Below are 46,514 nucleotides of genomic sequence, written 5' to 3'. Positions count from 1 at the left end.
CTCTGGATCGCACCCATGTTGAGCGTGTCGACGCCCGACAGGGCAGCCTCGGTGCTGACCACCTTGAAGGTGCGCGTATCCAGCATGATCCGGGCCGAAGCCTTATAGAGCGGCGTCTGCTGGGCAATGATCACAGCCATGAGCACGACAGCGATCAGGCCGCAGCCGATGATCATTGCCTTGCGACGATTGAGCAGGTGCAGCCACGACCACAGCTCGGCGGACGTGTCGTTGGCGCGTACCGCCACCGGCGCAGGCGCCAGACTGCCACCATCGGCAACCTGCACCATTCGGCTCAGCATTGGCTCGTCCACGGTCTGGTCAGCCCTTGAAAACGATCTCATCCCAACCCCACGCCCGAGACATCGACTACCCTACAGCGACAAGTCCAGCCGGCTTCCCAGGGCCGACCTTGACGTGCCGCAACTTCCGAACAGGCAGTCCCACACCGCCTGCCGAGGTTACGCTATCGAACGAACCTACCAAACAATCCTTAAAACCACCTTTCGGGTACCCGGATGATGTCTCCTGGCCCGACTGGACTGTCCTCAGTCACAGTTTCCTCCGATCCCATGGTCGTATTGAATCGCTGAATTGTCATTCTCGTTTTTGACGCACGCCGCGTGTAGCCACCGGCGATGGCGACGGCCTGGACAACGTTGATCCCCGACACGAAAGCAAAGGCGCCCGGCCGAACCACCTCGCCCACCACGTAAAATGGCCGCCGCGTCATCAATTCGACGCTGAGGCGGGGCGTCAGCAGGACGCCGTCGGCCTTGTATCGGTTACGGAGCGTGTCCTCGATCTCGGGTGTGGTCATGCCGACCACCTGGGTTCGGCCAGCCAGACGGGGGGAGATCGCGCCCACCGAATCGACCTCGTACTCGCCCGACAATTCCGTATCGGAGAGCACCACGACACGCAGCTTGTCTCCCGGCGCGACCCGATATTCCCCCATCCTGATGGTCTGGGTCATTTGCGAGGGCTGCTGGACGGTCTGGGTCGTCATCGGAGGTTGCGGATCGCAGCCCGCCAACCCGAGGCCAAGACCGATCGATAACAGGCTCCCGATCGCCTTTCGAAATATAGTGAGGATGCCGGTGCTGCTCATGTCGCCGTCAGTTCCTCGCCACCAGGCGTATGGAGAATATGTTGCGGGTGTAGGTCGGGCCGCCAGCCGCGACGTCCGTCGACCAGCCCGATGCATACTCGTACAGTGGCCCGATCTGGATTTGGGGGCGGATGGAGTACAGCAGGCCGATCGACCCCTTTAGGAAATAGTCCGTTCGCGGATTGACGTTGGCGACACCGAATGCCGGCGTGTACTCGGCGATGTTGTAGGCGACGCCGCCGACGGCCTGCCATGGACCATTGATCTGATAGGTGAAATCGACGCCTACCGTGGTCGAGATGTAGTTCTGATAGTTGATCAGCGCCGACTCGTTGATGCTTCGCATGATCGCCGGACGCAGTGTCAGGGGCTCGTAGCCGTTCCAGACGCCCCTCAGGCCGAAGGTCATTGCGCTGGTCGTCGTACCGTCCGCCGGATAGGTCAGCGCCTGATAGCCGACAAAGCCTTCGAGCTGGGTCTTCGGACTCAGGACGGCCGTTGCGCCCAGGTTCGTGAACCAGCCTGTGGAGTCGCGCTGCTGTCCGGCAATATTGGTCGGATTCTCATAGTAGCGCTGATTGAGGCCGGGCTGGAGCCAGACGGAAATACCCTCGGAGACTTCGTAGCCCAGGCGAACCCGCTCTTCGTACTCGGTGCGGTTACGGCTCTGGGCGGGCAGGCCTAGCGAGGAAATGTTGCTGTATTCGTAGTACCAGTACTTCGTCGCCGTCGCGGTCAGCTGGTAGAAGAACCGGTTGAACTTCTGATAGAGCGACAGCTCCGCGGCGAGAGAGTCGGCGACGGTGGGCGCCTGGGAGAACGTAACGTTGGGCGTTCCCAGCGCCTCGGTGGCGCGCTGAAAGGCGACGAGGCCAGTCAGGTAGAAATCGTTGCGGATGTCGAGCCGTCCGTCGAGCCGGATATTGTAGTTCTGAAAGTTCTGGGTCGGCGCCGCCGAGTAGAATCCGAAACCACCGCCGGCCAGCAGCCGCACATAGTGGTTGAGCCATTCCGAGCGCAGCTCGAGCTGCGGGCGAATGACAGTGAACGGCGACCCGGTCGTCGGAGCCGGCGTGGCGAAAACGTTATCATCAAAGCCGCCAAGCAGATCGACCTGAGGGTACAGGGTAAAAGCGCCGAGCGACATGCCGAGCTCGGAAGGTGATCTCTCCCCAAGGGCCCCCACCGGCGAGCCCGGCAGGTTCAGCAGATCCACGATCGGGGTCTGCTCGTCGATCGTCTGGATCGCAGGCGCATCGGTCACGATCTGAGCCTGCGCTCCCGGCGCAGCACAGGAGAGCAACACCCAACCCAGAACCGGCGACCACGCGAGGCGCGAGCGTGCCGCTCTAATCATCGAGGGACTGGCAGACCATCCAACCAGCGGCGCGAGGGCGGGCTGGTAGAAATTCCGCCTCAACCCGCATTCGCTACTGGTTGCTGACATACGTGGTCGGCGGCAGAACCGTCGGTGGCAGCGGCGAAGTGACCGGCGTGGACGACGGTGTACCGGTATTCGTAGTCGAGGCCGGCGCGGTCCCGCCGCTCGGCGCAACGGCAACGAGAATCGGTGACGAACCCGGCGCAGCCGGACCCGCCGTCACGACATTGATGATCTGCTGGATGACGGTCGAGTTGACGTTTCCGCCCAGCAATTGTCCGATCAGCTGGTTCAACACGCCGGTATCGCCGCTGCTCAACGCGACGATCTGTGTCGACGTCAGTTCGGTCGGAATCAGCGGGATGTTCGGCACCTCGGTGAGCATCGAGGGGGGCACCGAATCGCTCAAGGTGTCTGAGGAAGGCGGCAGCGGCAGGACGTTCTGCAGCGGAATGGCTCCCTGGAGCGGTCCCGCCCCCTGGAGCGGCCCGGCGCCCTGCAGAGGTCCGGCGTCCTGGAGGGGACCAGCGCCTTGCAGCGGGCCAGCGTCCTGCAGAGGGCCGGACGACTGCAGGGGCCCCGACCCCTGAACCTGTGAATTGCTTTGAGCGAGTTGCTGGCCACTCTCCGTCTGACCGGCCGTCGATGTCGGCCGGGACTGGGCATCGGTAATGCCGACCCAAATGAGAGTCGAGGCGACGGCGCTGACGAAGGTCAGGAGGGTCCCTTGCAAGAGCAGCGAAATGTTGACCATCAGCCCCACCATCGTGACTGCCGCGACACGGTCCAGATCACATCGTCCTCGCGACCAAGTTCCGCTCAGGCGGTCTGGCCGATACCTCGCCTAACCTACCATACAAGGTATCGAATCCGTCCGACCATGCCAAGACTTCGATCTCGAGTCGGACACTTCGATCACCGCGACGGTTCGGCTATCCCAATGAAGCCGGCATCCCACCGCCGCTCCATCGCGCTCGTCCAGCCTTCCCACAAAGGCACTATAGCGATTGAAACTGCAGAAGCAACGCAATAATTGAGACAAGATTGGGACGCAGTTCTGCCGTCCGAGCCAACCACTTCCCCTGGGGAGAGGCCGGTCGCCGAGAACGCGACGTCTATGAGCGCGGCCGCGCGGCCTCCGCAATTCCTTCGAGGGCCGCTGCAAAACCTGCGACATCTCCGCACATGACGTGCCAATAGTCTCGGCGGCCGCTTCGGGCGATCAGGTCCACGTCCGAATCGGCACTGCCGACGAACAGGATCGGACGTCCAGAATCGACACAGGCATAGATCTTCGACGGCATAACAAAGCCAACGAAAGCGTCCTTCAGGGTCACGAGGTGGGCATCGGGAGTCAGTAGAAGCCCCGCCAAGCGCTCGAGAGCCACCGGGGCCGACCTGTGAAAGGGCAGTCCTCGCCGGCCGAGCCGCGCCGCGACCTCGTCCGCACCGCCTCCCGTGGCGCTGAGCCACAAATGGACCCGACCCGATCCCAGTCGATGATGCCGCTCGTAGCCCTCGACCACGGTCTCGACCTCATGCGCCACCCCGTAGTTTCCCGAGTAGAGCAGCACGACGGTGCCCGCGAGGGGCTGCGGAAGCGGTTCGGCCTGCTCGTGCCCCGCGAATACCACCGGTGAACCATCGCGCACGAGGGTCATGCGCGCCTCCGGCACGCCAGTCTGCCGCAGCCGGCGCCGCTGGTCGATGCCCAGCACCTCGAAGGCATCGATCCGTCGGCGCCAGAAATTCGTCACCGACAGCAGCAGTCGGAGCGCCCAGGATGGCCGGTCGCGCGCGGCGATCAGGCACTCGGGATGGAAATCGGTGATCCGATAGACCAGCCTGCCCCGCCACAGGAAGCGCAACGGTGCCAGCACGTGGATCAGGAACGGCGGCGAGCCTGTAAAGAGAATGGCGTCGGCCGTCCGCAAGCTCCGGAAGCTGGCCGCGACGAGCCGCAAGTTGGTCCAGATAGTCCACAGCAAGCGCCGCAGCAACGAGGTTCGCGGCACCGGCGACGCCATCAGGCGCTGCTCGGTCAGCCTTCCCTTCCCTCTCGTCTCGCTACGGGTCTCGCGGCCTGTCGACGAAAGGCCGATCAGCGTCACATCATGGCCTTGCTCGGCGAGCGCCCGGGCACGCATCTGCATGTATTGGCCGACTGCGCCGAAATCGGGCGGCAGCCAGTCGGCGAGGATCACGACCTTGGGTTCCTTCGCGAGATCGAAGGGGCTCTTGGCCAGCAAGTCCATCATGCGGCCGCCGCAGCCACCTTCCGCTCGAGCAGAGACCCGTAGAGCGCCGCCATGCGCCGGGCTATCCCCGGCCAGCTGTAGGACTGGATGACGCGCGCGCGTCCGACCTCGCCCATCTCCCGACAGCGTTGCCGGTCCGCCATCAACTCCGCGAGCCCGCCAGCGATTGCCGCCGGCGCCCCCTCGACCACCCGCCCGGCGCCGGTCTCGCGCACGACCTCTGCCATCCCGACCCCCGACGTCGCCAGGACAGGCACGCCGCGGCGCAGGGCCTCGAAGGCAGCCACGCCGAAATTCTCCGACAGCGAGGTCATCGCGAAAATCTGGGCGGCCGCGAACAGCGCCTCCTTGTCGACGCCATCGACATGCCGCGGGATGATGGTGACGCGATCCCCCACGCCAAGCTCGCGTGCCTGGGCGGCAAGCCGGGCGGCCTGACCGTCGGCGTCACCACCCGCCAGAACCACTCGCGTGCCCGGCACCCCGGGCAGCGCCGCAACGAGCCGGTCCAACCCCTTCTCCCAGCTGATCCGGCCGAGGGCCAGAACGATGGGTCCGCCGGCAATTGCCCCGGCGATGTCGGCGGCAGGCGCTGACGCTGAAAGCTCCGGCGGATCGTCGACGCCATGCGGGATCATGGCGAGCGGAGGCAAGCGCCAGCCAAAGGTCGCAATATGCTCGGCCTCCGCCGATGAGGTGACGTGAATGGCGGCCGCCCGCTCGAGGTTGCCGCGCTCGATCAGTTCGATCCAGGCCATCTTCACCCAGCGATTCTTTCGCCGGATCAGCTCCGGAACCAGCATGCCGCGGGGCGACATGACATAGGGTATCCCGTGTCGACGCGCCGCCCGCGCGCCTGCCCAGATCGGCCACAGGTAGATCGCGTGCAGATGCACGAGATCGAACCGGGCCACCTTGGCCGCGAGCGCCCGCCCCATGGAGGGCGACCAATAGAGCCGTCGGAGAATACGGCTCGGGAAATAGGTGACCTTCACGCCGTCGAGATCGACCGGCTCAAGCAGCGGCACATCGCTGTCGGCTGGACCATCGACGCTGGTCGTATAGACGTGAACGTCGTGCCCTTCGCCTGCCAACCCTCGGCACAGCGCATGGACCGTCCGGATCGGCCCGCCATAGCGTACCGCCGGCAGGTAGGTGGGAACGACGTGGAGCAGCCGCAACAGCCGGCCTCTCAGTGCCGTACGTGCCGGATCATGACGGGGAAGAGGCCCTGGCGCGTGCTTCGGCGGCGCGCGTGTCGAGCCATCGGACCACGATCGGGAACCCGAATCTGGCGATCAGGCTGAACACCAGGAAGAACATGAACATGCCGCCCAGAACCTTGGGCAACGAGACCTCCACGCCGTCGCGGGCCATGCTGAAGACGAACCCCATGACGATGCCCTCACGCACCATCAGCGGCAGGTGCGAGGCCATGAAGAGGCGCGTGACCAGGCCGAGCATCACGCCCAGGAACGCGATGCCGAACAGCATGCCGGGAAAGCCGAAGTCGGCGAAATTTTCTCCCATGTAGCCGACGCTGATCGACGTGCCCGTGCGGGCGTGCTCGGCCGGGTCGCCACGCGCCAGCCGCATGTAGACGTCCGAGTCCAGGAGCTGCGGCTTCTCCGGGAACAGGAAGCGCGGCTGGAAGACGTGACCCAGCGCCTCGCCCCACTGCCGATAGGGCTCGGATTCAGGCGAAGTCTCCTGCACGCCGATCACCGCGCCGAAGATGTCTACGTAAGCCAGTCGAACGAGCAGCGTGTAGGCCGCGTCGCTCCAGTTGATGCCGTCGGCCGACGTCAGCTTGTCGCCCAGATAGGCCATGCGTTCGGTGAGAGGGACCTTGATTTCCTGCGATTCGTCGGACTGGCTGGCATAGATGCGGTAATCGTGCTTGATCGCCGTCCAGAACAGCGCCAACACGAGAAGCAGCGACACCCAGACAACCGCGGCTATGCTGGACATCGTCGTCCACCGGATGCGCGAAGCGATCGCAGCTACCGCGACGTAGATGAACACGCCGCGAAAATCCGAGAAGAAGCCGGTGAAACCGACCAGAATTTCGAAGAACACCGCCCCCAGCATGAACTTCATGCCCTGGCCGGTGCTCAACGTGTAGGTGCAGAGCACGAACAGGGCCACGACCTTGAGACGCGATGCGACATCCACCGCCTGGAACAGCGACGGTACGAGCCTGCCGGCAAAGGCGAATACCAGGCTGACCGCGATCGCCCCGATATAGACGATGATCAGGTCGGGTGGCCGCCACTTCACATGCGCGACGGCTTCGGCATAGCTGGCCGGCCGCAGCCCGCTTAACGTCACGCGAAAGGCGACGGCCATCACCACCAGGCTCGCCAGCATGTACCAGTAGGCCCGAGTCACATTCATCCCGTGGATGCCGGCGCCGAGCGGCTCGCCATCGATCTGCGCCTGCAGAATGCGCGCGAAGACCTGCATCCACTGCCAGAGGAACAGATAGGCAGCGGCCGCAGGCATTGTCGGCGTTCCGATGATCCGCAGCAGCAGCCACGGCGTCCACGCGCCCCCGGCGTAGGCCAGCGGATCCACCATGAGCGGCGTGAACAGCAGGTTCAGGATGCCGAAGATCAGCGCAACGCGACGCAGCAGGTCGTAGTCCAGTCGCGTGACACCAGGGGTCCTGGTCAACGTTATCGTGGACATCTGCTGACGCCGGCCGAGCCTCGCATGGACGGCACCTACTCTGCCCGCGCCCGGGCGGCAAGTGCCAACGCCGCCTCGACAATGCCATCGGCCGCGCGCGCCGGCGAGTAGGTTGCCATGCGCTCGGCCAGATGACGCCGTGTCGCCGCGCCATCGAGGGCCAGAACGCTTTCGATGGCCCGTGCGCAGCCGGTAAGGTCGCCATCGGCAAAGGTGGCGCCCGTGACGCCGTTCTCGACAAGGTCGGGGGCACAGCCGATCGCTTCCGACACCACGGCAGGCACGCCGCAGGCCATCGCCTCGTTGATGACCAACCCCCAGGTCTCCGACGAGTTGGACGGCAGCACGATGACGTCGGCCGAGCCGTAAACGGCCGGCAGCCGGCTCTGGTTGACGAAGCCGAGGAAAGTGGTCGGGACCTTCGTTTCCGCCGCGACCCGCCGGAGCTCCGGCTCGAGTTCTCCCGATCCGGCGAAGACCACCTCCACGGCGCCGATCCGGCGGCTCACCATGTCGGCGGCACGGAGGACATCGACCGGCCGCTTGCGCGCCATCAGCTTGCCGACGAACAGGATTCTTGGAACGCGCCGCTTTGCTGCTTCATCAGCCAATCGGTCCCGGCGCGCCGCCTCGGCCGCAGAACCGAACAGCGCGTTGTCGATGCAGTGTGGCGAGAAGAACAGGCGTCTTGCCGGCACGCCATAGTGCAACAGGTACTCGCGGTTCCTCTGACCGACATAGAGGAACCCGTCGAAGCGACGCAGCACCTGGGCAAAGACCAGCCGCTTCGCCAACCTTACCCAGGCTCTTTGATGACCGCCAAGCTGGGAGTCGCCGCGGACCAGCACCGTCACACCGGCCTTCCGCCCCGCCAGGACGCCCTGCCAATAGGTGCGCAAGGCCCAGCCCGGCACGACAAGAGCGTCGAACCGGCCCTCGGCGATCTCGCGGCCGATGCCCGGCGTGTCGCACCCATTGAAGCGGTCGGTCGAAGGATGCCGCGCGACGTTCTGCAGGAACTTGCTCTCGTAGCCACTCAGAAGATCGATGTCCCACTCGAACGCCACGCCGAAACCGGCATCAGCCTGACCGGCTGCCGATTGCCTGTGAGCGAAGAAGACCTGCAGGTCGCAGCGGTTGGCCAGCGCGCGGAAAATCGGCGTGTAGTACTGGATCGGATGGCTCAGCAGGAAGCCGATGCGGGGGACCGCCATGTCACGCGGCCCTGTCAGGCGGCCTAGGCATTCGCATATGGACAAAGATTCCGTCATCCCGAGCGAAGCCGCCTGAAGGGCGGCGCAGTCGAGGGACCCTTCTCGCTGAAGTTGCAACAAGAAAGGTCCCTCCACTACGCCGCGCCACGCGCGGCTCCGGTCGGGATGACGGGAATTTTTCCATGTGCGAATGCCCTGTCAGGCGGCCATATCACGGTTGGCCCGTCACGCGGCCCTGGCGACCCTGCTTTGCGCATAGGCCCGCTCCAGCGCATCCACCATCGACCGCGTCGATTCGCGAGCGGTGTAGGATTGGAAGGCGCTCCAGTCTACGGAGCCCGGATCGTACGTGTTGTCCTCGAGCAACGATCGCAGTCCTTCGGCCGTCGCCGCGGCTGTCGGCAATTGCGTCTCGGTGACGGTCAGCACCGTTCCGGCGCGTGCCCGCCGCACCATGTCCACCGCGGTGCTGGCCTCGTGCAGCATGCCGAAGATCGGTCGACGCGACAGGATCCCCTGGAACACCTTGGATGGCGTGTAGTGTGGCTCGGTCGAGCCGAGCACCAGGATGCCGTCGCTGTTGATCAGGTGATTGAGCGCGTCGACATAGCCGATGCGATGTGGATGCTCGTTGATCATCTGTGCGACTCCGAGACGCTCGGCGCGCGGCAGGACCTGGTGGCCCCTGGGGTCGTCGGGCGCCGTTCCGGTGCCGACGAAATGCGCGCAGATCCGCTCGGCGAGGCGGGGCGCCTTGTCGCGCAGCACGCCGAGGCCCGACAGAAACGTGTCGAGCACGGTCAAGCCGCGTGGCAGCAAGGCGCCGGCATAGATCAGGTTGATCCGCCCGTCACCCTGCTTGAACAGGAAGGGCGGCCGGTGGAGGCCGCGCACGATCTCGAACTCCTCCGGCGAACCGCCCATCGGCATGGCCGCCACCACGGCCGTCCTGGCGACCTCCGGATTGCGATCGAGCATGCCCTGCACGTAGCCCAGCGACATGCCGGTCACCAGCGAGATGCCCTGCACCGCCCACGGCTCGAGCACATTCCCAAGATGATGGGCGCCCCACGCCCGGCTGAACACCTTCTCGACACCGGGCCAGCGATGCACCCAGGGATCGATGTAGTCGATGCCGAAGGGGATGCCGAAGCGGCGATGAATGAGCCGCCCGACGCACGCCAGGAAGTTCGACGGGATCGTGATGATAACGAAGTCGATCTGGCCCGAGCGGGCGAGGTCCGCGAGCACGCGATAGGTGCCCATGAAGGCCCGCACGCCGATATCGCCCACAAGCCGGATCGGCTTGTTGGAATAGGTCGGGGCATGGATCACCCGCAGGCCCTTCGGCACCAGCAGCGCGAGGTCGGGGTCCGGCCGTTCCTCGTACATCGCCGGATCGCCGGTAACGATGATCGGCTCCCAGCCGAACTCGGGCAGATACTGCGACCACAAACGCGCGCGCTGGCCGCCGACCAGATTGCTGGGAGGAAAGTGCCCCGTCACCAAGGCGATGCGTTTCATCCTGCTGTCCCCAGGCGGGTACGGACCCGCTCGTACAGGTCGAGGTACTGCGCCACCACGGCGCGTGGCGAGAAGCACTCCTCGGCGCGGCGTCGGCAGGCCGCCCGGTCGAGCGTGGCGACGCGTTCGACTGCCGCGCATCCTTCCTCGATCGACTTCACCAGGAAGCCGTCGATGCCGGGACGAACGATCTCCGGCAGGGCGCCGCGCGGACAGGAAATGATCGGCGTGCCGCAGGCGAGCGACTCGGCGAAGACAATGCCGAACGGCTCATCCCATTGGATCGGCACAACCATCGCCAGCGCCTGGCGCAGCAACGCATTCTTCTGCACGTCGTCGACCGGCCCGACATACTCGATGCCGTCGCGGCCGATGCAGGGCAGGATCCGGTCGGTCCAATAGGCGCCCTCCTCCCCGCTGGTGGCGTGATTGCCCGCGATGATCAGGCGCCGCCCGGTGCGGCGCGCCATCTCGATCGCCCAATCCGCCCCCTTGATCGTCTCGACACGGCTCAGGAACACCAGTGGCGCATCGGCGGGTACGCCGGCATTGAACTGCAGGGCGTCGGTGTCGGTGAAATTGGGGATGCCGTACCACTCGCCGCCAGCCGGCCGGCCGCGGCGGGCAATGTACTCGCTGCAGCCGGTGAACGTCACCACCCCCGGCTTGGCCAGCCGCAGCGCCATGCGAATCGTGCGCATCGTCGGATAGCGCTGGTAGGTCATGATGATCGGGATCCGCCCGCGCAGGTGCGGCGTGAGATAGGCGAGACGCGCGAAGCTGTGGATGACGTGCGGCCGGAAGCTCCTCACTGCCTTCGACAGCGTCCAAGTGTTCATCACCGTGTCGGGCGTCGACTGGGAGATCAGCCCGGGCCACGGGAAGAACCTGTTTGCCGGACATTCCGAGCCGGGCCTGGCGACCAGGGCGAGCTCGTGTCCGGCGGCCTGCAGGTGACGCACCAACGCATCGACGATGCGCTCGATGCCACCGTAGGTTTTCGGCGGCACCTCGATCTCGGGATCGACGGTGAACAGGAGCCGCATCAGCGCGCGCCTTCGATGCAAGCGGGGCTATCGCATTTGATAGAAAACACCGTCATCCCGACCGACGCCGAGCGCAGCGCCTGCCCTGAGCGTAGTCGAAGGGAGGCGTAGTAGAGGGACCTTTCCTTTTGCGACGTCGAGGAGAAAGGTCCCTCGACTGCGCCGCCCTTCGGGCGGCTCCGCTCGGGATGACGGAGGAGAATGGCATATGCGATAGCTGTGCCGATGCAAGGGTGCCGGTTCGCGATCAATGGCGCCATGCCGGACCTGCGCTCGCGCCCTCGAACGCATTGGCGACCGCAGCCAGCAGCAATCGCTGCTCGACTTCCCAGTTGTAACGCTCGCGGCCGAGCCGCCACGCCGTCGCCATTGCTTCCTCGAGCGCACCTTCCGTCCCGCACAATTGGTCGAGAGCCGACGCCATGGCCGCCGGCTCGGCCAACGGGACGACGGCAGCCGCCCGGCCGAGATCGACGGCCAGGGCGCGCTGCGCCGGCGTGTCGCTCAGCATCATCGGGATGCCGGCAAGCAGGTAGATGAAGATCTTGTTGGTGAGGCACAATCGGCGGCTTTCGCTGACATCGGTCTCCAGCGACAGGCCCAGGTCGTAGTCGGCCGCGAGCCTCACCATCTCCCCGGGAGAGGCCAGCGGCAGCAGCCTCACCCGGTCAGCGATGCCGAGGTCGCCAGCCAGCCTCATCAGCGTATCGCCGTGACCCCATCGGTTGCTGCCGCGGAGGTCCAGCGTGACGTGGCACCTGGCGAGAGCCATTGCCCGAACGAAGGCCTGGAGGCCGCGATCGAGGCCGATCGTTTGCGAGAACCAGTAGGCCTTGATCCTGACTGGCGACCGCTCGCGTGGCCTGGGCTGCTGCGGCGCCATGGCGAGCGGGAAGACGTTCAGGATCGTGGTGGGGGTGATGCCATAGCGTTCGGCATAGGCGCGACCAATCGACGGCGACGCCGCCGTGCTGTAGTCGCAACCCGGCAGGGTCGACCGCTCGACGGCTGCCACCATCCTCATGCGAAAGTCATCGCCGGCCCTACCGGTGCCCTCGCCGGAATGAAAGTCCTCGGCATCGAAACCGAGCAGTGCCCCATGCCGGCGCGCGGCCTTAGCTGCCGCCGGCAGAGCCGCGACATAGTGAGCGATGTACAGGTCGGCCTCGATCGCCCGGACGGCGCGGATCATGGCGCCGACCGGTGCGCCGCCCGCCGCGCGACAGGCCAGGCTCAGCGGGACCCTTTCCCCCATGGTCCGCGCGACCAAGGCGCTCGCAGCAGACCGCAGGTTCAGGGCGCGCCGGCGGGCAATGCGGATCACCCGCCACGGCGCGCTTGCCACGAGTTCGTCGTCGAATGCCCGGACGGATTCGGAGAAATCGGACAGGACGGTGGTCACGTCGTAACCTGCCGAATGGAGTGCGTCCGCCTCCTTCAAGAGCCGCGGGTTCGACGCGAGATTGCCAGGGCTCACGATGCATACCCTCCGCGGCTCGGGCACCGATCAGCCTCGCCGCTTCTCGCCGCCGGCCGGCTCCGGCACAGGCTCGAACTGCAAGGGGCCGCTCAGCCGCATCGCGTGCGTACCCTGACCCAGGCTCTGGCTGAAGTCGAAAGGTATGCCATCGGGGCTGCAAAGCTCGACGGTGAACCGAACCGCGTTATCGACGCGATGATCGCCATGGTATTTGTTGTAGTTGGTCATCAGGTCGAAGCAGTACTGACCCGATGCCAGGAAGTACGGCGCCAGCGTGAGCGTGCAGCCGTAGCGGCCGGCCGCGCTCGGCAACGAGATGGCGCTGAAGATGCTCGAGGAGTAGTAGGCGATCGGCAGATTGTGCTCGTCGCGCAGCACGACATCCAGCGACATGCCGGGCATGCCGGTGGTCTCGATGACAACGCGAAGCCTGAGCGGCGCACCCGGCTCGTAGCGGTCGGTCGGATGGCCGTCCTCGTTCAGAAGCGATGCCTCGAGCAAGGTCGCGTTGGTGCCCCGGCCCCAGTCTCGCTCGACGCTCATGCGGCTCAGGGACTCGGCATAGTGGGCGACGGCATCCTGGATTGGTCCATCGAACGACAGGACCCCGCCGCGGAACACCAGCGCACGGCGCGTGAGCGCGCTCACCGCTGCCATGTTGTGGCTGACGAACAGCACGGTGCGGCCGGCGTTGGCGACCTTGGACATGCGGTTCAGGCAGCGCGCCTGGAACTCGGCATCACCGACCGCCAGAACCTCGTCGACGAACAGGACTTCGGTCTCGAGATGGGCAGCGACGGCGAAAGCCAGTCGTGCGTACATGCCGACCGAATAGCGCTTGACCGGTGTATCGAGGAACTTCTCGATCCCCGAGAAATCGACGATCTCGTCCATGCGCGCGCGCACCTCGCGCTGGCTCATGCCGAGAATGGCGCCGTTCAGGAAGATGTTCTCCCGGCCCGTGAGCTCGGGGTGGAATCCGGTGCCCACCTCGAGCAGGCTCGCGACGCGCCCGGTGATCTCGACCCGGCCCTCGGTCGGCTCGACGATGCGCGACAGGATCTTCAGCAGCGTCGTCTTGCCGGCCCCGTTGTGGCCGATGACGCCGATGACCTCGCCCTGCCGGATGGTGAAGTTGACGTCCCGCAGAGCCCAGAATTCCTCGATGACGTCGCCTTCGATGACGCTCTGCCCGCGCAGCAGGTCGATGCCCTTGCGCCATATGTTGCGGGCGCCGCGCATGACGACCTCGCCGAAGATGCCTTCGCGGTGGACGCGATGGCCGATCAGGTATCGTTTGCCCAGCCCTTCGGCGCGGATGACGGTATCCGGCATGATCAGATCAGGTCGGCGAAGCTGCGCTCGGTGCGGCGAAAGCTCCGCGTGCCCCACCACAGCATGACCCCGATGACGACCAGGCTGAGCGCGAAGCCCGGCAGGTAGATCGGGCTGTCCCCGCCCAGGATGCACCAGCGGAAGCCGTCGATGACGCCGACCAGCGGATTGAGATTGTAGAGAAGCTTCCAGTCATCCGGCACAAGGGTGGCCGAGAAGCCGACTGGAGAAATGTACAGCCCGACCTGGATGACGAAGGGTACGACGAAGCGGAAGTCACGGAACTTCACGATCATGGCTGCCAGCCACATCGCCGGACCAAGGGCTGCCAGCAGGGTGAGCACGACGAACCCCGGCAGCAGCAGGATCTGCCAGCCGGGAATTACGGCGTACCACAGCATCAGGCCGGCTAGAATCACCAGGCTGACGAGAAAGTCGATCAGCGCGACCACCATGGTCGCCAGCGGAATCACCATGCGGGGAAAGTAGACCTTGCTGACCAGCTGGCCGTTGCCGACGACGCTGGCTGCGGCGTCGCCCAGCACCGATGAGAACAGGGTCCACGGCAGCAGGCCGGTGAACACCATGACGGCATAGGGCGCCCCCGCCTCGCTCGGCAGCTTGGCGATCCGGCCGAACACCACGGTGAACACGACCATGGTGAGGAACGGTCGCAGGAACGCCCAGGCGATGCCGATCACCGTCTGCTTGTAGCGCACCGCGACGTCGCGCCAGGCCAGGATGAAGAACAGCTCGCGATAGCGCCAGAGGTCCAGCCAGTACTGGCGGTCGGCGCCACCCGCCTCGAGGACCAGCCGCCGGACAGAGTCGGCTTGGGAAGTGCTCATGCTGCACCCCTCATACGACGCGGCTGCGCCAGAAGGCGAGCCAGGAGTCGACCGGCGGCGGCGGCAAAGTGCGGTCGACGGTAGGGCTCGATGGCAGCGGGATCGACCTTGCCCTGCCTGAGCAACCGCTGGATTGCGTCGACAAGCGCGGCCTGGTCGTTGGGATCGACGACGACACCCACTCGGCCATCGGGGATGGCATCCCTGCTGCCGCCTCCTGCCCCTCCGACCACGCGCAGGCCACACGCCGCCGCTTCCAGATAGACGATGCCGAAGCCCTCGTCCGAGCTTGGCATCACGAACAGATCGGCCAGGCGATAGAGATCCGGCAGATCGTTGTCGGGCACATAACCCAGGAAGCGCACGGCATCCCGGTCGCCGGCCAGCTCGGCGGCGCGCTGCTCCAGCCGGGCGCGATCGTCGCCATCGCCTGCCACGACATGGACGAGATCGGGGAAGCGCTGCCGCAGGATCGGCAAGGCAGCGAAGATCTGCTCATGGCCCTTGTAGCGCTCGGTCGAAGAGATGCGGCCAACCGTGAGCAGCACTGGCCCCGATCCCAGTTGCAGTCGCGCTCGCGTTGCCTCCGACGGCGGACCGGGCGTGAAGCGATCGTCGACCGTGTTGGGCAGGACCCGTACGCGGTCGGGTGCGAGATCGACCCAGTCGAGCAACAATCGTCGCGTCGCCCGGCTTACCGTGCTCACCATGTCGGCCGCCTCGATCGCCCGGCGCACCATGTCGCGGCGGTCGGTCCAAACCTCGGCGCCATGCGCCTGAAGCCAGTAGCGCGCGCCTGTCAGACGAGCCACCAGCCGCGCGAACGGCGCCATGAACACATGCCCGCAGAAGACCACGTCGACCGGCCAGCAACGCCAGATGACGCCGAGCGACGCCAGGCAGAATCTCAGTCGATCGAGCACGGCTGGAAACTGCTGGATGCCGGCCGGCAATGACAGGCCCTCGGCACTGCCGTGCCGGGGCAGGACGAAGACTTCCGCGCCATGGCTGACCAAGGCCTCGAACAGGTCGCGATTGTAGCGCGCAATGCCGCCCCGCATGCCGTAGGCATCGGTGACCAGGGCCAGGATGCGGGTCGTCATTGCCATCTCATGCCGGCGCCGGCGCGGCCCAACCGTGTTGCCAGACGCGCACGGCCCAGGTCCGTGATGCAACCGAAAAGTCGGCACCTTGGTCTGCAGAGGCTCCGGCCGCGGCGCGCAGCCAGCGCCCGAGCGGGGTGGCGAAGCCGGTCTTTGGCCTGTTCAGTATGGTTCCGGGCAGCGGGGGAACCGGCACCGCGGCCACCGCCTTCTTGGCGTCGATACGCGCCAGCACATCGCCGGGCGGCAGGCTGGCGAGAAAAAATGGGTCGACATACGGTACCCGGATCTCGACGCCGTGCGCCATGCCGGCCCAGTCGGCATCGCGCAGCAACTGATTGCGCATGTAGAGCGCCGTCTCGAGCGCCGCAACCTTGTCGAAGGCGCCGAGCGGCCGGCCTGCCTGCAGCTGGGTGGCGATGCGGCTCAAGGGAGCCAGCCGTCGCAAGCCCTCCCGCAGCACGGTCGGCTCGAGGAGGTCTTCAAGCTCCCAGGGCATGTAGACGCTGCGGCGCAGCATGTAGGCGCCCGCCCAACTGCCGCCATACTCGAGAATCCCGGCCATCTTGGGATGGAGGCCGAGACCCCTGGCAACCGCGGTCGTCAAGCCGTGGCGGGCCAGCACGCCGAGGCCGGGCAGCCAGGAGAAGGGCCGGACCCAATGCACGCTGCGCGGCACGTCGAAGAACGATGGATAGCCGCCGAAGCACTCGTCGGCTCCCAGCCCGCTCAAGGCGACCTTGATGCCCGCCTCGTGCGCCGCCTTGGCGACGAACCAGGTGTTGATCCCGTCGATCGTCGGCAGGTCCATGGCATCGAGGATGGCCGGCAGATCGTGCTCGAACTCCGCTCGATCGATGGTCCGCACGATGTGGCGTGCGCCATAGCGCTTTGCCACCTCGGCGGCCAACGGCACCTCGTCGTGAGGCAGGCCATCGAACTCGCTGAATCCCAGCGTCACGGCCGACACGTCGTGCGCGCCGAGCTCGGCCATCGTCCCCAGCAACGCGCCGGAGTCGAGGCCGGCCGAAAGAAAGACCGCGACCGGCACGTCGGCCACCAGATGATGGCGCACCGAGTCGTGCAAGGCCTCGGCGAGCTGCCGGCGCGGATCGACGGTCCCGCCCTCGCCCTTCGCAGCCCGATCGGCGAGCGCCGAGGCGATATCGTAGTAGCGCCGCGGCGCGCCGGGCCCGCTCGTATCGACGGCCAGCGTCGTGCCGGCCGGCAGCGCGTGGATACCGCGCCATACGGTGAAGGGCTCCGGTACGCTGCCGAACAAATGGAAACCCACGATGCCGGCCGGGTCGGGCTCGCACTCGAGCTTTCCGCCGGCCAGCAACGCCTTGGCCTGCGAGGCGAAGCGCAGTGTCCAGCCGTCGTCGGCCCAGTACAGCGGCTTGATGCCGAGCGGATCGCGCGCCAGCAGCAGGATGCGCTTCTCGGCATCCCACAGGCCGAACGCGAACATGCCGCGCAACTTGCCGACCATCTCAGCGCCATGCTCGGCGTAGAGCTGCAGCATCACCTCGGTATCCGAGCCGCTGCGAAAGGCGTAACCCTTGGACTGCAGCTCGGTGCGCAGCTCGCGATAGTTATAGATCTCGCCGTTGAAGGTAATGGTGAAGCGACCGCAGGCGCTGTGCATCGGCTGGGCACCGCTGTCGCTCAGGTCGATGATGGCGAGGCGGCGATGGGCAAAGCCCGTGCGGCCGTCATCGTTCAGCCACAGGCCGCTGCCGTCCGGTCCACGCGCAACCATGCGGTCGTTCATGCGCACAAGCTCGGCACGATCGACCGGCGAGGCAGGTCCCAGATAGGCGTGGATGCCGGCTATTCCACACATAGTCGACGAAGGGCTTCCAGGAACATGAGCGGTCAGCGGGCGCCGGTACCGTGAAAGATGACCGCGAAGGTGCGCAGCACGATCACGAGGTCGAGCCACAGCGAGCAATGCTTCAGGTAGTAGAGGTCGTACTCGAGCTTCGAGCGCATCTCATCCGCCTCATGGGCGTAGCCCTGGTTGATCTGCGCCCAGCCGGTCACGCCCGGCCGCACGATGCCGCGCAGCGCGAAGTGCTCGATGTCGCGCACGTAGCGCTCCTCGAGCGTCGCCGCTTCCGGCCGCGGGCCGACCCAGCTCATGTCGCCCATCAAGACGTTGATCAGCTGCGGCAGCTCGTCGAGCCGGCTGCGCCGCAGGACGCCGCCGACCCTGGTGATCCGTTTGTCCGACGCCGTTGTGAAGCTCGGCCCGCCGGCTCCGTGATACATGGTACGGAACTTGATCATCCGGAACGGCTTGCTGCGCCGGCCGATGCGTGTCTGCACGAAGAAGATCGGGCCAGGACTGTCGAGCCGTACGGCAACCGCCACGATCGCCATCACCGGAAGCAGAAGCGGCAGGCACAGCACCGTCAGGAAGAGCTCGACGAGCCGGCGAATGACGAGATATTGCCGCGACGGCAACAATGCCCCGAATTCGTTGGGCGTCAGTCCGCCGAGCGGCGTGCGGCCGGTCAGTGACTCGAGGATGTACCGCCGATCGAGCACCGGCACACCGGCGAGCGCGGCGTCGGCCAGTGCCGCCAGCTGCCCCTTCTCCAGTTCGCCCCCGAGGTCGGCGACGATGGCATCGATTCCGAGGCGCTGCTGGCGCACGAGGTCGAAATCGAGCCAACGGCAGGTGCCCAGCTGCGGCATGGCGGCGATCGAGCTTTTCGGAATGACGGCATAGGCCCGCACCAGGTAGCGCGCCCGCAGCTGGGAGACACCCACCATCCACAACATGGTCAAGAGGCCGGATCCGAAGAACTGGACGCGCGAATAGTCCAGCCTCAGCAGCAGCAGCACGGCAGCAAACAACGCATAGGTGAGAACTGCGACCGGCGCCACGTAGCCGAAATTGCCCTGCAGGGCAGCGCGTGGAAAGGTGTCGAGACGGCGCGCGCAGTACCAGACGAACGAATAGGCGAGCGCCGTGGTGATGATGGTAAGCTCGGCGCCTTGTACGCCGTGCGAAAAAGGCTGGCCGACGGCATAGATCGGGATCGGCAGCACCACGCAGAACAGGAAGCCGACCATGGCGTCGACCCATGTCTCGATGAAGCGTTGCGGTGCCGAACGCAGGGCTGACGTGGCGGTGGGGCCCCGTCCCGAGGCATGGCTCCGGGAATCGGCAGGCAGCACGCCGGAAAAGCCGCTGCCGGTGAATTGCCCTTCACCACGGCTGTCAACTGGCGCGGTCATCGATTGAAAGCGTCCGTCATGCCTCTCCCGAGGGCAATTTCGAAACTCACCGTATGCCTCCCAATGGCATACATTTTCACCCGAAGTGATTATAATTGAGAGCATCCTGTCAGGTAAATTGCCTTTGCCTTCCGTTCTGGGAAGCAAAGGCTCGCGACCAGCCGATGGCGAGCATGGCGGTGACGGCAAATTCGATGGCCGGCATCTGAAGGCTGAAATCGATGAATGAGTGGAGAATTGGCACGACCGGCATCGCCAGGGCAGCGACGGAGAGATAGCGCGATCCACGCTGCGCCCTGAGTGCACCGCGCAGGCAGACGGCCAAAGGCAAGAGCACAATGGCGAAGGCCACGATCCCCCCGGGAATGCCGAGCTCGACGAGGAGCTCGAGCGGAGTCGAATGGGCAAGGTCGTTGGCCTGGGTGAGCGCCGGCGGCTGAAGCACCGTGTAAATATCGGCGAAGCTGCCGAGGCCCCAGCCCAGCCAGGGTGATTCGCGAAGCGCGTGCAGCGATGCCAGCCAGATGTCGAGACGGTTGCCCCCATCGTGGGCCTTCATCGATTTGGAAATCAGCGCGCCGCTGGCAAACAGGCCGACGACGAGGACCAACACCAGCGCCACGAGAAAAATCCGCGTCAACTCCGGCCGTGAACGCCAACGGCCCCGCATCAGCAAACCGATGGCAAGGCCAACGCCAACCAGGGTGGAGACGAAGCCGGCTCGCGAGGCAGATATCAGGATGCCGCTCAGCAGGAACAGACAGATCGCCAGCAGGGTCAGGCGAAATCCCGTTAACGAGGCGATAACGCCTTCGACCTCCTCATAACCGTACAGGACGAGGCGAGGCTGCGGACGAGGCGCAAAGATCAGGGCGACCGCTGCCACGATGCCCATTCCGAGATAGGCGGCGAACGAGTTGCTGTTGACGAAGGTGCCGGACATGACGCAGGCGTCGGTCAACGAGGAATAGCCGCCCTCCTTCTTGAGATAGCCACCGACATAGCAGGAGTTGGTCGTGATCTGCATCGTGATGCCGTAGGTCATCACCAGGACGGCGCTGGCGACGAAGAACATCAGGAACAGCCGCGGGCGGAAGGCACGCCGACCGAGCGCACGAACCATCAAGAAGATGGCACCGCAAGCCATGGCCTTGAGCAGGCTGTTGCGTTCGGCGTCGACGGCCAATGAAGGCACCGGCGTGTTCGCTGCCCCCAGCAGCCTCGCCGCCCGTTCGTAAAACCATGCCGCCGCGGTCGCCGGCATCCAGCTGGTCATCTGCAGCAGCACGATCACGATGAACAGCGCGAACAGAGCGAGCAGAACCAGCAACGGCTTGCGCTCGGCGTCGGCGACCTCGAATCCGGACCGAGTTCCCAGGCCGGCGGCCATGGCGAGGCCCAGCAAGCTGATGACGATCACGATCGGCCCCCAGGCCCAGTCGCGGTTCGCACCCATCGGTATGGACGAGAAGGCGATCACGCCAAACAGCACCACCATGACCAGCCAGTCGGCGGCCTGGCGCATCACCGCCAGCACCGCCAGCCGCCGTCTGTCCGTCTCCTCGATGTCGCCGCTCATTTCTTCCGCACACCCCTGATCAGCTTCTCGAGCTCGTCCTGGGCATTCTGATCGTCACCCAGGGCATGGCGCAGGAAGAGCTCGTCGATCGGCGAGCGGATGGATTCGGCAAACCAGCGGCGGTCGGTGCTCAGGCGCCAGGTCTGGGCGACATGCGCGACGACCCGCTCGCGTTCCTCGGGTGTGAAGAATCGCCAGTTGTCGAAGATGAGCTGCAGGCGGGGCGGCCATAAGACGTTGAGCATCGGCGCCGTGTCGATCGACATCAAAAGCGCGGACACGACATTTGCCGACGCGCCGTAGAGCGCCTGGCGGACGGAAGCGAGCTGCGCCCAGGCGATACCCCGAGCGGGGTCGTTGGCGAGACCGAACTCGAGATCGGCTTCGGCTTTCTTCAGCCAGCTCGCACGTTGCTCGTTGCTCACCGGGAGCACAGTCGCCAGTGCCGCGCCAGCCAGCAACTCAGCTCGCTTGAGGCGCCGGCCAGCGACCGGATCGGCATCGACAGCCCGATCCAGCGCCTGCATCGCTGCCAGCACGGCGGGCAGCTTCAACGGCTGCCGCGTACGCAGGTCGAACATGACCCTGTCGGCCTTTTGTGCTTCCACCGCGCCCGAAGCAACCGGCCATGCCAGGTACATCAGCACGGCGCAGCCACCCCCCAGAACCGCCCGCAGCAGCCACTCCATCGGGATCGACGAGAGAGCGTCTCCAATGCCACTCCCGGCCCTGGATGGTCGTGCGATCATTGCCGCATTCTACTCAAAAAGTGCATAGGAATACGGTTCATGAGTGAACCCGGCCGCAATGCCCGTCGCGGGCGGTCGCCTCCCGCTAACGGCCGACAACACGCAGCCAAGCCGAGCTCGGAAAGTGCTTGCCCCTCTGGCCCGCGAGGCCGTCAATCTGATCGTTGGGCCGATACTTGGGAATCAGGCGTTGCAACCTGTCTGCCGCAGCGTAGTGGATCATGCTGAGGCAAACTTCCAGGCGATAGCGGTCATTGCCGGTCAGGAAGGCGTAAAGCAGCGTGCTCTCCTGGGGGAAGAAGAGATCGCTGTCGAGGGCGCCGCGCGTGTAGTCGTAGGGGAAATAGATGTCGTGAAAATGCACCCAAACGCCATTGGACAACCTCGGCAGCACTTCATGGATCAGATAGTTCACCTCGCTGCCGGCTTCACGGCGTGGGTGGAATCGACGAACAGGAGATCGCCGGTCCCCAGCGCCGCGAGTTGCCAATAGTCGACGAGCTGGGCCGGCTGGGCGACCAGACGGATAACGCCCTTCCTTTCCGCCTCCTTCAAGTAGGGGCTGGGATAGGGTTCGATGCAGACGATCTCGGGCTTCTCGCCGACCGCTTCGGCAGCCATCGTGATGACGGCCGTGCTGACCCCGCATCCGACCTGAATGATGCGCCCGGGCTTGTTGGTGGCGACAAAACCGAACAGGACTTCCGCGTCGATCTCGCCGTACCCCCCGTCACTGCCGCTCCCGGCGATCGCCTCGGCATGGATGGAGCGCTGACGGAGGCGCTCCGTCTGCGGCGCGAGCCATTCGCCGAGCAGCGCCATCTGGCCGTCGATGTCGCGATGAGCGACACCGTACATGCTGCGCGGCTTGCGCCAGTCGGTGCGCCGCGCCAAATCGTCGAGATCGGGAACGCACGAATAGAAATGTGCGGGAAGAAGATTGATGCCGGCGCGCTGCAAGACGCGAAACGAGCGATGCCAGCTGTTCTTGGCCAACGTCTTGAAGGCCCGGACGCTCACGTCGGCCCCTTGCGACCGAACTGCTCGAGCCCCGATCTTCCCTTCGGCGTGATGCCATAGACGCCACGTTCGATCCGTTCGAACCATCCGTAGAAATCCTGCTGCAGGATCTTCGCCGCGTTCGGTACGTCGGCGGCGGCGCGCATCGCCTTGGGCGCCATCGGTCCATTGACCACCAGCAGCCCGGCACAGCGCAGGGCTTCCTGGCGATAGGCCGTCATCAAGGGAACGCGCGACGTCGAGCCTCCGATATTCGGATCGCCAACCCGACGTGCATGCTCGCCCAGCAAGCGGCCCTTCTTGTGCTTGTCCAGGCGTGGCCGGTAGGGCGCAGGATCGAGCACGATCTCGGCGCGCCCGGTCTCGACCACGAGCAGGCCCAGGCCCAACCGGCGGCACAGCTTCCGCACCGCCTTCATCGGCTTCGGCCACTTGCCGACGGCAAGATAGACCCGTTCCGACAAGGCCAGGCGGTCAATCCCCTGAAAGACCAGCGAAAGGCTGAAACTGCGCTTCAGCTCCACGACCACCGGCGGTTCGTCGCCGCGCACCCCGACCACGTCGCAACCCCGCACCTCGCCCTTGACGACGTAGCCCTGTCCTTCGAGAAGTGCCTTCACCGGCGCATAAAGGTCGCTCTCCAACGTCATGTTTTAATAGTATAACACGCCTTCGTGCCGGACGGCTCGGTTACCGGGGGAGCCATGAGGATGGAATTGCCGCATCCAGGCACGACGAACGGATCGAAGCCCGGGCGATGAGCGCTGTGGATCGCCTGGGCTTCGGCTGCGTCGCCCTGGCCGGGCTGGCCAGCCCTCGCCGGGCCCGCGACCTGCTGGAGGGCGTCCTCGAATTGGGTATCCGCCACTTCGACACGGCGCCGGTCTACGGTCGCGGCTACTCCGAGCGGCTGCTGGGCGACTTTCTGCGCGGCAGGCGCCATCAGGTAAGCATCGCAACCAAGTTCGGGCTGCCGTCTGGACGGGCGCCCCGCTTGCCGGTGGGGCTCGCCATGCGCTTGAACGCACTGCGACGCCGCCTGCAGCCCCCACCCGCGCCCACGAAGCCGACCGACGATCCACCCGCAGCCGACGCCGAGCCATTGCCCCGTCGCATCGAACGGGCCGAGGTCGAGTCATCGTTCGACGCCAGCCGGCGTGCACTCGACACCGACACCATCGATCTCTACCTCCTGCACGAGGCGTTGCCGGCCTCTCTCGCGCCGGCCGCTCTCGACTTCCTGCTGCAGCTGCGCGCGGCAGGCAAGATCGGCCAGCTCGGCGTGGCGGCCCACGGCAGCCGTTATCTTGCGCTCACCCCGGCGGAGCTCGCCGACTGGGACGTATTGCAATACGAGTACGGGCCAGCCTGGCCGCAGCATGCCGAACTGCCCAACCGGTTTCCCTCGAAGATCCACATCTTCCATAGCTGCCTTCGTGGCGTGGCGCGCGATGGCCGCGCACCGGGGCGCGCCCTGGCGGGCTGCGTGTCGGCGAATCCGGGTGGGCGGGTTCTCTTCTCCTCGACGAACTTGGCCCACATCCGCGACAATGTCGGGGCGCTTGGGCCATAACCCGGCAGGACATGCCGTTCATCGACGCCAACACACAGTCGCCCGACGGCAATCGGGCGGCGTTCGACGTGACAATCGCCGGCGCGGGCGCTGCAGGCATCCTGCTCGCCGCCCTGCTGTCTCACCGTGGCAGGCGCGTGCTGGTGATCGAGAGTGGCCATTTCGAGCTCGACGACGACCGCCAGAGCCTCAACGAGATCGAGCAGACCGGCAAGAAAATGTCGAATGCCGTGTGGAACCGCAAGCGCGCGATCGGCGGCACGACGACGGCCTGGGGCGGCCAGTCCCTGCCCTTCGGCAGGCTTGATTTCGAGAAACGTGACTGGGTCGAGCACAGCGGCTGGCCGATCGCCTTCGACACGCTGCAGCCCTACTACGACATCGCCAACCGGTTCATGGGGGTCGACGAGCGCAACTACGATTCGGACATGCTCGGCTTGCTGGATCGCCGCGATCCGGGCTTCGATCCGGCCCTGCTGCACTATCACTATTCCAAGTGGGCGAGACAGCCCAACTTCTACAAGCTTCACCGGCAGGTCCTCGAGCGCGACGTCACGGTGCTCTACAACGCCCACCTCCTGCGCATCGATCTCGCGCCCAATGGCCGGGTCCAGACGATCGAGATCGGCGACTTCCGCGGCCGGCGCCGGACGATGCCGGTCAAGACCCTGGTGCTCGCGTGCGGGGGCGTCGAAGCCAATCGCATCCTGCTACTCAACGACCATCAGATGGCAGGCGGCCTCGGCAGTGCTTCCGGTTGGCTCGGCAAGGCCTTCATGGAACACCCATGCCTCGACGCCGGCTACGTCGATTCTTCGGACATGCGGGCGCTGCAGGAATTGTTCGGCACCCGCGTGCGCGGCGGACGCCGCTATTCTGTGCGCCTCAGCGCCGGCGCCGACTGGCAGCGCACCAACCGTCTGCTCAACATCTCGGCCAGCCTGATGTGGCTCTACGAAGGCGATGCCATCGGCCCCTTGTCCGAGTTGAAATCGTTCGTCGGCCAGCCGCGGCTGGCGAGCGCGCTGAAGATGGCCCGCAGCAGCCGACAGCTTGCTACGGGCCTGTGGACGCTTGCGCGCAGCGGGTTGATCTACAAGCCGGGCGCGGCCGCCAAGCTCTCCCTGATGTGCGAGCAGCAACCGTCATGCGACAGCTACATCGCCTTGAGCGGGGAGCGGGATCGCTTCGGCGCGCGCAAGGCGCGTCTGCACTGGCGCATCGGACGCCTGACCTGGGACACCGTCCTGAGCTTCTGTCGAACCCTGGGCGAGGAAATCCAAAGACTTGGCTTGGGCCACGTGCGACTGTTCGATACCTTGCAAGCCGATGCCGCCGATTTCGAGAGCCATTTGAGCGACGTCAATCACCACATGGGCGGTGCTCGAATGAGCACGTCGCCGAACGACGGTGTCGTCGACGATCAGCTGCAGGTCTGGGGAATCCCCAACCTCTTTGTCTGCAGCGCCGCCGTGTTCCCGACATCGTCGCATTCAAATCCGACCCTGACCTTGCTGGCCCTGGCGGCGCGATTGGTCGATCGCCTGTCGAAGGCGGAGCGGCCGGCGGCAGTGACATCATGAGCCGCCGCAAAAAGCTCTCCGCCGCGGCCGCACGACGGATCGCCCTCGCCGCCCAGGGCTTCGCCGCCGAACGACCCGACGGTTCCGCCAATGCCGGCCATGTCAAGCGCACCATCGACCGGCTGGGTCTGCTGCAGATCGATTCCGTCAACGTTCTGGCTCGTGCTCATTACCTGCCGTTGTTCTCGCGTCTGGGCAACTACGATTCGGACCATCTCGACCGTCTCGCCTGGGGGCGCAAAAGCCAGCGTGGCCTGTTCGAGTTCTGGGCCCATGAAGCATCGCTGCTGCCGTTCGACAGCCAGCCCCTGCTGCGCTGGCGGATGCAGCGGGCCGCCGCAAACGCCGGCGACGGCAAGGCCAAGCTGCACCAGTTTCGCCGCGAGAAGGCCGCCTACATCGACGAGGTCCTGCGCGAGATCACCGACCGCGGCCCGATCGCTGCGTCCGAGCTGTCGAACGGCGGTGCCGGCCGCGGCGCGTGGTGGGGCTGGAGCGACGGCAAGCTGGCCGTCGAATGGCTGTTCTTTGCCGGCCTCGTGACGACGGCGACGCGGCGCGGCACTTTCGAACGCGTCTACGATCTCACCGAGCGCGTCCTGCCGGAGCGCGTGCGCAACCTTCCCACCCCGCCGGCCGAGGAAGCCCAACGGCAGCTGCTGCTCCTGTCGGCACGCGCGCTGGGTGTTGCAACGGAATTCGACCTGCGCGACTACTATCGCCTCGGCGTCGCCGACACCAAGGCGCGCCTGGCCGAGCTCGTCGAGGCCGGTAGTCTCCTGCCGGTCGACGTCGAGGGGTGGAACTATCCGGCCTATCTCGATCCGGAGGCACGCCAGCCGCGGCGCGTCGAGGCGCGCGCCCTGCTGGCACCTTTCGACCCCCTGATCTGGGAGCGTGACCGCACCGAGCGGATCTTCGATTTCTTCTATCGCATCGAGATCTACACGCCGCAGGCCAAGCGCAAGCACGGCTACTACGTGCTGCCGTTCCTGCTGGGCGACCGGCTGGTCGGACGGGTCGACCTCAAGGCCGATCGTGCGAACTCCACCTTGGTCGTCCCCGCCCTGCATCTCGAACCCGGGCAGGATGCGCGCGTCGTCGCCGGCCCCTTGCGCGAGGAGTTGCGCCTGATGGCCGACTGGCTCGGCCTCGAAAACGTATCCCTGCCCCGCGCCGGCGCGCTGGCAAAGGCCATGGCGACGGTGCGATAAGGCTGGCGTGCCGCGGCCGCGGCAATCCGAATGCAAGCAAGGGATGTCCTGGGGCGATGAACGATCTGGTTCTGAAGAACGGAAGGGTGGTCGACCCTTCGCAGGCGCTCGACAAGTTGACCGACATCGCCTTTGCCAATGGAAAGGTCTCGGCGATCGGCGACGGGCTGTCGGGCACCAGTGAACGGGACGTTCGGGGCAAGATCGTCGCCCCTGGACTGATCGACCTGCATACCCATGTCTATTGGGGTGGCACGTCGCTCGGCGTCGAGGCCGAGCTGTTGGCGCGCACCGGCGGGGTCACCACCTTCGTCGACGCCGGCAGCGCCGGGCCGGGCAACTTCCATGGCTTCCGCAAGCACGTGATCGAACCTTCCGCCGTGCGCATCCTGCCCTACCTCAACGTTTCCTTCCCCGGGATCTTCGCCTTCTCCAAGGCTGTGATGGTGGGCGAGAATTGCGACATGCGCCTGATCGACGCCCGCGAGGCGGTTCGCGTGGCCCATGAGCACAAGGACCTCGTCCTCGGTATCAAGGTGCGCGTTGGCCGCACGGCGAGCGGCGATTCCGGCGTTGCGCCACTCGACATCGCCCTCGACGTCGCCGAGGAGGTGGGACTGCCGGTGATGGCCCATCTCGACATGCCGCCGCCGTCGCGCCGCGAGGTCATGGACCGGCTGCGGCCGGGCGACATCCTCACCCATTGCTTCCGCCCCTTCCCCAATGCGCCGGTGCGGGCTGACGGCAAGGTGCGCGACGAGGTCCTCGCCGCCCGCTCTCGCGGCGTGATCTTCGACATCGGCCATGGCGGCGGCTCATTTGGCTTCGGCACCACGCGCGGAATGCTGGCTGCCGGCTTCCTGCCCGACGTCATCTCCTCCGACGTGCACGTGATCTCGATCGAGGGGCCGGCCTTCGACTTGCTGACCACGATGTCGAAGTTCCTTTGCCTTGGCGTCGACCTGTCGACGGTGATCAAGCTCGCCACAGTCAACGCCGCCCTCGCGATCAAGCGACCCGGTCTCGGAACGTTGAAGGTTGGCAGCGTCGGCGAGGCGACCGTGATCGACCTGGTGAGTGGCACGTTCGACTATGCCGACTCGATTGGCGAACACATGTCGGGCGACAAGCGCCTGTTGTCGGCCGGCGTCGTGCTCGCCGGCCGATGGTGGCATCCGGCATGACCGGGAAAGGCGACAAGCCCGGTTCGCCCAAGCCCAGGGCGCCAGAGGCCGATTCACCCCGGTCCAGCTCGCCCGTGTGCTACATCGACGAGGCGGACGACACCTACATGGGCTTCGCGTCGAAGGAGGAGATTGCCGCGTTCCTCGTCGATCTCGCCGAAGCCGAACGCTCCGGCCGGCCGACGGACGAGATGCTACGTCGCATGCTGCCGCGCATACGCGACGATCATCTTCACAGGGAGCTCACCGCCAGACTCAAGTCGCGTCCAGATACGTGACCGCAAAGAGGTTCGCCGGATCGGTCCAGGTGCGGGCAATGACGAAGCCGGCGCTGTCGGCAAGTGCTTCGATTCCGGCGCTGTCGAACTTGTAGGACCATTCCGTGTGGATCCGCTCGCCCGCCGAAAAGCTGAAGCGTCGGCCGGCCACCGTCGCGACCTGCGGGCTGAGGCTGCGCAGGTAGATCTCGATGCGCCCTTCGACGGCATTGTAGAAAGCGTCGTGGGCGAAGCCCGCCAAATCGAAATCGGCACCCAGCTCGCGGTTCATGCGACGCAGCAGATTGAGCGAGAACTGCGCCGTGACTCCGGCGGAGTCGTTGTAGGCGTCGTGCAGGCGGCGCGGATCCTTCTTCAGGTCGACGCCGAGAACCAGGGCGCCCCTCTCGCCAAGTAACGTGCGAGCGCGGCGCAGGAACGCCGTCGATTCACCGGGCGTCAGGTTGCCGATGGTCGAACCCGGAAAGAAGCCGAGCCGCCGCGCGCCGTTCACCTCCCCGGGCAGCTCGCTCAGGCCCATGTAGTCGGCGCAGACCGGACGAACCTCGAGATCGGGATAATCCCGTCGCAGTGCCGTCGCTGTGGCGTCGAGATGGCGGCGCGAGACGTCGATCGGCACGTACGCCGAGAGATCGACCATGGCATCAAGCAGCAGCCGCGACTTGACGCTGGAACCGCTGCCGTACTCGATCAGTGCGCAGCCCGGCCCGGCGATCGCGGCGATCTCGGGTGCGCAGGCCTCAAGGATCCCCGTCTCCGTGCGCGTCAGGTAGTACTCGGGCAACTCGCAGATCTGGTCGAACAGCTCCGAGCCCCGCTCGTCGTACAGGAACCTGGCGGGAATGGCGCGCGGATGGCGCGACAGTCCCGACAGAACCGCGTCCTCGAATTCACCCCGGTCGACGGCCTCGAGCCCCTCGATCGCCAATGCCGAAACGTTCATCGCAAATCCTCTGCCAGGCGAAGGCCACCGAACATCCAGCGCGCTTCGGACGGAAAGAAATTCCGGTAAGTCGGTCTAATGTGATCCGCCGGCGTGAAGGCACAGCCGCCGCGCAGCACCATCTGGTTGGCCATGAACTTGCCATTGTACTCGCCGATGGCGCCGGCCGGCTCGCGGTACCCCGGGTAGGCGATATATGGACTGGCGGTCCATTCCCAAACCTGTCCAACGCCGCCCAGCGATTCCGCGGCAACTTCCCACTCCTGCTCGCGCGGAAGGCGCTTACCTGCCCACTTGGCGTAGGCCGCCGCCTCGAAAGCGCTGACATGGCAGACCGGTTCGGCCGGATCGACCGGCTTCATGCCGGCAAGCGTGAAGACCTGCCAACCCTTTCCGCCCTTCTGCCAGTAAAGCGGCGCCTGCCAGCCGCGCTGGCCGACACACTCCCAGCCGGCCGACAACCAGAGATCGGCGCGTCGATAGCCACCATCGTCGATGAATGCGAGATAGTCGCCGCAGGTCACGGGTCTCGTCGCCACCGCAAACGGATCGAGCCACACGCGATGTCGTGGTCCCTCGTTGTCGAAGGCGAAGCGGGGACCTGCGTGGCCGACCTCATGCAGACCGCCGGCGAACTGGCGCCACTCCAGCGGACCCTCCTGAGACGAGAGCGTCGGCGCCGCAGCGCTGTAGCTCGGGCGCAGTGGATTGAGCGACAGCAGGTGCTTGGCATCCATCAGCACCAATTCCTGGTGCTGCTGCTCGTGGTGGAGGCCGAGTTCGACCAGCGGCTCGATGCGATCGTCGCCGCTGTGCAGAAGCTTGATCATCTCCTCGGAGACATAGCGACGATAGGCCAGGATCTCCTCGACGCCGGGACGCGTGATCATGCCGCGCTGCGGGCGCGGATGCCGCGGGCCGACCGCCTCGTAGTAGGAGTTGAACAGGTACTCGTAGGCCGGATCGAACGGCTGATAGCGCGGTGCATACGGCTTCAGCACGAAGGTTTCGAAAAACCACGTGGTGTGCGCGAGATGCCACTTGGTCGGGCTGGCATCAGGCATCGATTGGACCGTCTGGTCCTCGGGAGACAGGGGATCCGCGAGACGTTCGGTATAGTCGCGTACGGTCATGAACCGTTCGGGACCAGGAGAATCGACTACCCGTCTGCTCAGCGTCTGCTGGTCCGACACGTCACCTCCGCACCGCGTGCAACGCATAGCGCAATACCCGGTTGCAATGGCCGGGCCGCGCCCTCACTGTTTCCATCGTCCGCTTGCAGCATCTAGGAATTCAAGTGCCTATTTGCGAGATCGACCCCTGGCGCATGCAATATTTTGCGAGCGCTGCCTGTCCGGCCGACGTCTTCATACCGACTGAGGACTGTGACGGTTGGCTGTGGAATCCGGAACATCGCTGGGTCTACGACAAGCTTACCGTGGCTACCAGCCAAAAAATGGCAGCAGCCCCGCACGGCGTTCCTCCTTCCAACTACCCCGTATTCTCGAAGCCAATCTACAACCTAAAGGGCATGGGCGTCGGCAGCCGCGTGCTCACCTCGCCTGCCGACTACACGGAGGCCTACCGGCCCGGCCATATGTGGTCGACCCTGCTCGAAGGTGATCACGTCAGCAGCGACGTCGCGGTCGTCGATGGCGATCCGCGGTGGTGGCGTCACGCTCGCGGTATTGCCAGTGGCGAGGGCACGTTCGACTACTGGGAGGTCCACGCCGAAGCGGTCCCCGCCATCGAGGACTGGTGCGGACGCTGGTGTCGCGAGCATCTGCGCGGCTACACCGGCATGCTGAACCTAGAGACGATTGGTGGTCGCATCATCGAAGCGCATTTGCGCTTCGCCGACCAATGGCCCGATCTCTACGGCGCCGGATGGGTCGAGGCATTGGTTGGCCTGTATGCGCGAAAGCTGTGGCAGTTCGACGATTCGGCGAGGCGCACTGGCTACAGCGTCGTGCTGTTCGTGCCGCATCGCGCACAATATCGCCATCCGCCTGCCGAGCTGCAGCAGGCGGTGCGCCGGCTGCCCGATGTCTCCAGTCTGCAGATCACCTTCCACGAAGACCTGCCGCCGGGTCGCCACGCGATGCCGCCGGGCGGCTTTCGCGTCGCCATCATAAACTGCTGGACGCTTGCTGCCGGCACCGCCGCCCGCGACATGCTGCGCACTCACTTTGCATGATCCGAGTGGGCGAGCGGCCCGTATGAGGTCGGGTCGACAGGAGCCACCATGAAAACTGCCGTCATCGGCTATACCGCCGCGCTGCTCACGATCGCCGTGCTGGACGCGCTGTGGCTCGGGGTCGTTGCGCGCGACTTCTACTACGCACGCCTCGGCTCCCTGCTGCTCGACCGGCCCAACTGGCTGCCCGCTGCGGCGTTCTACCTGATCCACGCCTTCGGCATCGTCGTGTTCGTCCTGCCGGCCGCCGGCTCTTGGCCGGGCGTCCTGCTGTTCGGCGCGCTGTTCGGCATCTGCGTCTATGCCGCCTACGATTTCACCAATCTCGCCACCCTGCGTGGCTGGCCGATGGCGGTCAGCCTGGTCGATCTCGCCTGGGGCGCGGCCGCGACGGCGGTCGCGGCGACTACAGCCTTCCTGACCGTCCGCGCGCTCGCGGCCTGATCAGGCTGCGTACTCCGGGTGGCGGCGCACGAAGGCGACGACGAAGCTGCATGCCGGAACGATCTTAAGGCCGCGCCGGCGCGTATCGTCCAGCGCGGCGCGTACCAGCCGGCCGCCGATCCCCTTGCCCTCGTCCTCCGGCGGCACCTCAGTGTGGGTAAAGACCGCGCTGTCGCCTTGCTGGCGATAAACCGCGATGGCGAGGCCGTGGTCGGTTTCCAGCTCGTAGCGGTGGGCGGCTTCGTTGTGTCTCACCATGCTCTCACCTCGTGCATCGCTCAACGATCGACCTCCCAGAACATCGGATAGGAGGACTGCATCAGGCCCTTGAGATCCGTGCGATAGCCCGCCGGGATGGTGAACTGCCCCCACATCAGCGAGGGCACCATCTCGTAGGCCACAACCTGGATGTCGGCTGCGATCCTGCGACGGTCATCCAGGGTGGCGGCGCGCGTAAACGCCTTCATCAGCTCAGGGACCCGGTTGTCACAGGACCAACCCGGAAAGTCGTTGCAGGTTGCAGCGACGTAGAAGTGGGTCAGCGGCGAATACATGTCGGTGCCGTTGGAGTAGACCGGGAACATCGACCAGCCATCCTTCTTGGCGCGCCGGGCAAGAACGGTCGGCCAGTCGCGCGGTTGCTGCTCGACGGTGAAACCGACGTCGCGCATGTTCTGGACCAGCACGCGTGAGGCGGTCTGGCTGATCGAGCCCGCGACCTCGAGGATGATCACCGGTTCGCCCTTGTAGCCCGATGCCTTCAGTTCGGCCTTGGCCGCGGCGAGGTCGACCTTGGCTGCGCTCGCGCCGGCATCGGTCGACAGCGGCGTGCCGCACATCCAGAACGACGGACACGTCTTGCTGCGATAGCGCTCCGGGACGCCGATCGCCGTCAGCGTCGCGTCCTGATCGACCAGCTTCCACAACACTTTGCGAACTGCGGGGTTATCGAACGGCGGTGCCGCGTGGTTGAGCCGAAAATTGCCCTGGAACTGATGGATGCCGCCCAGCCCCATCAGCTTGACCGACTTGTTCTTCTCGAGCACCGGCAGCATGTCGAACGGCAGGTACTGCATGTAGTCGATCTCGCCCGCCATCAGCGCGTTGGCGCCGGTCGACTGGTCGGGCATGACCCTCAGCGTGAGCTGGTCGATCTTGACGTTCTTGCCGCCGGACAGGAAATCGGGCGCCTCCTTGCGCGGCACGTAGGCCGGGTTGCGCTCCAGCACCATGGCGTTGCCGGGTCGCCACTGGTCCTTGAGGAAGCGGAACGGGCCCGAGCCGATCGGATCGCCGATGCGCTGATCGGCCGGCGTCGCGGCGAGCCTGGCCGGCATCATCACCGGCAGAGGTGCGTTGGGCTTGCCCAGCACCTCGAGAATCAGCGGGAAGGGCTGCTTCAACACGAGCTTGAGGGTCCTGGCATCGGCGGCCGCCAGGGACGCCGTATCGGCCATCAGCATCTTGCCCAGCGGATCGCGCACCGACCAGCGCTTCAGCGAGGCGACGCAATCCTCGGCCGTGACCGGCGCGCCGTCGTGCCACTTGAGCCCATCGCGCAGCACGAAAGTCCAGATGAGCTTGTCGGGGCTGCTGTCGTAGCTCTCGACCATCTGCGGCTTGATCTCGCCCTTCTCGTTCATGGCGAACAGCATGTCGAAGACATGCAGGCCGAACGTGCGCGTGATCGTCGCCGTGATGACGTGCGGATCGAGAATCGTAACTTCCGATTCGAGCACCACCGTCAGCGCCTTGGCGGCGCGCGCCTCGCGCGGACGAATCAACGAGGCCGTTGCCAGCGCCGCACTGCCGGCCAGCGTGGCCCGGCGTCCCACAAGTTTACGCATACGCACCCCTCTCCTGCTCTGTCGGCAGCGTAGCGGTGATCATCATCAAAGAGAACGGCCATCACTGGCAAAGAGAAATGACCGATCGTTCTGTTTCGACGTGCGCGCGTCGGCTATACAAACCCGCTTCGCAGAGGGGAAAAGGCATGAAGTTGTTCGATCTTTCCGGCCGCGTCGCGGTCGTCACCGGCGGCAATGGCGGCATCGGGCTCGGCATGGCACTGGGCATGGCCGGGGCCGGTGCGACGATCGTCGTCGCGGGTCGCGATGCGGAAAAGAACAAGGCGGCCGTGGCCGAGATCCAGAGCAAGGGGGCCAAGGCAACCGCCATCCCGGTCGACGTCCTGAAGGAAGAGTCTTGTCGCGCCCTGATGGCGGAGACGATGAAGACCTACGGCCGGCTCGACATCCTGGTCAACAATGCCGGCATGAGCATCCGCAAGCAGCCCGAGCAGTACACGCTTGCAGAATGGCACACGGTGATGGACAGCAATCTGACCAGCGCCTTCGTGTGCAGCCATGCCGCCTTTCCCGAGATGAAGAAGGGCGGCGCCGGCAAGATCATCAATATCGGCTCGATGATGTCGATCTTCGGCGCCCCGTTCGCGGCCGCCTATGCAGCGAGCAAGGGCGGCATGGTGCAAATGACAAAGTCCATGGCGACGGCGTGGGCGAAGGACAACATTCAGGTCAATGCCATCCTGCCGGGCTGGATCGACACGGCGCTAACCCGGCGGGCACGCGAGCAGATCAGCGGCCTGCACGACAACGTGCTGCGTCGCACGCCGGCCGGCCGCTGGGGGGTTCCCGACGATTTCGCCGGCATCGCCGTTTTCCTGGCGGCAGCCGCGTCTGATTTCGTCACGGGCGCTGCGATCACCGTCGACGGTGGCTACTCAGTGCTGGGCTAGAGCGCATCGCGAAAAGGAAAGGTCCCACGCGCAGCGAGGAGGACCTTTGGCTTTGCTCAGGGCGACGTCACCGCGCACGTTGCGCGATCGACGAAGAGATCGGTCTTCGGACCATAGATGATCATGCCGACACGCAGGCCGGCGCCGACCGGCGGCACCAGCGCGTGGGTCTGCTCGACCAGCTTGCCGGCGTTGGTGAAGCGACAGTTGATCACCGGCACGACGAGCTTGCCGCTGTTGTTGTCGAGGTAGAGAACGACCTGCCAGCGCTTGCCGGGCACCGCCCGCAACGTCGCGTCGCCGAGATTGACGATCGGCATCGCGGGGCCGGCCGTGACCGGAACGCTCGACAACGGCACGATCGATGGCCGCTGGGTTACCACGCCGCCGACATGGGCGGCCTGGCCCAGCGGATCGAAGGCACGATCGGCCGGCGTCGCCGGGCCGCTCTTGCCGCCGACGTTGAGAGGCGTCCAGATCTGCCCTGTCTTGGGATCCCGGAACTCGGGCACGCCCGACGTCGCGGGAACATCGACGCTGCTGCGCGCCGCCTGCGCCATCGACTGCGATGCCATCGTCAATCCGAGCACGCAGCCCAGCACCGCAACCGCTCCGCCCCGCCGACGCGACATGGTCCTCTCCCCCTCGTTCGCCGCGGCATTATCGGCCACCCTCGCCCGTGGGTCGACCCTGCAGCTCAGTCGAAGAACACTGCACCGCCGTGACCCACGATCCGCCCGCTGCGACCGCCGGATCGCAGGGCAGGCACCTGCGGAGTCCGCCGAGGTCGACTATCCCGGGCATGATCGCCCAACAAAAAGGGGCGGCCCTTTCAGGCCGCCCTGGCTGCTTACGCGCACGCAACGATCAGTTGCCGATGACACTCGAGAGCTTGCCGCCCACGGAACGCATCGAGGCGATCGCTGCCACGGCGATCAACGAAACGATCAGGGTAAACTCGACGACGGCGGCACCCTGATGGTTTCTCATCAATCGGCGAAAAAGGGACAACATGTTCGCTCCAATGTCGATCGGGTTCCGCCCACACGGACCCACACACCAATAATGTTAGCGACGGTACTTAAGGTAGAATCTCAGGTCAACTGAATTTGGGAGAAATCTTGAAGATTTAGCTATACATCATTGATTCTAATGAATTTCTTGATGTCGAAACCAAGGCTGGTGTGGTTGCCGTCGTATCCCCACTGCATGTCGCTAGACCTGACTATTGGCGACGGCCCGAAAGCCGTCGAGGACGCGCGCGACGGCCGTCCAGAAGCACAGCGCCGCCATTGCCGCGGCGAGCCAGGGAAAATCGCCGGGAAAGAGGCAGAACAGGACGAAGGCCAGTATGGTCTCGCTGCCCTCGACGATCCCGGCGGAGAAGAAGAAGGACTTGCGCCCCCGCTTGCCATCGTCGGTCTCGCCGCGTTGCTGCGCCAGAACGGCGCGCGCCAGAAAGGACGACGCCGTGCAGACGAACGACGCCAGCAACAAGGCCGCCCACGCGCCATTTTGCCGATCGGCAAGCGCAAATCCGACCGGGACAGCGGCGTAAAACGCCATGTCGCACACGATGTCGAGATAGCCCCCCAACGGCTGGGCAGTGCCGCGGTGACGTGCTACCGCGCCGTCAAGACCATCGACCAGACGATTGATCGCAATGACGAGCAGGGCGGCGCCATAGGCGCCACAGGCCAGCAGCGGCACACTCAGCAGCCCGATACCCAGTCCGCCGAGCGTCATCACGTTGGCCGATGCGCCGCACGCCGCCAGCCAGGCGCCGGCGCGATCGAGTGACGGCCCCACAAGGCGCCGCAACAATGGATCCAGCATTGCGGTCGAGCGCGCGATCAGTCGGTCCGCGACGCTCCGGAATCGACGGCCCGCAGGGTCACCACCTCGTTCGGCGCCGCGGCCTGGCGATCCTGCCGCGACTGTCGGCGATAGGAGAACCAGCTGAAGGGGATCAGCGAGGCGTAGACGAGCCCCAGCAGCGACATACCGATCCAGGGTGAGCTGGCCAGCACGCCCATCACCAGCGCTGCGCCGAGCAGCAGGGGCAGCACGAGATGGCGCGGCACCCTGCCCTTCTTGAACGAGAAGGTCGGCAGCCGGCTCACCATCAGGCCACCGACGACGACCAGCACGGTGCCCACGACCAGCGGATGGCGCGGCCAGGCGGCCTCGATCTCGAAGCTCACCATCAGCGGTATCAGCGCCAGCAGCGCGCCGGCCGGCGCCGGCACGCCGGTGAAGAAGGAGCCCGTCCAGACCGGCGGTGGCGTATCGGACAGTAACGCAGTGTTGAAGCGCGCGAGGCGCAGCGCCGAGCAAATCGGGAACATCAAGGTGATCACCCAGCCCAGCGACCCCGCACCCTGCATCGACGCAAGATAGAGGACCAAGGCGGGCGAGACGCCGAAGCAGAGAAAGTCCGACAACGAATCGAGTTCGGCGCCGAACCGGCTGGTCACCCCGAGACGGCGCGCGACGCGGCCGTCCAGGGCATCGAAGATCGCGGCGACGATGATGGCGATGACGGCGAGCCGCAATTGGCCCTGCAGAGCAAAGCGGATCGCCGTCAGCCCCGAGCACAGGGCAGCCAGCGTCAGCATGTTGGGGATCAGGCGGTTGATCGAGAAGCCTCGCAACCGTCCCCGGGAACGAAAGTCCCTGTCCATGGAAGGCTCTCCTAGAATTCGATCGCCTTTCGCGGAACGCTCGCCACCGGGTCGAGTTCCGCAATGACCGTCTCGCCGCCGATCATGCGCTGGCCCGTCGCAACCAGCAGACGCGCACCGCTCGGCAGGTAGAGGTCCGTGCGACTGCCGAAGCGGATATGGCCGAACCGCTCGCCCGCCGCCACGGCCTGGCCGGGCTTGATGTAGCAGACGATCCGGCGCGCCACCCAGCCGGCGATCTGAACGCACCCGACCAACCGGCCATCCGCGCGACGAAGCGCGATTGCCATGCGCTCGTTGTCGTCGCTCGCCTTGTCGCCCGAGGCGTTGAGAAACAGGCCGGGCCGATAGGCCACCACGTCGACCACCCCGCCACACGGCGCCCGGTTGATGTGGACGTCGAACACGCTCAGGAATATCGAGACCCGGGTCAGCGGGCGATCGCCCAGGCCCAGCTCTGCCGGCGGCACGGCGTCGACGATCATCTGCACCAGCCCGTCGGCAGGCGCGATCAGGATGCCATCATCCTGGGGCACGCAGCGCGACGGATCGCGAAAGAAGTAGATCGACCACAGGGTGAGCAGAAGCAACGGCCAGAACAGCCAGGCGACGCCGGTCAACGCCGCAATCAGTGTCGCGGCGGCGAACACCGCGATGAAGCGCCAGCCGTCCTCGAGGATCGGCACCAGAAAATTCGCCAGCATGCAGACGGCTTCCTTCGTCGCCGCGGATCAGTTCATCTTCGGCAGGGTGAATACCTGGCCGGGGTAGATCAGGTGCGGATTGCGGATTTGATCCTTGTTCGCCCCGAAGATGATGGTGTGATGATAGCCGGCACCGTAGTGGCGGTGCGCGATGTTCCACAGATTGTCGCCACGGACGACGATCAGGCGCCGCGTGTCAGATGACGTGGTCGCCGCGGCCACGCGATCGAAGGGCAATTCCAGACGTGCCACGGGCTTGCCGTCGCCGGCGAGGCGATCGACCCGAAGCTGGTGTTTTCCCGCCTCGACGAGATCGGACGGCGTCAGCCGCCACCTTCCGTCAGAACCTGCCGCTCCCTCAGCCATCAGCTTGTCGTCGACATACGCCCGCACGATCGTGCCGGGCGCAGCGTCGCCTGAGATCGTGACCTTGCCGCGTTCATCATAGTCGATGGTCGACACTCCGAGATCGCCCGATTTCGGCACTCCGGCAGCCGACGGAGGCTGGACCAGCCTGGTCGCACCGCCGGGCGGCACGATCATGACAAGCGTATCCTCCTTGGCGGCCGGCTTCGCCGCCGGCGGTGGCGGCGCCGGCACGACCGCGACAACGACCTGCTCCGACGTCACCGGTGCTCGGCCTTCGATGTGCTGCAGCACCCGCAACTCGTGCTGGCCGACGCTGAGCGGAGGATCCTGGGCGATGATCACCCATTCTCCGCGCGAATCGGCTTGAGAGCGCGCGATCTCCTTGCCGCCGTTCAGCAGCACGATCTTGGCTCCCGGAGCGCCGCGGCCGGCGATGACCGCGCGACCGTCCGCGCCAATGCGTGCCACGTCGAAGGTCGGCGGGCTGAGCGCCGCCGCCGGGGGCTGCGCCTGCGACGGCCTGGCGGCGGCGGTCTGGCCCGTCGGCGACGCCGGCCCGGCGGCAGGTATTGATGGCGAAGCCGGCGCGGCGGCCTGGGCGGGCGCCGCTGGTGACGCCGATGCCGACGATTTCGGCGCAGCAGGCGACGCAGGCACCGACGGCGGAGGGGCCGGCGGGGCTGATCGAGGCGGCGCCGCGGGAGCGGCCACGGACGGCCCTGGAGCCGTTGATGGCGATGCCGGCGACGGCGATGGCGTGGGTGTCGATGCCGACGGCGACGGCGCCGCGGCGACGGCGGGCATGGCCTCGCGATCGAGCCTGGCCTTGTCGTCGAGCTTGGCGCGCCAGCCCACACCCAGCGCCGCGGCAACGACGACCGCACCGATCGCGACCAGCGTGATTACCGTGCGTGACATCTCCCTCCCAGTGGTGCGACCCAGCACCCCATTTGGCGTCGCAACCAGTTCATGCGAAATGATACCATGCCATTACGATCCGGAAAGACGTCGGATCGACTGTAAAAAGAAGCCTCGCGTGTCGGTTCCGCCCCCTTCCTCCCTCTGTGTCTTCTGTGGCTCCCGCTTCGGGTCGGATCCCGGCGCCCGGGATATTGCCATCCGGCTGGGCGAGCGCTTGGCCCGCCTCGGCATAGCTTTGGTCTATGGCGGCGGGGGTGTCGGCCTGATGGGTCTGGTCGCCAATGCCGCCCTGAAGGGTGGCGGCAAGGTCGTCGGCATCATTCCGGACTTCCTGTTGCAGCGGGAAGCCGGCCACCCCGCCCTGACCGAGACCGTCGTGGTCAGGAACATGCACGAGCGCAAGCTGCAGATGTTCGAGCGCTCCGAGGCCTTTGTCGTGCTGCCAGGCGGCATCGGCACCCTCGAGGAGCTGTTCGAGGTATTGTCCTGGCGCACCCTCGGCCTGCACACCAAGCCGATCGTGATCCTCGATTCGGGCGGCTACTGGGAGCCGCTGGCAGACCTGCTGCGGTCGATCGTCGAGCGCGGCTTCGCAGAGGCCACTCATCTCGACCATCTCGCTTTCATCCGCGACCTCGATCAGCTCCTGCCGGCCATCGCCGCCATGCCCCAGGAGGTCGGCCTGCAGAAACCTCTGGACCGGGTCTGAGGCGAGACAGGACGCGTCGGCCGGCCGCCGGTGAGAGAGACCGATCTTCTTGACCACCGCCCAGGCCATGATTAGCGGTAGATCAACTCAGCCGAAACGATAGCGGCGCACGGAGGTGCAAGTATGTCAGATCTCGAAATCGTCTGGACGAAGGTTGATGAAGCGCCCGGGCTCGCGACGTTTTCGCTGCTACCGATCGTCGAGGCCTTCGTCGGGACGGCCGGCGTGAAGATCAAGCTGAAGGACATTTCGCTGACCGGCCGCATCATCGCCAACTTCCCCGAAAAACTGTCTCCCGCGCAACGGATCAACGACGAGCTCGCCGAGCTCGGCAAACTGACGATGCGCCCCGAGGCCAACATCATCAAGCTGCCCAACATCTCCGCGTCGATCCCGCAGCTGAAGGCCGCAATCAAGGAGTTGCAGAGCAAAGGCTACGACGTGCCGAACTATCCGGACAGCGACGCGACGCCGGCGGACAAGGAAATTCGCGCGCGCTACGGCAAGGTGCTCGGCAGTGCCGTCAATCCCGTGCTGCGCGAGGGCAATTCCGACCGCCGCGCTGCCGGCGCCGTCAAGCAGTACGCACGCAAACATCCGCACAAGATGGGCGCCTGGACCAAGGACTCGAAAACGCGCGTGGCACACATGTCGGGCAGCGACTTCTACGGTTCGGAGGTCGCAACGACCATTGCGGCGCCGACCAACGCCCGTATCGAGCTGGTCGGCAGCGACGGCGCGGCCGCGGTGCTGAAGGCGAAGGTGCCGCTCAAGGCCGGCGAGGTCATCGACGCGTCGGTGATGAACCGCAAGGCATTGCGCGCCTTCTTCGCCGCACAGATCGACGCCGCGAAGAAGGACGACGTCCTGTTCTCGCTGCACGTCAAGACGACCATGATGAAGATATCCGATCCCATCCTGTTTGGTCATTGCGTTTCCGTGTTCTTCGCCGACGTGTTCGAGAAGCATGGCGCCACGCTGAAGAAGCTCGGCGTCGATCCGGACAACGGCGTGGCCGACATGATGACCCGCATCGAGACGCTGCCGGAGGCTGAAAAGGCGGCGATCAAGGCCGATATCCAAGCGACCTATGCGAAGCGGCCCGGCCTGGCCATGGTCAACTCCGACCGGGGAATTACCAATCTCCACGTGCCGAGCGACGTGATCATCGATGCGTCGATGCCGGCGATGATCCGCGAGTCGGGCAAGATGTGGGGCGCCGACGGCAAGCTGCACGACGTGATCGCCGCGATCCCCGATCGTTGCTACGCGACGCTGTACCAAGCCGCCATCGAGGACTGCAAGGCGCACGGCGCCTTCGATCCGAAGACGATGGGATCGGTGCCGAACGTCGGGTTGATGGCGCAGCAGGCCGAGGAGTATGGCTCGCACGATAAGACGTTCGAGGTCGCCACCGCTGGAACGGTGCGCGTGGTCGCCGACGACGGCACGGTTCTGCTGTCACAGCCGGTCGAGGCCGGCGACGTCTTCCGCATGTGCCAGGTCAAGGACGAGCCGATCCAGGACTGGGTCAAGCTCGGGGTGCGCCGCGCACGCCTGACCAACACGCCGGCGGTGTTCTGGCTCGACGCCAAACGCGGGCACGACGCGCAGTTGATCGCCAAAGTCGAAAAATACCTCAAGAACGAGGACACCAAGGGTCTCGACATTCGCATCCTGGCGCCGGTCGAGGCCATGAAGTTCTCGCTCGAGCGCATCCGCAAGGGTCTCGACACCATCTCCGTCACAGGCAATGTACTGCGCGACTACCTGACCGATCTCTTCCCGATCATGGAGCTGGGTACATCAGCCAAGATGCTGTCGATCGTTCCGTTGCTGGCGGGCGGCGGGTTGTTCGAGACTGGGGCCGGCGGTTCGGCGCCCAAGCATGTCGAGCAGTTCCGTCACGAAGGGTATCTGCGCTGGGATTCGCTGGGCGAATTCCTGGCGCTTGGCGCTTCGCTGGAACATCTGGCGCAGAGAACCGGGAACGAGGACGTGAAAGTCCTTGCCGAGACGCTCGATGAGGCCAACGGCAAGATCCTCGAGAACAACCGTTCGCCGGCGCGCAAGGTCGGCGAAATCGACAATCGTGGCAGCCATTTCTACCTGGCACTGTATTGGGCACAGGCGCTGGCCAGGCGGGACAACAGCACGGCCCTGTCGACCCGCTTCAAACCGCTGGCGGAGACGCTGGCGGCCAACGAGGCAAAGATCGATGCCGAGCTGATCGCCGCGCAGGGCAAGCCGGTGGATACTGGCGGCTATTATCTGCCCGATCAGGCCAAGACATCGGCAGGGATGCGGCCGAGCGCGACGCTGAACGCGGCGCTCGCTACTCTTTGACGCCGCGTCGGGTGGAACCGCTCAGGCAACCGGGCGGCTTGCTGGAACTCGGCGTGCATCAAGAAACTCGAGGCTCGAAGGAAATCACTATGCCTAAGATCAAGGTGAAGAACCCGGTCGTCGAGATGGACGGCGACGAGATGACCCGCATCATCTGGAAGTTCATCAAGGACAAGCTGATCCTTCCCTATCTCGACATCGACCTGAAGTATTACGACCTCGGCGTCGAGCATCGCGACCAGACCAGCGATCAGGTGACCGTCGACTCGGCCAAGGCCACTCAACAGTACGGTGTCGCCGTGAAGTGCGCCACCATCACGCCGGACGAGGCCCGCGTGAAGGAGTTCAACCTCAAGGAAATGTGGCGGTCGCCCAACGGCACCATCCGCAACATCATCGGCGGCACCATCTTCCGCGAGCCGATCGTATGCAAGAACGTGCCGCGCCTGGTGCCGGGCTGGACCAAGCCGATCGTGATCGGCCGCCATGCCTTCGGCGACCAGTATCGTGCCACCGATTTCGTCGTGCCGGGCAAGGGCAAGCTCACGATCACCTTCGAGGGCGCCGACGGCAAGAAGATCGAGCACAACGTCTTCGATTTTCCGGGCGGCGGCGTTGCGATGGCAATGTACAACCTCGACGACTCGATCATCGGCTTCGCCCGCAGCACGTTCAACTACGGCCTGATGCGCGGCTGGCCGGTCTATCTCTCGACCAAGAACACCATCCTCAAACGCTACGACGGCCGCTTCAAGGATCTCTTTCAGGAGGTGTTCGACAGGGAGTTCGCCGACAAGTACAAGGCCAAGGGCATCACCTACGAGCACCGCCTGATCGATGATATGGTCGCCTCGGCGCTGAAGTGGGAAGGCGCGTTCATCTGGGCGTGCAAGAACTACGACGGCGACGTGCAGTCCGACACGGTGGCCCAGGGCTTTGGCTCGCTCGGCCTGATGACCTCGGTGCTGCTGACGCCGGACGGCAAGACCGTCGAGGCGGAGGCCGCGCACGGCACCGTGACCCGCCACTACCGCGAGCACCAGAAGGGTCGGCCGACCTCGACCAATCCGATCGCCTCGATCTTCGCCTGGACGCAGGGCCTGCACTATCGCGGCACGTTCGACGGCACGCCCGACGTGGTGAGGTTCGCCGAGGCGCTCGAGAAGGTCTGCGTCGAGACGGTCGAGAGCGGCAAGATGACCAAGGATCTGGCGATCCTGATCGATCCCAAGCATCCGTTCCTGAACACCGAGGATTTCCTCGCGACGCTCGACGCCAATCTCAAGGCCAAGATGGCGACGTGGTGATTGGCGGCGCCGACGGCTGTCGCACCGGCTGGGTCATCTGCCGGCGCGACAATCGCGGCACGCTCGATGTTCGAGTCGTGAAGACCCTCGCAGAGGCCTGCGAGGGTCTTTCCGTTTTGGCCGTCGACATGCCGATCGGCTTCGTCGACGTGCCGCGCCCACCGCGTGCCTGCGAGGCGGAGGCGCGCAAGCTGCTGCCCGGCAAGGCAAGCTCGGTCTTTCCGACGCCATGCCGGCCGGCGCTTGCCTGCACGACGCACGCGGAGGCCAATGCAACCAGCCGCAAGCTCGGCCTCGGCATCAACCAGCAGACCTTTCACCTGTTCCCCAAGATGCGCGAGGTCGACGACCTTCTGCGCACGCGACCGCGCCTCAAGCGAGTCGTCTACGAGGCCCATCCCGAGCTCGCTTTCGCACGCATGAACGGCGGCCGGCCGGTGCTCAGCAAGAAGCGCCAGCCTGACGGCTATGCCGAGCGCTGCCGCCTGCTGGCCGAGCACGGCTTTCCCTGCCCGGCCGATCGCCTGCCCGGTGCGGCGCGCGACGACATTCTCGACGCTATTGCCGTCTGCCGCACCGCCCTGCTCATCACCCAGGGCGCCGCCACCCGTCTCGGGCCCTCCCGCGTGCGCGACAGCCAGGGCCTGCCGATGAACATCTGGTATTGAGAACGTGAGCTCCGCACCCGCGCGAACGGCAGAGGAAGCCCGGCACGTCAATCGGCTGATGCTGTTCTTCGCCATCGTCTACGTCGTCGAAGGTATCGGCCAGGCGCGGGTCGGCATCATCTACCAGCCGCTCACTCACTATCTGAAGGAGCTCAGTTGGACTCCGCTCCAGGTCACGGCTTATATCGCCGTCCTCAACTTTCCCTGGGTCATCAAGCCGGTCTTCGGGCTCGTCTCCGATTTCGTGCCGTTGCTTGGCTATCGTCGAAAGAGCTATCTGATCATCGCGAGCCTTTGTGCGATTGTCGGTTATGCCGGGATCGCCCGACTGGCCCAGCCGGCCGAGTTCGCGTCGCTGCTCCTGCTCACTTCCTATGCGATGGCGACCGCGAGCACCCTGTGCGGCGCCCTGCTGGCGGAGAACGGCCAGACCTTTCGACTCAGCAGCAGTTTCGTGAGCCAGCAGTGGCTATGGTTCTACATCGCCATCATGGTGAGCTCGTTCGCCGGTGGCGAATTGGTCGAGCGCCTGTCCGGCCTCTCCGCCCTGCAGGTTGCCGCCGCCGTGGCAGCGATTGCTCCGATTGCCGTAATCTTGGCGTCCCTCTTCCTCCTGAGCGAGAGGAAGAGCAGTGCCAGTCGGGCCGAACTGAGCCTCACGCTCCGCAGCATCGTCATAGCGCTCCAATCGCCAAAACTCTACCTCGTCGCGCTGTTCCTGTTCCTCTACTCCTTTGCCCCCGGCTTCGGCACGCCGCTCTACTACTTCATGACCGACGACCTTCGCTTCTCCCAGTCGTACATCGGCGTTCTCGGGTCGATCGCCTCGGCCGGCTGGATCGCCGGCGCCCTGATGCACCGATGGCTGCTTCGCCGCATGACCTCGAAGACGCTGCTCTATTTCAGCATCGTTCTCGGGACGCTTTCCGCCGCCTCGTTCCTGCTGCTTACGAACGAGGTTACGGCGGCGATCGTGAACTTCGCGAACGGCGTTGCGCTGATGATCGCAACCATCGCCTCGCTCACCCTGGCGGCGGACCACTGTCCCAAGCGCGCCGAGGGATTTGCGTTCGCCGGCCTCATGTCGATCATGAACCTCGCCGAACTGCTCTCCGGCAATTTCGGCGCCTTTCTCTACGAGCACGTCTTCGGCAACCAGCTCGGGCCGCTGATCACCGTGTCCGCCGCGACAACCGCGCTTGCCGCCGTCCTCGTTCCCCTGCTGCGTCTCGAGGATCGGCCTGCGGACGGGTCTATTCCGGCTTGATTCCGGCGGCCTGCAGCACCGGCCCCCAAATGCCGGCCTGCACCGCCAGCCACTCGGCCAGCTCCTTGGGCGTGCCTCCCATGGCAACGAAGCCGCGCTTGCGCAGCTCCTCGCGCATCTCCGGCGTGGCGACACCGGCGTTCAGCGCCTCGTTCAGCTTGGCCACGATCGGGGCCGGTGTGCCGGGCGGTGCGATCAGCGTGTAGACGATGGTGCCGTCGACGTCACCGAAGCCCTGCTCCTGGAAGGTCTTGATGTCGGGCGCCAGCGCGGCGCGCTGCGGCGACGCCACGCCGTAGGCCCTGAGCTTGCCGCTTTGAAGGTGGGGCCACACGCTGGTCAGGCTCGACATGCCGAGCTTGATATGACCGCCCAGCAGGTCGGTGACCAGCGGCCCGGTGCCGCGAAACGGCACGTGCGTCAGCCTGATCTTGTTCAGCAGCGCATAGCGCTCGGCTGACAGGTGCATCGGCGTGCTGACGCCGGCGGTTCCGTATTGCACCTCGCCCGGCGCCGTCCGCGCCGCTTCTGTGATCGCCGCGAGGTCGCGCCAGGGGGCATCGGCGGCGCCGACGAACACCGATTCCTGCTTGGCGACGAACCCCACCGGCACGAACGCGGCCGGGTCGTAGCCGAGCTTGGCGACGAGAAAAGGGTAGAGCATCTGGTTGTTGCTGCTGAACAGCACGGTATGGCCGTCGGGCGGCTGCTTGGCCGCGAACTCGTGTGCGAGGTTGCCGCCGGCGCCGCCCTTGTTGTCGATGATCACCGGCTGGC

General features: G+C 65.6%; 45 protein-coding genes. 14 read left to right on the top strand and 31 right to left on the bottom strand.

The window, feature by feature from the left end:
• The 17 genes from AB7O82_RS14525 to AB7O82_RS14445 form a co-directional block, all read right to left on the bottom strand.
• On the bottom strand, positions 1 to 290 hold a 290-nt coding region (locus AB7O82_RS14525), incomplete at its 3' end, for a hypothetical protein (RefSeq protein WP_428619648.1).
• Positions 291 to 493: 203 nt separating this feature from the next.
• Positions 494 to 1,111 (bottom strand): polysaccharide biosynthesis/export family protein, encoded by a 618-nt coding sequence (locus AB7O82_RS14520; RefSeq protein WP_428540592.1) that lies wholly within the window; start codon positions 1,109 to 1,111, stop codon positions 494 to 496.
• A gap of 7 nt (positions 1,112 to 1,118) precedes the next feature.
• The gene (locus AB7O82_RS14515; protein ID WP_428540589.1) at positions 1,119 to 2,375 is read right to left on the bottom strand and encodes an outer membrane beta-barrel protein; all 1,257 of its coding nucleotides are present in this window, start codon (positions 2,373 to 2,375) and stop codon (positions 1,119 to 1,121) included.
• Positions 2,376 to 2,541: 166 nt separating this feature from the next.
• Positions 2,542 to 3,246: a hypothetical protein gene (locus AB7O82_RS14510; protein WP_428540586.1), complete on the bottom strand. Its 705-nt coding sequence runs from the start codon at positions 3,244 to 3,246 to the stop codon at positions 2,542 to 2,544.
• Between the two features lie 361 nt (positions 3,247 to 3,607).
• Complete coding sequence (locus AB7O82_RS14505; RefSeq protein ID WP_428619647.1) at positions 3,608 to 4,696, bottom strand: glycosyltransferase; 1,089 nt, start codon at positions 4,694 to 4,696, stop codon at positions 3,608 to 3,610.
• A 50-nt stretch (positions 4,697 to 4,746) separates the two neighbouring features.
• The gene (locus tag AB7O82_RS14500) at positions 4,747 to 5,931 is read right to left on the bottom strand and encodes a glycosyltransferase (RefSeq protein ID WP_428540580.1); all 1,185 of its coding nucleotides are present in this window, start codon (positions 5,929 to 5,931) and stop codon (positions 4,747 to 4,749) included.
• Between the two features lie 31 nt (positions 5,932 to 5,962).
• The gene (locus AB7O82_RS14495) at positions 5,963 to 7,441 is read right to left on the bottom strand and encodes a hypothetical protein (protein WP_428540577.1); all 1,479 of its coding nucleotides are present in this window, start codon (positions 7,439 to 7,441) and stop codon (positions 5,963 to 5,965) included.
• A 35-nt stretch (positions 7,442 to 7,476) separates the two neighbouring features.
• Complete coding sequence (locus AB7O82_RS14490; RefSeq protein WP_428540574.1) at positions 7,477 to 8,655, bottom strand: glycosyltransferase family 4 protein; 1,179 nt, start codon at positions 8,653 to 8,655, stop codon at positions 7,477 to 7,479.
• Positions 8,656 to 8,880: 225 nt separating this feature from the next.
• A complete protein-coding gene (locus AB7O82_RS14485) occupies positions 8,881 to 10,179 on the bottom strand; it encodes a hypothetical protein (RefSeq protein ID WP_428540571.1) in 1,299 nt (432 codons plus the stop codon).
• On the bottom strand, positions 10,176 to 11,225 hold the full coding sequence (locus AB7O82_RS14480; RefSeq protein ID WP_428540568.1) for a glycosyltransferase: 1,050 nt from the start codon (positions 11,223 to 11,225) through the stop codon (positions 10,176 to 10,178). The genes AB7O82_RS14485 and AB7O82_RS14480 overlap by 4 nt, the downstream gene beginning before the upstream one ends.
• A gap of 247 nt (positions 11,226 to 11,472) precedes the next feature.
• Positions 11,473 to 12,702 carry a hypothetical protein gene (locus AB7O82_RS14475; RefSeq protein ID WP_428540565.1) on the bottom strand — a complete coding sequence of 410 codons (1,230 nt, stop codon included), beginning with the start codon at positions 12,700 to 12,702 and terminating at the stop codon, positions 11,473 to 11,475.
• Positions 12,703 to 12,732: 30 nt separating this feature from the next.
• Positions 12,733 to 14,040: an ABC transporter ATP-binding protein gene (locus AB7O82_RS14470; protein ID WP_428540562.1), complete on the bottom strand. Its 1,308-nt coding sequence runs from the start codon at positions 14,038 to 14,040 to the stop codon at positions 12,733 to 12,735.
• A 2-nt stretch (positions 14,041 to 14,042) separates the two neighbouring features.
• Positions 14,043 to 14,888, bottom strand: coding sequence for an ABC transporter permease (locus tag AB7O82_RS14465; protein ID WP_428540559.1), 846 nt, complete (start codon positions 14,886 to 14,888; stop codon positions 14,043 to 14,045).
• Positions 14,885 to 15,991, bottom strand: coding sequence for a glycosyltransferase family 4 protein (locus AB7O82_RS14460; protein ID WP_428540556.1), 1,107 nt, complete (start codon positions 15,989 to 15,991; stop codon positions 14,885 to 14,887). The genes AB7O82_RS14465 and AB7O82_RS14460 overlap by 4 nt, the downstream gene beginning before the upstream one ends.
• A gap of 7 nt (positions 15,992 to 15,998) precedes the next feature.
• Positions 15,999 to 17,837 carry an asparagine synthase (glutamine-hydrolyzing) gene (gene asnB / locus AB7O82_RS14455; RefSeq protein ID WP_428540553.1) on the bottom strand — a complete coding sequence of 613 codons (1,839 nt, stop codon included), beginning with the start codon at positions 17,835 to 17,837 and terminating at the stop codon, positions 15,999 to 16,001.
• Between the two features lie 32 nt (positions 17,838 to 17,869).
• The gene (locus AB7O82_RS14450) at positions 17,870 to 19,240 is read right to left on the bottom strand and encodes a sugar transferase (RefSeq protein WP_428540550.1); all 1,371 of its coding nucleotides are present in this window, start codon (positions 19,238 to 19,240) and stop codon (positions 17,870 to 17,872) included.
• Between the two features lie 109 nt (positions 19,241 to 19,349).
• Positions 19,350 to 20,630: an O-antigen ligase family protein gene (locus AB7O82_RS14445; RefSeq protein WP_428540547.1), complete on the bottom strand. Its 1,281-nt coding sequence runs from the start codon at positions 20,628 to 20,630 to the stop codon at positions 19,350 to 19,352.
• Positions 20,631 to 20,649: 19 nt separating this feature from the next.
• Here AB7O82_RS14445 and AB7O82_RS14440 point away from each other — a divergent pair, with 19 nt between their 5' ends.
• Complete coding sequence (locus AB7O82_RS14440; RefSeq protein ID WP_428540544.1) at positions 20,650 to 20,838, top strand: hypothetical protein; 189 nt, start codon at positions 20,650 to 20,652, stop codon at positions 20,836 to 20,838.
• On the opposite strand, the gene AB7O82_RS14435 is transcribed toward AB7O82_RS14440, so the two are convergent.
• From AB7O82_RS14435 to AB7O82_RS14420, 4 genes are all read right to left on the bottom strand, one after another.
• A complete protein-coding gene (locus AB7O82_RS14435; protein WP_428619645.1) occupies positions 20,816 to 21,568 on the bottom strand; it encodes a hypothetical protein in 753 nt (250 codons plus the stop codon). The genes AB7O82_RS14440 and AB7O82_RS14435 overlap by 23 nt on opposite strands.
• Before the next feature lie 85 nt (positions 21,569 to 21,653).
• The gene (locus AB7O82_RS14430; RefSeq protein ID WP_428540538.1) at positions 21,654 to 21,983 is read right to left on the bottom strand and encodes a hypothetical protein; all 330 of its coding nucleotides are present in this window, start codon (positions 21,981 to 21,983) and stop codon (positions 21,654 to 21,656) included.
• A complete protein-coding gene (locus AB7O82_RS14425) occupies positions 21,980 to 22,588 on the bottom strand; it encodes a class I SAM-dependent methyltransferase (protein ID WP_428540535.1) in 609 nt (202 codons plus the stop codon). The genes AB7O82_RS14430 and AB7O82_RS14425 overlap by 4 nt, the downstream gene beginning before the upstream one ends.
• Positions 22,585 to 23,238, bottom strand: coding sequence for a DUF2161 family putative PD-(D/E)XK-type phosphodiesterase (locus AB7O82_RS14420; protein ID WP_428540532.1), 654 nt, complete (start codon positions 23,236 to 23,238; stop codon positions 22,585 to 22,587). Before AB7O82_RS14420 ends, AB7O82_RS14425 begins: the two co-directional genes overlap by 4 nt.
• Before the next feature lie 107 nt (positions 23,239 to 23,345).
• On the opposite strand from AB7O82_RS14420, the gene AB7O82_RS14415 reads away from it, so the two are divergent.
• Genes AB7O82_RS14415 through AB7O82_RS14395 form a run of 5 tightly spaced genes read left to right on the top strand, consistent with a single transcriptional unit; the run spans position 23,346 to position 28,420 of the window.
• The gene (locus AB7O82_RS14415) at positions 23,346 to 24,161 is read left to right on the top strand and encodes an aldo/keto reductase (protein ID WP_428540529.1); all 816 of its coding nucleotides are present in this window, start codon (positions 23,346 to 23,348) and stop codon (positions 24,159 to 24,161) included.
• Between the two features lie 11 nt (positions 24,162 to 24,172).
• Positions 24,173 to 25,744, top strand: coding sequence for a GMC oxidoreductase (locus AB7O82_RS14410; RefSeq protein WP_428540526.1), 1,572 nt, complete (start codon positions 24,173 to 24,175; stop codon positions 25,742 to 25,744).
• The gene (locus AB7O82_RS14405) at positions 25,741 to 26,958 is read left to right on the top strand and encodes a winged helix-turn-helix domain-containing protein (protein WP_428540523.1); all 1,218 of its coding nucleotides are present in this window, start codon (positions 25,741 to 25,743) and stop codon (positions 26,956 to 26,958) included. Before AB7O82_RS14410 ends, AB7O82_RS14405 begins: the two co-directional genes overlap by 4 nt.
• Positions 26,959 to 27,014: 56 nt before the next feature.
• Positions 27,015 to 28,142 (top strand): amidohydrolase/deacetylase family metallohydrolase, encoded by a 1,128-nt coding sequence (locus AB7O82_RS14400; RefSeq protein ID WP_428540520.1) that lies wholly within the window; start codon positions 27,015 to 27,017, stop codon positions 28,140 to 28,142.
• Positions 28,139 to 28,420 (top strand): hypothetical protein, encoded by a 282-nt coding sequence (locus AB7O82_RS14395; protein ID WP_428540517.1) that lies wholly within the window; start codon positions 28,139 to 28,141, stop codon positions 28,418 to 28,420. Before AB7O82_RS14400 ends, AB7O82_RS14395 begins: the two co-directional genes overlap by 4 nt.
• Here AB7O82_RS14395 and egtD read toward each other — a convergent pair.
• Entirely contained in the window at positions 28,398 to 29,363 is a 966-nt protein-coding gene (egtD, locus tag AB7O82_RS14390; protein WP_428540514.1) for an L-histidine N(alpha)-methyltransferase, read from the bottom strand. The genes AB7O82_RS14395 and egtD overlap by 23 nt on opposite strands.
• Positions 29,360 to 30,496, bottom strand: a complete 1,137-nt coding sequence (gene egtB, locus AB7O82_RS14385; protein ID WP_428540511.1) for an ergothioneine biosynthesis protein EgtB — start codon at positions 30,494 to 30,496, stop codon at positions 29,360 to 29,362. The genes egtD and egtB overlap by 4 nt, the downstream gene beginning before the upstream one ends.
• Positions 30,497 to 30,597: 101 nt before the next feature.
• On the opposite strand from egtB, the gene AB7O82_RS14380 reads away from it, so the two are divergent.
• The gene (locus tag AB7O82_RS14380) at positions 30,598 to 31,560 is read left to right on the top strand and encodes a hypothetical protein (RefSeq protein ID WP_428540508.1); all 963 of its coding nucleotides are present in this window, start codon (positions 30,598 to 30,600) and stop codon (positions 31,558 to 31,560) included.
• 48 nt (positions 31,561 to 31,608) lie between these two features.
• Positions 31,609 to 32,004 (top strand): DUF2177 family protein, encoded by a 396-nt coding sequence (locus tag AB7O82_RS14375; protein ID WP_428540505.1) that lies wholly within the window; start codon positions 31,609 to 31,611, stop codon positions 32,002 to 32,004.
• On the opposite strand, the gene AB7O82_RS14370 is transcribed toward AB7O82_RS14375, so the two are convergent.
• Both AB7O82_RS14370 and AB7O82_RS14365 read right to left on the bottom strand, forming a co-directional pair.
• Entirely contained in the window at positions 32,005 to 32,262 is a 258-nt protein-coding gene (locus AB7O82_RS14370; RefSeq protein ID WP_428540502.1) for a GNAT family N-acetyltransferase, read from the bottom strand. It lies immediately after the preceding gene.
• A 20-nt stretch (positions 32,263 to 32,282) separates the two neighbouring features.
• A complete protein-coding gene (locus tag AB7O82_RS14365; protein ID WP_428540499.1) occupies positions 32,283 to 33,851 on the bottom strand; it encodes an ABC transporter substrate-binding protein in 1,569 nt (522 codons plus the stop codon).
• Between the two features lie 146 nt (positions 33,852 to 33,997).
• Between AB7O82_RS14365 and AB7O82_RS14360 the strand changes: the two genes are divergently transcribed.
• Positions 33,998 to 34,762 (top strand): SDR family NAD(P)-dependent oxidoreductase, encoded by a 765-nt coding sequence (locus tag AB7O82_RS14360; RefSeq protein ID WP_428540496.1) that lies wholly within the window; start codon positions 33,998 to 34,000, stop codon positions 34,760 to 34,762.
• 56 nt (positions 34,763 to 34,818) lie between these two features.
• Here AB7O82_RS14360 and AB7O82_RS14355 read toward each other — a convergent pair whose 3' ends face one another.
• The 5 genes from AB7O82_RS14355 to AB7O82_RS14335 all read right to left on the bottom strand — a co-directional run bounded on the left by AB7O82_RS14355 (position 34,819) and on the right by AB7O82_RS14335 (position 39,437).
• The gene (locus AB7O82_RS14355) at positions 34,819 to 35,394 is read right to left on the bottom strand and encodes a hypothetical protein (protein WP_428540493.1); all 576 of its coding nucleotides are present in this window, start codon (positions 35,392 to 35,394) and stop codon (positions 34,819 to 34,821) included.
• Positions 35,395 to 35,977: 583 nt separating this feature from the next.
• Positions 35,978 to 36,583: a CDP-alcohol phosphatidyltransferase family protein gene (locus tag AB7O82_RS14350; protein ID WP_428540487.1), complete on the bottom strand. Its 606-nt coding sequence runs from the start codon at positions 36,581 to 36,583 to the stop codon at positions 35,978 to 35,980.
• Positions 36,584 to 36,615: 32 nt separating this feature from the next.
• Positions 36,616 to 37,446, bottom strand: a complete 831-nt coding sequence (gene pssA, locus AB7O82_RS14345) for a CDP-diacylglycerol--serine O-phosphatidyltransferase (RefSeq protein WP_428540484.1) — start codon at positions 37,444 to 37,446, stop codon at positions 36,616 to 36,618.
• An 11-nt stretch (positions 37,447 to 37,457) separates the two neighbouring features.
• On the bottom strand, positions 37,458 to 38,150 hold the full coding sequence (locus AB7O82_RS14340; protein WP_428540481.1) for a phosphatidylserine decarboxylase: 693 nt from the start codon (positions 38,148 to 38,150) through the stop codon (positions 37,458 to 37,460).
• Between the two features lie 27 nt (positions 38,151 to 38,177).
• Positions 38,178 to 39,437, bottom strand: coding sequence for a LysM peptidoglycan-binding domain-containing protein (locus AB7O82_RS14335; RefSeq protein ID WP_428540478.1), 1,260 nt, complete (start codon positions 39,435 to 39,437; stop codon positions 38,178 to 38,180).
• Between the two features lie 118 nt (positions 39,438 to 39,555).
• On the opposite strand from AB7O82_RS14335, the gene AB7O82_RS14330 reads away from it, so the two are divergent.
• From AB7O82_RS14330 to AB7O82_RS14310, 5 genes are all read left to right on the top strand, one after another.
• The gene (locus AB7O82_RS14330; RefSeq protein WP_428540475.1) at positions 39,556 to 40,149 is read left to right on the top strand and encodes a TIGR00730 family Rossman fold protein; all 594 of its coding nucleotides are present in this window, start codon (positions 39,556 to 39,558) and stop codon (positions 40,147 to 40,149) included.
• A gap of 123 nt (positions 40,150 to 40,272) precedes the next feature.
• Positions 40,273 to 42,495 (top strand): NADP-dependent isocitrate dehydrogenase, encoded by a 2,223-nt coding sequence (locus AB7O82_RS14325; protein ID WP_428540472.1) that lies wholly within the window; start codon positions 40,273 to 40,275, stop codon positions 42,493 to 42,495.
• An 89-nt stretch (positions 42,496 to 42,584) separates the two neighbouring features.
• Entirely contained in the window at positions 42,585 to 43,802 is a 1,218-nt protein-coding gene (locus tag AB7O82_RS14320; RefSeq protein ID WP_428540469.1) for an NADP-dependent isocitrate dehydrogenase, read from the top strand.
• Positions 43,796 to 44,470, top strand: a complete 675-nt coding sequence (locus AB7O82_RS14315; RefSeq protein WP_428540466.1) for a DUF429 domain-containing protein — start codon at positions 43,796 to 43,798, stop codon at positions 44,468 to 44,470. The genes AB7O82_RS14320 and AB7O82_RS14315 overlap by 7 nt, the downstream gene beginning before the upstream one ends.
• 4 nt (positions 44,471 to 44,474) lie before the next feature.
• The gene (locus AB7O82_RS14310) at positions 44,475 to 45,737 is read left to right on the top strand and encodes an MFS transporter (RefSeq protein WP_428540463.1); all 1,263 of its coding nucleotides are present in this window, start codon (positions 44,475 to 44,477) and stop codon (positions 45,735 to 45,737) included.
• Here AB7O82_RS14310 and AB7O82_RS14305 read toward each other — a convergent pair.
• The coding region (locus AB7O82_RS14305; protein ID WP_428619643.1) for a Bug family tripartite tricarboxylate transporter substrate binding protein at positions 45,724 to 46,514 on the bottom strand (791 nt) is incomplete at its 5' end. The two genes, AB7O82_RS14310 and AB7O82_RS14305, sit on opposite strands and share 14 nt — an antisense overlap.

The organism is Reyranella sp. (assembly GCF_050185545.1).
GTDB lineage: Bacteria > Pseudomonadota > Alphaproteobacteria > Reyranellales > Reyranellaceae > Reyranella.
Note: the sequence above shows the minus strand (reverse complement) of the source record. Positions and strands in the feature narration are given on the sequence as shown.

What these genes read in the sequence shown, in the direction of transcription:
- AB7O82_RS14355 (WP_428540493.1), bottom strand. Translation starts at nt 35,394, where the DNA reads ATGTCGCGTCGGCGGGGCGGAGCGGTTGCGGTGCTGGGCTGCGTGCTC.
- AB7O82_RS14400 (WP_428540520.1), top strand. Translation starts at nt 27,015, where the DNA reads ATGAACGATCTGGTTCTGAAGAACGGAAGGGTGGTCGACCCTTCGCAG.
- AB7O82_RS14465 (WP_428540559.1), bottom strand. Translation starts at nt 14,888, where the DNA reads ATGAGCACTTCCCAAGCCGACTCTGTCCGGCGGCTGGTCCTCGAGGCG.
- AB7O82_RS14470 (WP_428540562.1), bottom strand. Translation starts at nt 14,040, where the DNA reads ATGCCGGATACCGTCATCCGCGCCGAAGGGCTGGGCAAACGATACCTG.
- AB7O82_RS14395 (WP_428540517.1), top strand. Translation starts at nt 28,139, where the DNA reads ATGACCGGGAAAGGCGACAAGCCCGGTTCGCCCAAGCCCAGGGCGCCA.
- AB7O82_RS14435 (WP_428619645.1), bottom strand. Translation starts at nt 21,568, where the DNA reads ATGATCGCACGACCATCCAGGGCCGGGAGTGGCATTGGAGACGCTCTC.
- AB7O82_RS14480 (WP_428540568.1), bottom strand. Translation starts at nt 11,225, where the DNA reads ATGCGGCTCCTGTTCACCGTCGATCCCGAGATCGAGGTGCCGCCGAAA.
- AB7O82_RS14320 (WP_428540469.1), top strand. Translation starts at nt 42,585, where the DNA reads ATGCCTAAGATCAAGGTGAAGAACCCGGTCGTCGAGATGGACGGCGAC.
- AB7O82_RS14340 (WP_428540481.1), bottom strand. Translation starts at nt 38,150, where the DNA reads ATGCTGGCGAATTTTCTGGTGCCGATCCTCGAGGACGGCTGGCGCTTC.
- AB7O82_RS14450 (WP_428540550.1), bottom strand. Translation starts at nt 19,240, where the DNA reads ATGACCGCGCCAGTTGACAGCCGTGGTGAAGGGCAATTCACCGGCAGC.
- AB7O82_RS14420 (WP_428540532.1), bottom strand. Translation starts at nt 23,238, where the DNA reads ATGACGTTGGAGAGCGACCTTTATGCGCCGGTGAAGGCACTTCTCGAA.
- AB7O82_RS14485 (WP_428540571.1), bottom strand. Translation starts at nt 10,179, where the DNA reads ATGAAACGCATCGCCTTGGTGACGGGGCACTTTCCTCCCAGCAATCTG.
- AB7O82_RS14460 (WP_428540556.1), bottom strand. Translation starts at nt 15,991, where the DNA reads ATGACGACCCGCATCCTGGCCCTGGTCACCGATGCCTACGGCATGCGG.
- AB7O82_RS14335 (WP_428540478.1), bottom strand. Translation starts at nt 39,437, where the DNA reads ATGTCACGCACGGTAATCACGCTGGTCGCGATCGGTGCGGTCGTCGTT.
- egtB (WP_428540511.1), bottom strand. Translation starts at nt 30,496, where the DNA reads ATGACCGTACGCGACTATACCGAACGTCTCGCGGATCCCCTGTCTCCC.
- AB7O82_RS14360 (WP_428540496.1), top strand. Translation starts at nt 33,998, where the DNA reads ATGAAGTTGTTCGATCTTTCCGGCCGCGTCGCGGTCGTCACCGGCGGC.
- AB7O82_RS14415 (WP_428540529.1), top strand. Translation starts at nt 23,346, where the DNA reads ATGAGCGCTGTGGATCGCCTGGGCTTCGGCTGCGTCGCCCTGGCCGGG.
- AB7O82_RS14365 (WP_428540499.1), bottom strand. Translation starts at nt 33,851, where the DNA reads ATGCGTAAACTTGTGGGACGCCGGGCCACGCTGGCCGGCAGTGCGGCG.
- AB7O82_RS14325 (WP_428540472.1), top strand. Translation starts at nt 40,273, where the DNA reads ATGTCAGATCTCGAAATCGTCTGGACGAAGGTTGATGAAGCGCCCGGG.
- AB7O82_RS14410 (WP_428540526.1), top strand. Translation starts at nt 24,173, where the DNA reads ATGCCGTTCATCGACGCCAACACACAGTCGCCCGACGGCAATCGGGCG.
- AB7O82_RS14520 (WP_428540592.1), bottom strand. Translation starts at nt 1,111, where the DNA reads ATGAGCAGCACCGGCATCCTCACTATATTTCGAAAGGCGATCGGGAGC.
- AB7O82_RS14370 (WP_428540502.1), bottom strand. Translation starts at nt 32,262, where the DNA reads ATGGTGAGACACAACGAAGCCGCCCACCGCTACGAGCTGGAAACCGAC.
- egtD (WP_428540514.1), bottom strand. Translation starts at nt 29,363, where the DNA reads ATGAACGTTTCGGCATTGGCGATCGAGGGGCTCGAGGCCGTCGACCGG.
- AB7O82_RS14405 (WP_428540523.1), top strand. Translation starts at nt 25,741, where the DNA reads ATGAGCCGCCGCAAAAAGCTCTCCGCCGCGGCCGCACGACGGATCGCC.
- AB7O82_RS14375 (WP_428540505.1), top strand. Translation starts at nt 31,609, where the DNA reads ATGAAAACTGCCGTCATCGGCTATACCGCCGCGCTGCTCACGATCGCC.
- AB7O82_RS14440 (WP_428540544.1), top strand. Translation starts at nt 20,650, where the DNA reads ATGACGATCACGATCGGCCCCCAGGCCCAGTCGCGGTTCGCACCCATC.
- AB7O82_RS14490 (WP_428540574.1), bottom strand. Translation starts at nt 8,655, where the DNA reads ATGGCGGTCCCCCGCATCGGCTTCCTGCTGAGCCATCCGATCCAGTAC.
- pssA (WP_428540484.1), bottom strand. Translation starts at nt 37,446, where the DNA reads ATGGACAGGGACTTTCGTTCCCGGGGACGGTTGCGAGGCTTCTCGATC.
- AB7O82_RS14445 (WP_428540547.1), bottom strand. Translation starts at nt 20,630, where the DNA reads ATGGCCGCCGGCCTGGGAACTCGGTCCGGATTCGAGGTCGCCGACGCC.
- AB7O82_RS14495 (WP_428540577.1), bottom strand. Translation starts at nt 7,441, where the DNA reads ATGTCCACGATAACGTTGACCAGGACCCCTGGTGTCACGCGACTGGAC.
- AB7O82_RS14510 (WP_428540586.1), bottom strand. Translation starts at nt 3,246, where the DNA reads ATGGTCAACATTTCGCTGCTCTTGCAAGGGACCCTCCTGACCTTCGTC.
- asnB (WP_428540553.1), bottom strand. Translation starts at nt 17,837, where the DNA reads ATGTGTGGAATAGCCGGCATCCACGCCTATCTGGGACCTGCCTCGCCG.